Origin of the sequence: Lelliottia sp. CFBP8978, assembly GCF_034046055.2 — a bacterium.
Classification (GTDB): domain Bacteria; phylum Pseudomonadota; class Gammaproteobacteria; order Enterobacterales; family Enterobacteriaceae; genus Enterobacter.
The window spans coordinates 1,322,959-1,380,629 of the sequence record NZ_CM188253.1 but is presented as its reverse complement, the minus strand read 5'-3'; the positions used below and the strand labels follow the sequence as shown (position 1 = coordinate 1,380,629).

General features: G+C 54.1%; 52 protein-coding genes, 5 tRNA genes and 1 other RNA gene (1 of these 58 running past the window's edge). 20 read left to right on the top strand and 38 right to left on the bottom strand.

All coding sequences use genetic code 11. The annotated features are described in order from the left end of the window. From galT to gpmA, 4 genes are all read left to right on the top strand, one after another. Nucleotides 1-722, top strand: the 3' portion of a protein-coding gene (galT, locus tag SOM82_RS06430) for a galactose-1-phosphate uridylyltransferase (RefSeq protein ID WP_320459936.1). 328 nt of this gene lie to the left of the window's left edge; the window shows 722 of its 1,050 coding nt (coding positions 329-1,050); the start codon falls outside the window, past its left edge; it ends in the stop codon at nt 720-722. After that, nucleotides 723-1,871: a galactokinase gene (galK, locus tag SOM82_RS06425; protein ID WP_320459935.1), complete on the top strand. Its 1,149-nt coding sequence runs from the start codon at nt 723-725 to the stop codon at nt 1,869-1,871. Further along, nucleotides 1,865-2,905 carry a galactose-1-epimerase gene (gene galM / locus SOM82_RS06420; RefSeq protein WP_320459934.1) on the top strand — a complete coding sequence of 347 codons (1,041 nt, stop codon included), beginning with the start codon at nt 1,865-1,867 and terminating at the stop codon, nt 2,903-2,905. Before galK ends, galM begins: the two co-directional genes overlap by 7 nt. A gap of 328 nt (nt 2,906-3,233) precedes the next feature. Beyond that, nucleotides 3,234-3,986, top strand: coding sequence for a 2,3-diphosphoglycerate-dependent phosphoglycerate mutase (gpmA, locus tag SOM82_RS06415; RefSeq protein ID WP_154126722.1), 753 nt, complete (start codon nt 3,234-3,236; stop codon nt 3,984-3,986). Between the two features lie 60 nt (nt 3,987-4,046). Here the strand turns inward: gpmA and aroG are convergent, their stop codons facing one another. Next, a complete protein-coding gene (aroG, locus tag SOM82_RS06410) occupies nt 4,047-5,099 on the bottom strand; it encodes a 3-deoxy-7-phosphoheptulonate synthase AroG (protein WP_154126721.1) in 1,053 nt (350 codons plus the stop codon). 318 nt (nt 5,100-5,417) lie between these two features. Between aroG and SOM82_RS06405 the strand changes: the two genes are divergently transcribed. Beyond that, nucleotides 5,418-5,816: a YbgS-like family protein gene (locus tag SOM82_RS06405; RefSeq protein ID WP_320460070.1), complete on the top strand. Its 399-nt coding sequence runs from the start codon at nt 5,418-5,420 to the stop codon at nt 5,814-5,816. 108 nt (nt 5,817-5,924) lie between these two features. Continuing rightward, entirely contained in the window at nt 5,925-6,860 is a 936-nt protein-coding gene (zitB, locus tag SOM82_RS06400) for a CDF family zinc transporter ZitB (RefSeq protein ID WP_154126720.1), read from the top strand. Here zitB and pnuC read toward each other — a convergent pair. The 20 genes from pnuC to SOM82_RS06300 all read right to left on the bottom strand — a co-directional run bounded on the left by pnuC (nt 6,857) and on the right by SOM82_RS06300 (nt 20,249). Then, the gene (pnuC, locus tag SOM82_RS06395; protein WP_320459933.1) at nt 6,857-7,576 is read right to left on the bottom strand and encodes a nicotinamide riboside transporter PnuC; all 720 of its coding nucleotides are present in this window, start codon (nt 7,574-7,576) and stop codon (nt 6,857-6,859) included. The genes zitB and pnuC overlap by 4 nt on opposite strands. 37 nt (nt 7,577-7,613) lie before the next feature. Then, the gene (gene nadA / locus SOM82_RS06390; RefSeq protein ID WP_320460069.1) at nt 7,614-8,657 is read right to left on the bottom strand and encodes a quinolinate synthase NadA; all 1,044 of its coding nucleotides are present in this window, start codon (nt 8,655-8,657) and stop codon (nt 7,614-7,616) included. Nucleotides 8,658-8,820: 163 nt separating this feature from the next. Further along, a non-coding RNA gene (locus tag SOM82_RS06385) (RtT sRNA) lies at nt 8,821-8,946 on the bottom strand. Between the two features lie 30 nt (nt 8,947-8,976). Continuing rightward, a tRNA-Lys gene (locus tag SOM82_RS06380) sits at nt 8,977-9,052 on the bottom strand. A gap of 30 nt (nt 9,053-9,082) precedes the next feature. Beyond that, nucleotides 9,083-9,158 (bottom strand) — tRNA-Lys (locus SOM82_RS06375). Nucleotides 9,159-9,286: 128 nt separating this feature from the next. Then, nucleotides 9,287-9,362: transfer RNA gene (locus SOM82_RS06370), tRNA-Lys, on the bottom strand. A 2-nt stretch (nt 9,363-9,364) separates the two neighbouring features. Next, nucleotides 9,365-9,440 (bottom strand) — tRNA-Val (locus SOM82_RS06365). A 136-nt stretch (nt 9,441-9,576) separates the two neighbouring features. After that, a tRNA-Lys gene (locus SOM82_RS06360) sits at nt 9,577-9,652 on the bottom strand. Between the two features lie 161 nt (nt 9,653-9,813). Then, a complete protein-coding gene (cpoB, locus tag SOM82_RS06355; RefSeq protein ID WP_320459932.1) occupies nt 9,814-10,608 on the bottom strand; it encodes a cell division protein CpoB in 795 nt (264 codons plus the stop codon). Nucleotides 10,609-10,617: 9 nt separating this feature from the next. Further along, the gene (gene pal, locus SOM82_RS06350; RefSeq protein WP_003858578.1) at nt 10,618-11,139 is read right to left on the bottom strand and encodes a peptidoglycan-associated lipoprotein Pal; all 522 of its coding nucleotides are present in this window, start codon (nt 11,137-11,139) and stop codon (nt 10,618-10,620) included. 35 nt (nt 11,140-11,174) lie between these two features. Then, the gene (gene tolB, locus SOM82_RS06345) at nt 11,175-12,467 is read right to left on the bottom strand and encodes a Tol-Pal system beta propeller repeat protein TolB (protein WP_320460068.1); all 1,293 of its coding nucleotides are present in this window, start codon (nt 12,465-12,467) and stop codon (nt 11,175-11,177) included. 134 nt (nt 12,468-12,601) lie between these two features. Next, nucleotides 12,602-13,849: a cell envelope integrity protein TolA gene (tolA, locus tag SOM82_RS06340; protein WP_320459931.1), complete on the bottom strand. Its 1,248-nt coding sequence runs from the start codon at nt 13,847-13,849 to the stop codon at nt 12,602-12,604. Nucleotides 13,850-13,877: 28 nt separating this feature from the next. Then, nucleotides 13,878-14,306, bottom strand: a complete 429-nt coding sequence (gene tolR / locus SOM82_RS06335) for a colicin uptake protein TolR (protein ID WP_154126716.1) — start codon at nt 14,304-14,306, stop codon at nt 13,878-13,880. Nucleotides 14,307-14,309: 3 nt separating this feature from the next. Further along, complete coding sequence (gene tolQ / locus SOM82_RS06330; protein ID WP_320459930.1) at nt 14,310-15,002, bottom strand: Tol-Pal system protein TolQ; 693 nt, start codon at nt 15,000-15,002, stop codon at nt 14,310-14,312. Next, the gene (ybgC, locus tag SOM82_RS06325; RefSeq protein ID WP_012016634.1) at nt 14,999-15,403 is read right to left on the bottom strand and encodes a tol-pal system-associated acyl-CoA thioesterase; all 405 of its coding nucleotides are present in this window, start codon (nt 15,401-15,403) and stop codon (nt 14,999-15,001) included. Before ybgC ends, tolQ begins: the two co-directional genes overlap by 4 nt. A 148-nt stretch (nt 15,404-15,551) precedes the next feature. Then, nucleotides 15,552-15,842 carry a cyd operon protein YbgE gene (gene ybgE / locus SOM82_RS06320; RefSeq protein ID WP_154126799.1) on the bottom strand — a complete coding sequence of 97 codons (291 nt, stop codon included), beginning with the start codon at nt 15,840-15,842 and terminating at the stop codon, nt 15,552-15,554. A 2-nt stretch (nt 15,843-15,844) separates the two neighbouring features. Then, complete coding sequence (gene cydX, locus SOM82_RS06315) at nt 15,845-15,958, bottom strand: cytochrome bd-I oxidase subunit CydX (protein WP_154126715.1); 114 nt, start codon at nt 15,956-15,958, stop codon at nt 15,845-15,847. Between the two features lie 14 nt (nt 15,959-15,972). Beyond that, nucleotides 15,973-17,112 (bottom strand): cytochrome d ubiquinol oxidase subunit II, encoded by a 1,140-nt coding sequence (gene cydB / locus SOM82_RS06310; protein WP_154126714.1) that lies wholly within the window; start codon nt 17,110-17,112, stop codon nt 15,973-15,975. A 15-nt stretch (nt 17,113-17,127) separates the two neighbouring features. Next, nucleotides 17,128-18,696, bottom strand: a complete 1,569-nt coding sequence (gene cydA, locus SOM82_RS06305; RefSeq protein WP_154126713.1) for a cytochrome ubiquinol oxidase subunit I — start codon at nt 18,694-18,696, stop codon at nt 17,128-17,130. Nucleotides 18,697-19,493: 797 nt separating this feature from the next. Beyond that, entirely contained in the window at nt 19,494-20,249 is a 756-nt protein-coding gene (locus SOM82_RS06300) for an oligogalacturonate-specific porin KdgM family protein (protein WP_320459929.1), read from the bottom strand. 376 nt (nt 20,250-20,625) lie between these two features. Between SOM82_RS06300 and SOM82_RS06295 the strand changes: the two genes are divergently transcribed. Genes SOM82_RS06295 through SOM82_RS06285 form a run of 3 tightly spaced genes read left to right on the top strand, consistent with a single transcriptional unit; the run spans nt 20,626 to nt 25,063 of the window. Next, entirely contained in the window at nt 20,626-21,885 is a 1,260-nt protein-coding gene (locus SOM82_RS06295; RefSeq protein WP_320459928.1) for an MFS transporter, read from the top strand. A 14-nt stretch (nt 21,886-21,899) separates the two neighbouring features. Next, a complete protein-coding gene (locus SOM82_RS06290) occupies nt 21,900-23,111 on the top strand; it encodes an alginate lyase family protein (protein ID WP_320459927.1) in 1,212 nt (403 codons plus the stop codon). A gap of 17 nt (nt 23,112-23,128) precedes the next feature. Beyond that, nucleotides 23,129-25,063: a heparinase II/III domain-containing protein gene (locus SOM82_RS06285; protein ID WP_320459926.1), complete on the top strand. Its 1,935-nt coding sequence runs from the start codon at nt 23,129-23,131 to the stop codon at nt 25,061-25,063. Between the two features lie 82 nt (nt 25,064-25,145). Here SOM82_RS06285 and sucD read toward each other — a convergent pair whose 3' ends face one another. From sucD to sdhC, 8 genes are all read right to left on the bottom strand, one after another. Then, nucleotides 25,146-26,015: a succinate--CoA ligase subunit alpha gene (gene sucD / locus SOM82_RS06280; RefSeq protein ID WP_154126712.1), complete on the bottom strand. Its 870-nt coding sequence runs from the start codon at nt 26,013-26,015 to the stop codon at nt 25,146-25,148. Then, nucleotides 26,015-27,181, bottom strand: a complete 1,167-nt coding sequence (sucC, locus tag SOM82_RS06275; RefSeq protein ID WP_154126711.1) for an ADP-forming succinate--CoA ligase subunit beta — start codon at nt 27,179-27,181, stop codon at nt 26,015-26,017. Before sucC ends, sucD begins: the two co-directional genes overlap by 1 nt. Before the next feature lie 116 nt (nt 27,182-27,297). After that, a complete protein-coding gene (gene odhB / locus SOM82_RS06270; RefSeq protein ID WP_154126710.1) occupies nt 27,298-28,518 on the bottom strand; it encodes a 2-oxoglutarate dehydrogenase complex dihydrolipoyllysine-residue succinyltransferase in 1,221 nt (406 codons plus the stop codon). Nucleotides 28,519-28,532: 14 nt separating this feature from the next. Then, the gene (sucA, locus tag SOM82_RS06265) at nt 28,533-31,340 is read right to left on the bottom strand and encodes a 2-oxoglutarate dehydrogenase E1 component (protein ID WP_320459925.1); all 2,808 of its coding nucleotides are present in this window, start codon (nt 31,338-31,340) and stop codon (nt 28,533-28,535) included. Nucleotides 31,341-31,691: 351 nt separating this feature from the next. Then, on the bottom strand, nt 31,692-32,408 hold the full coding sequence (gene sdhB, locus SOM82_RS06260) for a succinate dehydrogenase iron-sulfur subunit SdhB (RefSeq protein ID WP_154126708.1): 717 nt from the start codon (nt 32,406-32,408) through the stop codon (nt 31,692-31,694). 15 nt (nt 32,409-32,423) lie between these two features. After that, the gene (sdhA, locus tag SOM82_RS06255; protein WP_154126707.1) at nt 32,424-34,190 is read right to left on the bottom strand and encodes a succinate dehydrogenase flavoprotein subunit; all 1,767 of its coding nucleotides are present in this window, start codon (nt 34,188-34,190) and stop codon (nt 32,424-32,426) included. After that, nucleotides 34,190-34,537 carry a succinate dehydrogenase membrane anchor subunit gene (sdhD, locus tag SOM82_RS06250; RefSeq protein ID WP_100777177.1) on the bottom strand — a complete coding sequence of 116 codons (348 nt, stop codon included), beginning with the start codon at nt 34,535-34,537 and terminating at the stop codon, nt 34,190-34,192. The genes sdhA and sdhD overlap by 1 nt, the downstream gene beginning before the upstream one ends. Next, nucleotides 34,531-34,935, bottom strand: coding sequence for a succinate dehydrogenase cytochrome b556 subunit (gene sdhC / locus SOM82_RS06245; RefSeq protein ID WP_230352113.1), 405 nt, complete (start codon nt 34,933-34,935; stop codon nt 34,531-34,533). Before sdhC ends, sdhD begins: the two co-directional genes overlap by 7 nt. 509 nt (nt 34,936-35,444) lie before the next feature. Here sdhC and SOM82_RS06240 point away from each other — a divergent pair. Continuing rightward, nucleotides 35,445-35,495, top strand: coding sequence for a hypothetical protein (locus SOM82_RS06240; RefSeq protein WP_419181536.1), 51 nt, complete (start codon nt 35,445-35,447; stop codon nt 35,493-35,495). A gap of 322 nt (nt 35,496-35,817) precedes the next feature. Further along, nucleotides 35,818-37,101, top strand: coding sequence for a citrate synthase (locus SOM82_RS06235; protein ID WP_154126705.1), 1,284 nt, complete (start codon nt 35,818-35,820; stop codon nt 37,099-37,101). Nucleotides 37,102-37,295: 194 nt separating this feature from the next. On the opposite strand, the gene nei is transcribed toward SOM82_RS06235, so the two are convergent. From nei to SOM82_RS06200, 7 genes are all read right to left on the bottom strand, one after another. Continuing rightward, complete coding sequence (gene nei / locus SOM82_RS06230; RefSeq protein WP_320459924.1) at nt 37,296-38,087, bottom strand: endonuclease VIII; 792 nt, start codon at nt 38,085-38,087, stop codon at nt 37,296-37,298. Nucleotides 38,088-38,146: 59 nt separating this feature from the next. Continuing rightward, nucleotides 38,147-38,881 (bottom strand): 5-oxoprolinase subunit PxpA, encoded by a 735-nt coding sequence (pxpA, locus tag SOM82_RS06225; RefSeq protein WP_320460067.1) that lies wholly within the window; start codon nt 38,879-38,881, stop codon nt 38,147-38,149. Beyond that, a complete protein-coding gene (pxpC, locus tag SOM82_RS06220) occupies nt 38,871-39,803 on the bottom strand; it encodes a 5-oxoprolinase subunit PxpC (RefSeq protein ID WP_320459923.1) in 933 nt (310 codons plus the stop codon). The genes pxpA and pxpC overlap by 11 nt, the downstream gene beginning before the upstream one ends. Then, nucleotides 39,797-40,453 (bottom strand): 5-oxoprolinase subunit PxpB, encoded by a 657-nt coding sequence (gene pxpB, locus SOM82_RS06215; protein WP_320459922.1) that lies wholly within the window; start codon nt 40,451-40,453, stop codon nt 39,797-39,799. The genes pxpC and pxpB overlap by 7 nt, the downstream gene beginning before the upstream one ends. Nucleotides 40,454-40,467: 14 nt before the next feature. After that, nucleotides 40,468-41,211 carry a type 2 GTP cyclohydrolase I gene (locus SOM82_RS06210; RefSeq protein WP_320460066.1) on the bottom strand — a complete coding sequence of 248 codons (744 nt, stop codon included), beginning with the start codon at nt 41,209-41,211 and terminating at the stop codon, nt 40,468-40,470. Between the two features lie 10 nt (nt 41,212-41,221). Next, nucleotides 41,222-42,634 (bottom strand): deoxyribodipyrimidine photo-lyase, encoded by a 1,413-nt coding sequence (gene phrB, locus SOM82_RS06205; RefSeq protein WP_320459921.1) that lies wholly within the window; start codon nt 42,632-42,634, stop codon nt 41,222-41,224. Between the two features lie 215 nt (nt 42,635-42,849). Further along, nucleotides 42,850-43,056 (bottom strand): YbfA family protein, encoded by a 207-nt coding sequence (locus tag SOM82_RS06200; protein WP_154126700.1) that lies wholly within the window; start codon nt 43,054-43,056, stop codon nt 42,850-42,852. Between the two features lie 308 nt (nt 43,057-43,364). On the opposite strand from SOM82_RS06200, the gene kdpF reads away from it, so the two are divergent. The 9 genes from kdpF to potE all read left to right on the top strand — a co-directional run bounded on the left by kdpF (nt 43,365) and on the right by potE (nt 55,301). After that, nucleotides 43,365-43,454: a K(+)-transporting ATPase subunit F gene (gene kdpF / locus SOM82_RS06195; RefSeq protein ID WP_014069365.1), complete on the top strand. Its 90-nt coding sequence runs from the start codon at nt 43,365-43,367 to the stop codon at nt 43,452-43,454. After that, on the top strand, nt 43,454-45,133 hold the full coding sequence (gene kdpA, locus SOM82_RS06190; protein WP_320459920.1) for a potassium-transporting ATPase subunit KdpA: 1,680 nt from the start codon (nt 43,454-43,456) through the stop codon (nt 45,131-45,133). The genes kdpF and kdpA overlap by 1 nt, the downstream gene beginning before the upstream one ends. 19 nt (nt 45,134-45,152) lie before the next feature. Continuing rightward, nucleotides 45,153-47,201 (top strand): potassium-transporting ATPase subunit KdpB, encoded by a 2,049-nt coding sequence (gene kdpB, locus SOM82_RS06185; protein ID WP_154126698.1) that lies wholly within the window; start codon nt 45,153-45,155, stop codon nt 47,199-47,201. A gap of 12 nt (nt 47,202-47,213) precedes the next feature. Further along, nucleotides 47,214-47,789: a potassium-transporting ATPase subunit KdpC gene (kdpC, locus tag SOM82_RS06180; protein ID WP_320459919.1), complete on the top strand. Its 576-nt coding sequence runs from the start codon at nt 47,214-47,216 to the stop codon at nt 47,787-47,789. Beyond that, the gene (gene kdpD / locus SOM82_RS06175) at nt 47,790-50,477 is read left to right on the top strand and encodes a two-component system sensor histidine kinase KdpD (RefSeq protein ID WP_154126696.1); all 2,688 of its coding nucleotides are present in this window, start codon (nt 47,790-47,792) and stop codon (nt 50,475-50,477) included. Next, nucleotides 50,474-51,151: a two-component system response regulator KdpE gene (kdpE, locus tag SOM82_RS06170; RefSeq protein ID WP_320459918.1), complete on the top strand. Its 678-nt coding sequence runs from the start codon at nt 50,474-50,476 to the stop codon at nt 51,149-51,151. The genes kdpD and kdpE overlap by 4 nt, the downstream gene beginning before the upstream one ends. A 278-nt stretch (nt 51,152-51,429) precedes the next feature. Next, on the top strand, nt 51,430-51,534 hold the full coding sequence (gene speFL, locus SOM82_RS06165) for a leader peptide SpeFL (RefSeq protein WP_106875989.1): 105 nt from the start codon (nt 51,430-51,432) through the stop codon (nt 51,532-51,534). Between the two features lie 255 nt (nt 51,535-51,789). Further along, on the top strand, nt 51,790-53,988 hold the full coding sequence (gene speF / locus SOM82_RS06160; protein WP_320459917.1) for an ornithine decarboxylase SpeF: 2,199 nt from the start codon (nt 51,790-51,792) through the stop codon (nt 53,986-53,988). After that, nucleotides 53,985-55,301 carry a putrescine-ornithine antiporter gene (gene potE / locus SOM82_RS06155; protein ID WP_154126694.1) on the top strand — a complete coding sequence of 439 codons (1,317 nt, stop codon included), beginning with the start codon at nt 53,985-53,987 and terminating at the stop codon, nt 55,299-55,301. The genes speF and potE overlap by 4 nt, the downstream gene beginning before the upstream one ends. Nucleotides 55,302-55,404: 103 nt before the next feature. On the opposite strand, the gene pgm is transcribed toward potE, so the two are convergent. Together pgm and seqA are read right to left on the bottom strand one after the other, a co-directional pair. After that, complete coding sequence (gene pgm, locus SOM82_RS06150) at nt 55,405-57,045, bottom strand: phosphoglucomutase (alpha-D-glucose-1,6-bisphosphate-dependent) (protein ID WP_320459916.1); 1,641 nt, start codon at nt 57,043-57,045, stop codon at nt 55,405-55,407. A gap of 24 nt (nt 57,046-57,069) precedes the next feature. Further along, nucleotides 57,070-57,612 carry a replication initiation negative regulator SeqA gene (seqA, locus tag SOM82_RS06145; protein ID WP_320459915.1) on the bottom strand — a complete coding sequence of 181 codons (543 nt, stop codon included), beginning with the start codon at nt 57,610-57,612 and terminating at the stop codon, nt 57,070-57,072. Nucleotides 57,613-57,671: the final 59 nt, after the last annotated feature.

The window sequence follows — 57,671 nt, the reverse complement described above, 5'->3', positions numbered from 1 at the left end:
GCTTCTCTCCGGATCACAGCAAAACGCTGCCCGAGCTGAGCGTGAGCGCGCTGACTGACGTGATTACCACCTGGCAGGAACAGACTGCCGAACTGGGGGAAAACTATCCCTGGGTACAGGTGTTTGAAAACAAAGGCGCGGCGATGGGCTGTTCAAACCCGCATCCTCACGGCCAGGTCTGGGCCAACAGCTTCCTGCCAAATGAAGTCGAGCGTGAAGATCGGCTGCAAAAAGCCTATTTTGCAGAAAACCAGTCACCGCTGCTTGTGGACTATGTCCAGCGCGAACTGGCCGATGGCAGCCGTACGGTTGTTGAAACGGAACACTGGCTGGCCGTGGTGCCGTACTGGGCGGCGTGGCCGTTCGAGACGCTGCTGCTGCCGAAAGCGCACATCCTGCGTATCACCGATTTGAGCGATGCCCAGCGCGACGATCTTGCGCTGGCGCTGAAGAAGCTGACCAGCCGCTATGACAATCTGTTCCAGTGCTCGTTCCCCTACTCCATGGGCTGGCACGGTGCGCCATTTAATGGCGAAGAGAATCAACACTGGCAGTTACACGCCCATTTTTATCCGCCGCTACTGCGTTCAGCGACGGTGCGTAAATTTATGGTGGGCTATGAAATGCTGGCTGAAACCCAGCGCGATCTGACGGCGGAACAGGCAGCAGAACGCCTGCGTGCCGTCAGCGATGTCCATTACCGCGAATCAGGAGTCGAATAAATGAGTCTGAAAGATAAAACACAATCCCTGTTTGCTGAACAATTCGGCTACCCTGCCACCCATGCCATTCAGGCTCCGGGCCGCGTCAATTTGATTGGTGAGCACACCGATTATAACGATGGTTTTGTGCTGCCCTGCGCGATTGATTATCAGACCGTGATCAGCTGCGCCAAACGCGATGACCGCCAGGTGCGCGTGATTGCCGCCGATTATGATAATCAAATCGACGAGTTTTCCCTTGATGCGCCGATTGTGGCTCACGATACCCAGCAGTGGTCAAACTACGTGCGCGGGGTGGTTAAACATCTGCAAAAGCGCAACAAGAATTTTGGCGGCGCAGACCTGGTCATCACCGGTAACGTTCCGCAGGGCGCAGGACTGAGTTCGTCTGCCTCGCTGGAAGTGGCGGTGGGTACCGTATTCCAGCAGCTTTACCATCTGCCGCTCGATGGCGCGCAAATTGCCCTCAACGGTCAGGAAGCGGAAAACCAGTTCGTCGGCTGTAACTGCGGGATAATGGATCAGCTGATTTCTGCGCTCGGCAAGAAAGAGCATGCGCTGCTGATTGATTGCCGCACGCTGGGCACCAAAGCCGTCTCTTTGCCAAAAGGGGCTGCTGTCGTGATCATCAACAGCAACTTCAAACGTACGCTGGTGGGTAGCGAATACAATACCCGTCGCGAACAGTGCGAAACCGGCGCGCGATTCTTCCAGCAGCCGAAACTGCGTGATGTTTCACTCAATGAGTTCAATAAAGTGGCGCACGAGCTTGACCCGGTTGTGGCCAGGCGTGTTCGGCACGTCCTGACCGAAAACGCCCGTACCGTAGAAGCCGCTACCGCGCTGGAAAAAGGTGACCTCAAACGCATGGGCGAACTGATGGCGGAGTCCCACGCCTCGATGCGCGATGATTTCGAGATCACCGTGCCGCAAATTGATAGCCTGGTCGAGATCGTAAAAGCGACAATTGGCGATAAAGGCGGCGTGCGCATGACCGGCGGCGGCTTCGGCGGCTGCATTGTGGCGCTGATCCCTGAGGAGCTGGTTCCGGCGGTTCAGGATGCTGTCGCGCAGCAATACGAAGCGAAAACCGGTATCAAGGAGACCTTCTACGTCTGCAAAGCATCGCAAGGAGCTGGACAGTGCTAAACGAAACCCCGACCCTCGCTCCCGATGGTCTGCCGTACCGCCTGCTGACCCTGCGCAATAGCGCCGGGATGGTGGTCACGCTGATGGACTGGGGCGCAACTCTGCTCTCTGCCCGCGTACCTATGCCTGATGGCAGCGTGCGTGAAACGCTGCTTGGCTGCGCGTCGCCGGAGCAGTACGTCAGCCAGGCGGCTTACCTCGGTGCCTCGGTGGGCCGCTACGCCAACCGTATCGCTCAAAGCCGTTTTACGCTTGATGGTCATCAATTCGATCTGCTGCCGAACCAGGGTGAAAACCAGCTGCACGGTGGACCAGAAGGGTTTGATAAACGTCGCTGGCGTATCGCTTCGCAGAACGACGGTGAAGTGCAGTTTGCGCTGGAATCCATCGACGGCGACCAGGGATTCCCCGGTAATCTCTCGGCAACGGCCCTCTTCCGCTTGAGCGAAGATAATCGCCTCACCATTGAATATCGTGCGACGGTCGACAAAGCCTGTCCGGTGAACATGACCAACCACGCCTATTTCAATCTCGACGGCGACCAGACAGATGTGCGCAACCATAAGCTGCAAATCCTGGCTGATGATTATTTACCAGTCGATGAGATGGGTATTCCCTTTGAAGGGCTGAAACCCGTTGCGAAGACCAGCTTTGATTTCCGCACTGCGAAAATCATCGCTCACGAGTTCCTGAGTGACGATCATCAGCGCAAAGTGAAAGGCTACGATCACGCATTTCTGCTCCAGGCGCAGGGGGATGTGACTCAGCCTGCCGCCCAGGTGTGGTCTGCCGACGAAAAACTGCAGATGACGGTGTATACCACCGCGCCAGCCCTGCAGTTCTATTCCGGCAACTATCTCGGCGGTACACCTGCCCGTGAAAAGGATGATTACAGCGACTGGCAGGGACTGGCGCTGGAAAGCGAATTCCTGCCGGACAGCCCGAACCATAGCGACTGGCCGCAGCCGGATTGCGTCTTACGGCCCGGCGAGGAATACCGGAGCGTGACCGAATATCACTTTATCCCGCATTAATTTTCAGCCCTCCTGTCGGAGGGTTTTTTTTGCCCGTCTTGCTGAAAATAGCGCCGATCGCAGACAAAATCATAACCCTGGATTCACAAGCATCTTACACTGGGACACTATTTTCGCTATGGTTAGGGTTAAGCGTTGCCGCTGAAGCACTCACGGCAATATAATGAGAATTGTTATCATTAAAAATGCGTAGTCATTCATGCGGTTTGAGGTGGCATGCCTGAAGGTTTCCGTCTGCGTAGTTAACGCTATTAGCGGGGATCCCGGGTAAGCCCTGCTAAAGCAACGTGAAAGATGAAGCGCGAATAATGCTTATGAGGAGAGAGATATGGCTGTAACTAAGCTGGTTCTGGTGCGCCATGGCGAAAGCCAGTGGAACAACGAAAACCGCTTCACCGGTTGGTATGATGTTGACCTGTCTGAGAAAGGCGTTAGCGAAGCAAAAGCTGCAGGTAAACTGCTGAAAGACGAAGGCTTCAGCTTTGACTTTGCTTATACCTCTGTGCTGAAACGTGCTATCCACACGCTGTGGAACGTTCTGGACGAACTGGACCAGGCCTGGCTGCCGGTCGAGAAATCCTGGAAACTGAACGAGCGTCACTATGGTGCGCTGCAGGGTCTGAACAAAGCCGAAACCGCAGAGAAATACGGTGACGAGCAGGTTAAGCAGTGGCGTCGCGGCTTCGCGGTGACTCCACCAGAGCTGACCAAAGATGACGAGCGCTACCCGGGCCACGATCCACGTTATGCGAAACTGACCGATGCAGAGCTGCCACAGACCGAAAGCCTGGCACTGACGATCGATCGCGTTGTGCCTTACTGGAACGAAACCATTCTGCCACGCGTAAAAAGCGGTGAGCGCGTGATCGTAGCCGCTCACGGTAACTCCCTGCGCGCACTGGTAAAATACCTGGACAACATGGGCGAAGATGAGATCCTCGAACTGAACATCCCAACGGGCGTACCGCTGGTGTATGAGTTCGACGAAAACTTCAAACCGATTAAACGTTACTATCTGGGTAACGCTGACGAAATCGCGGCAAAAGCAGCAGCAGTCGCGAACCAGGGTAAAGCGAAGTAATTTTCGCCAGAAATAAAAAAAGCGTGGAGCAATCCACGCTTTTTTATTTGTGCAGAAGAATTAGCCGCGACGTGCTTTCACCGCATTCGCCAGCTGACGCAGAATCGCGTCGGTATCTTCCCAGCCGATGCAGGCGTCGGTCACGCTTTTGCCATACACCAGCGGTTCGCCGCTCTCCAGACTCTGATTGCCTTCTACCAGATGGCTTTCAATCATCACGCCAATCACTGCGGTTTCGCCGTTGGCCAGCTGCTGGCAAACGTCTGCGCCCACTTCCATCTGCTTTTTGAACTGCTTGCTGGAATTGGCATGGCTGAAATCGATCATGACGTTTGGCGACAGGCCCGCTTTTTCCAGTCCGGATTTCACCTCAGCAACGTGTTGAGCGCTGTAGTTTGGCTCTTTACCGCCGCGCAAAATAATATGGCAATCGCCGTTACCGCTGGTATTCACGATGGCAGAGTGACCCCATTTGGTCACCGAGAGGAAGCAGTGCGGCGCACCCGCAGCATTGATCGCATCAATGGCGACTTTCATGGTGCCATCGGTGCCATTTTTGAAGCCCACCGGGCACGAAAGGCCAGAGGCCAGTTCACGGTGCACCTGAGATTCTGTCGTCCGCGCACCAATAGCGCCCCAGCTCATCAGGTCGGCAAGGTATTGCGGGGTGATCATATCAAGGAATTCACCCGCAGCCGGTAACCCGGAATCGTTGATTTCGAGCAGCAGTTTACGCGCGATGCGCAGCCCGTCGTTAATCTGGAAACTGTTATCCATGTGCGGATCGTTAATCAGCCCTTTCCAGCCTACCGTCGTGCGCGGCTTTTCAAAATAGACACGCATCACCACTTCCAGCTCCCCTTTCAGCTCCTCGCGAAGCGTCAGCAGTCGGGTGGCGTACTCTTTCGCCGCCGCAGGATCGTGAATGGAACACGGGCCAATCACAACCAGCAGGCGATCGTCATTACCGTTGAGGATCCTGTGGATCGCCTTACGGGCATGAGAAACCGTATTCGCGGCATTTTCAGTGGCGGGGAATTTTTCAAGGAGTGCTACAGGGGGTAATAACTCATTGATCTCTTTAATACGCAAATCGTCATTCTGATAATTCATGATCGTTCCGGCCTGGCCATATTTTTTGTAAGGAATGCAATCTTTTCAATCTAACTTGTCAGCCAGGAAGTGTAAACAGGGTTTTACACTTCGCACGGATAATTCCTGGAATTAGGCTTATAAACGCCACAAAGTAGCGAGAAACGAGATCTACTCTACAATTTATAACTCTAAGCACTTACTTTTTTAATATTAACGACATTCCATACTGCCAAAAGCGCGCAGCCTGGAGTTTTATTCACTGAGCACGACGTTATTCGCACACGCACTGTTGGAAGAAGTTATCCAGCAAATAACGACCAGAACAGGAGCAACATGATGAAAATGAATAAACTGGCAACCCTTTTTCTGACGGCTACGTTAACGATGGCGAGCGGTGCCGCACTGGCAGCCGATAACACCGGTTCTGACAGCAATGGTCAGGCGAACGCAGCGGCCTCCGCCGGCCAGGTTGCACCTGATGCTAAACAGAATGTGGCACCTAATAATGTTGATAACAACGACATTAACACCAGCGGTGGTTCGAACAGCGGAACCATGCTGCACCCGAATGGTACCGACTCGGGAACAATGAATCATGACGGTATGAGCAAAGACGAGATTCATAAAAATTCAATGTGTAAAGACGGGAAATGCCCGGACATCAACAAGAAAGTTGAAACCGGTACCGGCAGCAATAGTGAAGTTGATACCAAAACAGATGGTACAACTCAGTAACCGGATCCCGGTCTGATGAAATTAAGGAGAGCGTAAGCTCTCCTTTCTTTTTTGTGCAAAATATTAAAAACTCTACACTTACAGTGATATCTCATCAGGACATGATTTATGGCGCACTCTCATTCGCACTCGCCTGCTTCAGGGGACGAAAACGCTAAACGTTTGATGCTGGCTTTCGCCGTCACCGCCACGTTTATGATTATTGAAGTGATTGGTGGGCTGGTTTCCGGTTCCCTGGCTCTGCTGGCGGATGCCGGGCATATGCTCACGGATGCTGCCGCGCTCCTCTTTGCATTAATGGCCGTGCAGTTTTCTCGTCGCCCACCTAATGCCCGTCACACGTTTGGCTGGCTACGGCTGACCACTCTCGCCGCGTTTGTGAATGCCATCGCGCTGGTCGTGATTACCATTTTAATCGTCTGGGAAGCGTTTCAGCGTTTCCGCGATCCGCAGCCCGTCGCCGGGATGACCATGATGGTGATTGCGGTCGCCGGACTGCTGGCCAATATTTTGGCGTTCTGGATTTTGCATCGCGGCAGCACAGAGAAAAATCTCAACGTGCGCGCCGCAGCGCTGCATGTGCTGGGTGATCTACTGGGTTCGGTCGGCGCGATTGTGGCGGCGTTAGTCATTATCTACACCGGCTGGACCCCTATCGATCCGATATTGTCGGTGCTGGTCTCCTGCCTGGTGCTGCGTAGCGCGTGGGGGTTACTGCGGGAAAGTGTGAATGAGTTGCTGGAAGGCGCGCCCGTTGCGCTCGATATTCCGGCCCTAAAACGAAAACTGTGTCGCTCTATCCCGGAAGTTCGCGACGTTCACCACGTCCATGTCTGGCAGGTTGGTGAGAAACCGGTGATGACTCTGCATGTGCAGGTTGTTCCTCCGCACGATCATGATGCTTTGCTGGGGCGTATCCAGCACTTCCTGGAACATCATTACGAGATTTCGCACGTCACCATCCAGATGGAGTACCAGGCCTGTAACGGACCGGACTGCCACCTCAACGAGGTGCAGACCGGCCATTCACATCATCATCATTAACGGGATAGCGCGCGAGAGCCACGCTCGCGCGCACTGTTAATCCACATCCGGCTGCCGTTCAGGGCAATAAAGGTCAGAAGCAGATACTCCAGCGACATGGCGTACACGCCCTGCAGCGCGAAGATCACCACGCTTATCACATTGATGATCACCCATAACAGCCAGTTCTCAACGTATTTACGGGTCATCAGAATCATCGCCGCGATCGACAACACCATCATGCAGGAGTCCCAGAACGGGAAGGCATCAGGCTGCAATTCTGGCATCGTGACATTTAACCCCATGCCTGACATGACCGATACCGACACCCGCGTCAGGAAGCCAAACACCGGGTTGATGTAAAGGGTCATCAGACCGATAGCGATAACACACGCCACCAGCCAGGCGACAGCTTTGGGTAAGGGTAACCAGCGGATCTGAAGCTCGGCCTCTCGATCGCTGGTCTGCCGCGACCAGGCGTACCAGCCGTAAATATTGGCAGCGAAGAAAAATAGCTGCAACAGCAGGCTGGCGTAGAGCTGGATTTGAAAAAAGATAATCGCAAAAAGCGTGACGTTTATCAGGCCAAAAGCATAGTTGCTGATCTTTTCCAGGCTCGCAAGCCAGATACACAGCAACCCGGCGATTGTGCCTACCGCTTCAATCCATGACAGATCGTAGCCACCGGCGCCGATCGGTATATGCACCAGGATGTTCTGCGTGCTAAAAAAATCCATCTTTTCCCCAAAGCGTAATGATACGCGATTTCTTAAGTCAGGACCGTAGTGTAGCTGCAAAATCCAGCATACGGTTAAGAGGAATTAACGCCCCCTCACGCAGTGCAGCATCAACATGGATTTCATGAGCCGCCCCGCCAGATTCCAGCCCTTCAGCAATCGCCTTAAGCCCATTCATCGCCATCCACGGGCAGTGCGCGCAGCTACGGCACGTTGCCCCTTCCCCTGCTGTGGGAGCCTCGAACAACTCTTTGTCAGGAACCGCCTGCTGCATCTTATAAAAAATACCGCGATCGGTGGCCACAATAAGCTTTCTATGGGGCAGCGTTCTGGCAGCATTAATCAGCTGGCTGGTTGAACCGACCGCATCCGCCATATCCACCACCGACTGAGGCGATTCCGGATGGACCAGAATGGCGGCATCGGGATGGAGGGCTTTCATTCGGGCAAGCGCCTGCGTTTTAAACTCGTCATGCACGATACACGCCCCCTGCCAGCACAGAACGTCAGCCCCCGTTTGTTTCTGCACATAGCTGCCGAGATGTTTGTCCGGAGCCCAGATAATTTTCTGCCCGAGGCTGTCGAGATGTTCAATCAATTCAACGGCGATGCTGGAGGTAACCACCCAGTCTGCGCGTGCTTTAACGGCAGCAGAGGTGTTGGCGTAAACCACGACCGTTCTGTCGGGATGGGCATCACAAAACGCGCTGAATTCGTCTATCGGACAGCCTAAATCCAGTGAACATTCCGCATTGAGAGTGGGCATCAGAATGGTTTTTTCCGGGCTTAAAATCTTGGCCGTCTCTCCCATAAAGCGAACGCCCGCCACAAGCAGCGTGGAAGCGGCGTGTTTTGCCCCAAAGCGCGCCATCTCAAGGGAGTCGGAGATGCAACCGCCGGTTTCTTCCGCTAGCTGCTGGATTTCGGGATCGGTGTAATAATGCGCCACCATGACCGCATCTCGTTCTTTTAACAGGCGCTTGATTTTCTCCCGGTAGAACTGCTTTTCGTCCGTGCTTAACGGAACTGGCTTTGGCGGGAAAGGATAAATTGCGGCTTCAGGATCAAACATTACGCTCATCATTGCATCTCGTTTTACTGGCTTAACAATAAAGCCTCTCTTTTGCGTGTTGAGCGAAAGATAAGACTATTGCGTTTTTTATACTAAACAAGATAGCGGATTGAAGGGGAAAAGTCACAATATTTGGATAGCAAAAAGGCGCCTTTAGGGCGCCTTTCTACATTGGTGGGTCGTGCCGGATGACTCGCTTCGCTCGCCCTTCGGGCCGTCGCCGTACGCGGCTCCGGTGTCTCACTTCGTTCGACTCGAACCTCCAACAGGTTCTCATCCTGCCGAATCGGACATAGCAAAAAGGCGCCTTTAGGGCGCCTTTCTACATTGGTGGGTCGTGCAGGATTCGAACCTGCGACCAATTGATTAAAAGTCAACTGCTCTACCAACTGAGCTAACGACCCCTTTCGGGACTTGCAAATTTTTATTCAGGCTGGTGGGTCGTGCAGGATTCGAACCTGCGACCAATTGATTAAAAGTCAACTGCTCTACCAACTGAGCTAACGACCCATTCGGGTGTTGCCTGAATTTTGTAGTATTGGTGGGTCGTGCAGGATGACTCGGCTTCGCCTCGCCCTACGGGCCGTTGCTGACGCAACGTTATCCTTCACGTTTTACTATTGCTTCCACCAGACTATTGGTGGGTCGTGCAGGATTCGAACCTGCGACCAATTGATTAAAAGTCAACTGCTCTACCAACTGAGCTAACGACCCGATGGTGGGTGATGACGGGCTCGAACCGCCGACCCCCTCCGTGTAAAGGAGGTGCTCTACCAACTGAGCTAATCACCCAACGTCGTACTACAGGGCACTACAGAATAATCTTAAGTGGTGGGTCGTGCAGGATGACTCGGCTTCGCCTCGCCCTACGGGCCGTTGCTGACGCAACGTTATCCTTCACGTTTTACTACTGCTTCCACCAGATTATTGGTGGGTCGTGCAGGATTCGAACCTGCGACCAATTGATTAAAAGTCAACTGCTCTACCAACTGAGCTAACGACCCACTTTTGCGCGGCTTCCGGGCTGTTTGATATCCCTTGGCAACGGCGGCATATATTACTGATTTAAGAATTGAGCGCAACAAAAATTTCGACGAAGATCACTTAACTGCTTACGAATCATGCGGCAAGACCAGAAATAACGCGATTTCTGGTCACGCGACACTCATCCCATCGAACCAAGACGTTTTTGCGCTTGTTTTGCACCTTCGGTGCCAGGGTACTTCGTGACCACCTGCTGATAAACGGCCTTCGCTTTCGCACGATCGCCTTTATCCTGCATAATGACCCCGACCTTAAACATCGCGTCCGGTGCTTTAGGTGATTTCGGGTAATTTTTTACCACAGAGGCAAAATAAAACGCCGCATCATCTTTTTTACCCTTGTTGTAATTCAATTGTCCAAGCCAGTAATTCGCATTTGGCTGGTAAGTTGAATCAGGGTACTTCTTCACGAAGTTCTGAAAGGCCGCTATGGCATCGTCCTGACGCGATTTATCCTGCACCAGGGCAATCGCTGCATTGTAGTCAGTATTCGCGTCACCGCTCTGTACAGGCGCACCTGAAGAGGCTGATGCATCTGCTGATGGTGCAGGCGTCGCTGTCGCAGCGGCGCTCTGATCGCCAGCGGCGGGTTGCGCTGCTGCGCCACCGTTACTCAGCCCGTCGATCTGCAGTAAAATCTGCTTCTGACGTTCGACAACCTGGTTAAGCTGATACTGGCTTTCCTGGATTTGACCACGGAGAGAATCAATATCGTTTTGGTTATCGGAGAGCTGCTGCTGAAGTTGAGTTAAAAGCTGACTATGAGCGTTTGAAATACGCTCGAGTTGAGTGACGCGGTCTTCGACCGAGCCGGAGCCGACACTACTGATTGGTGCCTGAGCAAAAGCGGCCCAGGGGGCCGCTATTCCAACCAGTAACGACAGACTCAATAGTTGATGTCTGAAGTTACTGCTCATGCAATTCTCTTAGTAAACCAGTACGGCACGACGGTTTTTGGAGTAAGCCGCTTCGTCATGACCCAGTACTGCAGGTTTTTCTTTACCGTAAGAAACGATAGAGATCTGGTCTGCAGAAACGCCTTTACCCTGCAGGTACATCTTAACGGCGTTAGCACGACGTTCACCCAGGGAGATGTTGTACTCAGGAGTACCACGTTCGTCAGCATGACCTTCTACGGTGACTTTGTAAGATGGGTTGCTACGCAGGAAATTAGCGTGAGCATCCAGCATCGCAGCGAAGTCAGAACGGATGTCATACTTGTCCAGATCGAAGTAAACAATGTTGTTCTGCTGCAGCTGCTGCATCTGAAGACGAGCTTGCTCTTCAGAAGACATGTTGCCGTTACCGTTAGCATCCATACCAGTGCCGGCACCCATCATGCCTTCGCCGCTCTGGTCGTTGCTTGCATTCTTGTTGGAAGAACACGCCGCGATTGCCATTACAGGCAGAGCGATCATCAGCCCCTTCAGCACTTTGTTCAGTTGCATTTCTAAGATTCCTTTAGTAATCAATTAATTATTATTTACAGATACGGCGACCAGGCAGGTGATTTTACCTGTCCATCAGTTGCCGGAATACGCGCTTTGAAACGCCCATCTGTAGAAACCAGATTCAGCACAGATCCCATCCCCTGAGAAGAGCTGTAGATTACCATAGTGCCGTTAGGTGCCAGACTTGGCGTTTCATCCAGGAACGTTGACGACAGAACTTGCACGCCACCCGTTACCAGATCTTGTTTGGCAATGTGCTGCTGCCCACCATTGGAGCTGACCATTACCATTAATTTACCGTCGCTGCTCACATCCGCATCCTGATTCTGAGAGCCTTCCCAGGTGATACGCTGCGGAGCACCGCCATTAACATTGACTTTATAAACCTGAGGACGGCCCGCCTGATCTGACGTAAATGCCAGGTTCTGGCTGTCCGGGAACCAGGTTGGTTCAGTATTATTGCTACGACCATCCGTAACCTGACGGATCTGGCCTGAGCCGATATCCATCACGTAGAGGTTCAGGCTACCTGTTTTAGACAGGGCAAACGCCAGTTTTGAACCATCCGGAGAGAACGCAGGCGCACCGTTGTGACGCGGGAACGAAGCGACCTGACGGACAGCACCGTTGGACAGCGTCTGGATAACCAGCGCAGAACGACCGCTCTCGAAGGTCACATAAGCCAGTTTAGAACCATCCGGAGACCATGCAGGTGACATCAGAGGCTGCGGTGAACGGTGAACGGTGAACTGGTTGTAGCCGTCGTAGTCAGAGACGCGCAGTTCATAAGGGAACTGGCCGCCATTAGTCTGAACCACGTAGGCAATGCGAGTACGGAACGCGCCCTTAATACCGGTCAGCTTCTCGAACACCTCGTCACTCGCAGTGTGACCCGCATAGCGGAGCCATTGCTTGTTCACTTTATAGGAGTTTTGAGCCAGCACGGTGCCCGGTGCGCCACCCGTATCGACCAGCTGGTATGCTACGGTGTAGCCACCATCCGGATTTGGCGTCACCTGACCCACAACCACGGCATCAATACCGAGGGCAGACCAGGCCGCAGGTTGCACTTCCTGAGCGGTACCCGGCTGCTGAGGCAAACGAGCACGATCTAAAGGATTAAATTTACCGCTGTTACGCAAGTCAGCCGACACAATGCCGCCAACATCTTCAGGTGCAGCGCCAGGCCCTGCCCACTGGAACGGAACAACGCCAATTGGTCGCGCCGAGTCCACCCCTTGGGTGATCTCGATACGGACCTCTGCGTGCAGCACAGCTGCCCACAGCATAAAGAAACTTACAGCTACACGTAATGCCTGCTTCATCATATCTCCCTTACCTGGGTAACCTTACCCACGATAATTTAGCAGAATGTTAACAAACTCAAATGGACAAAACTACCAGAACCCTGTGACTAAACCTGGTCTATTTTTCCCCGTTTGCACGGGGAAAATGTAAATTAAGGTTTGAAGTCCAACGGCGCATTTTTAAACACTTCATAGACGGCTTGCGAAGGTGGCTTTGGCATCTTCGCCTGACGTGCCGCTGCCAGCGCAGCAGTGCATAAGGCTGGATCGCCCCCTTCAGACTGAATATCCAGCAGCATACCGTCCGGCGCCAGTTTTATACGCAGCGTACACGTTTTACCGGCATAGGATGAGGCATCGTAAAATCGGCTTTCAATCGCGGATTTTATCTGCCCGGCATAGCCACTGATCTCAGCGCCTGAAGCACCGTTATTTTTAGTACTACCACTTCCGGCTGGCGACGCATTGCTTCCTTTCGCTCCACCGCCCGTTTTCGGCGCATTCTTACCTGAACTCAGGTCACCGAAAAGGTCGTCAACATCTGATGCCGAAGCTTTATCCGCTGCGGCTTTTTTCGCAGCGGCGGCTTTGGCTGCTGCTGCTTTATCGGCAGCTGCTTTCTTATCTGCAGCGGCTTTTTCTGCTGCAGCCGCTTTCTTGTCGGCGGCAGCTTTATCAGCCGCAGCTTTTTCAGCGGCGGCTTTCTCGGCCGCAGCCGCTTTCTTAGCGGCATCGGCAGCGGCTTTCTTCTCCGCTTCCTGTGCTGCTTTTTTAGCGGCTTCTGCTTCAGCTTTCTTCTGTGCATCGGCGGCGGCTTTTTTTGCCGCTTCTGCTTCAGCTTTTTTCTGCGCGTCGGCGGCTGCTTTCTTCACGGCTTCCGCTTCAGCGACTTTTTGAGCATCAGCAGCAGCTTTTTTCGCCGCATCGGCAGCTTGTTTCGCCTGAGCGTCCGCTGCGGCTTTGGCTGCCGCCTCTTCCGCCTGTTTTTGCTGCTCCTGCGCTTTCTTCGCCGCAGTCTCAGCCTGTTTCTGCTGCTCTGCCTGCTCTTTCGCCGCTTCTTGCGCCTGCAAACGTTCTTTCTCGAGCTGCTTCAAACGCTCCTGTTCCGCGGCCTGCTTTTCTCGCAGCTCCTCGGCTTGCTGTTGCGCTTGTTTATCTCGCTGCTCTTCAGCCCGCTTTGCACTCGCCTGCTGTTGCTGCTGGCGATTGTAGTTTTGCACTACCGCGCCAGGGTCTACCATGACGGCATCAATGGAGGATCCCCCCCCACCGCCGGCTGACGCGTCAATATGCTCATCGAACGAACTCCAGATCAGCGCTGCAAAAAGAATAACGTGCAGCACTGCTGAGATAATTATCGCTCGCTTAAGCTTGTCGTTTTGTTCGGTTGCCTTTGACACTATCGGTTCCCAAAAACTATGCAGATGATTAAATCGGTTGCGTCATCAAGCCTACCGACTTAACACCCGCGCTATGTAGCAAATTCAGCGCTTTAATTATTTCATCGTAAGGCACATCTTTGGCGCCACCGATAAGGAAGACCGTTTTCGGATTTGACTCCAGGCGACGTTTTGCTTCAGCAATAACCTGCTCTGGCGGCAGCTGATCCAGACGATCTTTTTCTACCACTACGCTGTACTGCCCGACACCGGAGACTTCAATAATGACAGGTGGATCATCATTGCTGCTCACCGCCTGTGATTCTGTCGCATCCGGCAGATCAACTTCTACGCTTTGGGTGATAATCGGTGCCGTTGCCATAAAGATCAGCAGCAGCACCAGCAGAACATCCAGCAGCGGTACAATGTTGATTTCGGACTTAAGTTCGCGACGATTTCGTCCGCGCGCTCTGGCCATGGTTTACCCCTTGTTACTCTCGGTGCTGGTAAACGCCTGACGGTGCAGAATCGCAGTGAACTCTTCCATAAAGTTGTCGTAGTTCAGTTCCAGTTTGTTCACGCGTTGGTTCAGTCGGTTATAGGCCATAACCGCCGGAATGGCGGCGAACAGACCGATTGCGGTCGCGATCAGCGCTTCTGCGATACCCGGTGCAACCATTTGCAGCGTTGCCTGTTTCACCGCGCCCAGCGCGATAAAGGCATGCATAATCCCCCAGACGGTACCAAACAGACCGATATACGGACTGATAGAACCGACGGTGCCGAGGAACGGAATATGGGTTTCAAGTGATTCCAGTTCACGGTTCATAGAAATGCGCATCGCACGAGATGCCCCTTCAACGACCGCTTCTGGCGCATGATTGTTAGCGCGGTGCAAACGAGCGAACTCTTTGAACCCGCTATAGAAAATTTGTTCGGAGCCTGAAAGGGTATCCCGACGCCCCTGGCTTTCCTGATACAGACGAGAAAGCTCAATACCAGACCAGAACTTGTCTTCAAAGGCTTCGGCTTCACGGCCCGCAGCGTTAAGAATGCGCGTTCTCTGGATAATAATGGCCCAGGAGGCGATTGAAAAACCAATCAAAATCAACATGATAAGTTTAACCAGAAGGCTAGCCTTCAGGAACAAATCAAGGATATTCATGTCAGTCACTGCTTAAACTCCGCGACAATAGACTTAGGAAGCGCACGAGGCTTCATGATGAGTGGATCAACACAAACAATCAGGACTTCTGCTTCGTTCAGTACCGTGTTCTCTGCATTGACGATCCGCTGCGTGAAAACCATTGAGGTTCCGCGCATTGATGTTATTTCCGTTTGGACTTCGAGCATATCGTCGAGTCTGGCGGGTGCAAAATACTCCAGCGTCATCTTGCGTACCACGAAGGCAACTCGCTCAGCCAACAAAACCTGCTGGCTAAAGTGATGATGGCGCAGCATCTCAGTGCGTGCACGTTCATAAAATGCAACGTAGCTGGCATGGTAGACCACACCACCAGCATCGGTATCTTCGTAATAGACCCGAACCGGCCATCGAAACAGCGTTGTATTCACTTTACATCCTGGTAATGCAACAAAAGTTAGAGCTTTTAAACTTCGCTACTATACGCGCGGGAATGATGGTTTGGAATGGGGGAAAGTAAACGGAGAGTAAATTTTTATGGGCTCGGGTAAGCCCATAAGATTAACGGACAGTTCTTATTCAGTTGAAGAAAAAGATCAGTCCAGCGAGAAGCACTAAATCAGCGACCAGCGGGCAGAAAATACCTTGCCAGTGAATCGCTTTTGGACGAAACCCTACGCCGTGAATGACGCCTGCACAAACTGCCCACATGATGAAGAAACCATGCCAGATTTCCAGCTCACTGGTTTTCGCCGCAAAGCGCGACGGGTCCCAGAAAATGCAGCCTGCCAGCAGTAATGCCATCACTAAGGAAAGCGCCCTTAACGGGCGCTTGTCCATTACCGCATAAAGCTTTGCGATAACATTCATCATCAGTGCTTTTCTTCACCGGTTTGGGTCGCTTCGATATGTTCAAGCGCCAGCGCGGTAATGACACCAAATGCACAGGCAAGAAGCGTCCCTAAAATCCATGCGAAATACCACATATTCAGCTCCTTACTTAGTACAGGGAATGAGTGTTGCTTTCGATGTCTTCTTTCGTGATACGACCGAACATTTTCCAGTAACACCAGGTGGTGTAGAGCAGAATAATCGGTACGAACACGCAGGCAACATACGTCATCAGGTTAAGCGTCAACTGGCTTGAGGTCGCATCCCACATTGTCAGGCTCGCATTCAGCATCGTGCTGGAAGGCATCACGAATGGGAACATAGCCACACCCGCAGTCAGAATGATGCACGCCAGAGTCAGTGAAGAGAACACGAATGCCCACGCGCCTTTTTCCAGACGAGAGGTCAACGTCGTCAACAGTGGCAGCAACACGCCCAGAGCCGGGATCGCCCACAGCGCAGGTGTATTGTTGAAGTTCACCATCCAGGCGCCCGCCTGACGAGCCACTTCTTTGGTCAACGGATTTGACGGTGCAGCGTGATTAATAGCCGACGTCACCACGTAGCCATCAATACCGTATACCACCCAAACGCCAGCCAGCGCGAAGCAGACCATTGTCACCAGCGCAGCGACCTGTGCCGTCGCGCGTGAACGCAGATGTAATTCACCCACGGTACGCATCTGCAGATAAGTCGCACCCTGAGTGATGATCATCGCCACACTCACCACGCCCGCCAGCAGACCAAACGGATTCAGCAGCTGGAAGAAGTTACCGGTGTAGTACAGACGCATGTACTCATCGAGGTGGAATGGCACGCCCTGCAACAGGTTACCGAATGCCACACCGATAACCAGCGGTGGAACGAAGCTACCGATGAAGATGCCCCAGTCCCACATGTTGCGCCAGCGCGTATCTTCAATCTTGGAGCGGTAGTCAAAACCGACCGGACGGAAGAACAAGGATGCCAGCACCAGAATCATCGCCACATAGAAACCGGAGAACGCAGCGGCGTAGACCATCGGCCAGGCAGCAAACAGCGCGCCGCCTGCGGTGATCAGCCACACCTGGTTACCGTCCCAGTGCGGGGCGATGGAGTTGATCATGATTCGACGCTCGGTGTCATTACGACCGAGGAAACGGGTGAGCATGCCCACCCCCATGTCGAAACCGTCAGTGACCGCAAAACCAATCAGTAAGATACCGACCAGCAGCCACCAGATAAAACGCAATACTTCATAATCGATCATTTGACGACTCCTGTCTTAGCGTGCCGGCTGAGTAGCCACAGTGGACTGCTCGTAGTGGTAGCGACCGGTTTTCAGGCTGCTTGGGCCAAGGCGTGCAAACTTGAACATCAGGAACAGCTCAGCCACCAGGAACAGGGTATACAGGCCACAAATCAGCAGCATGGAGAAAATCAGATCTCCGGCAGTCAACGAGGAGTTAGCCACTGCCGTAGGCAGAACCTCACCAATTGCCCATGGCTGACGACCATATTCCGCCACGAACCAGCCGGACTCGATAGCAATCCATGGCAGTGGAATACCGTACATCGCGGTACGCAGCAGCCACTTTTTCTGACCGATACGGTTACGAATCACGGACCAGAAGGACGCCGCGATAATCAGCAGCATCAGGATGCCGCAACCGACCATGATTCGAAACGCGAAGTACAGTGGAGCCACGCGCGGAATAGAGTCTTTGGTTGCCATCTGAATCTGCGCTTCGGTCGCGTCTGAGACATTCGGCGTATAGCGTTTAAGCAACAGGCCGTAACCCAGGTCTTTCTTCACGTCGTTGAACTGATCGCGAACAGCCTGATCGGCAGAACCGGAACGCAGCTGCTCCAGAAGCGCGTAAGCTTTCATACCGTTACGGATACGCTCTTCATGCTGCACCATCAGGTCTTTCAGGCCAGTGACCTGCTTATCGACTGAACGGGTAGCAATAATGCCCAACGCGTAAGGAATCTGGATCGCAAAGCGGTTTTCCTGCGCATCTTGATCGGGAATACCAAACAGGGTAAACGCCGCCGGAGCCGGCTGAGTTTCCCATTCGGCTTCGATAGCCGCCAGTTTGGTTTTCTGCACATCGCCCATTTCGTAACCGGATTCATCACCCAGAACAATAACAGAGAGAATTGCCGCCATACCGAAGCTTGCCGCGATGGCAAAAGAGCGTTTAGCGAATGCGAAATCACGACCGCGCAGCATGTAGTAAGAGCTGATGCCCAGAACGAACATCGCGCCGCAGACATAACCAGACGCCACCGTGTGAACGAATTTCACCTGAGCAACCGGATTCAGGACTAGCTCCGCAAAGCTGACCATCTCCATACGCATGGTTTCGAAGTTGAAATCAGACGCGATAGGGTTCTGCATCCAGCCGTTCGCGACCAGAATCCACAGTGCGGACAGGTTTGAACCTAATGCCACCAGCCAGGTGACGGCCATATGCTGGACTTTACCCAGACGGTCCCAGCCGAAGAAGAACAGACCTACAAAGGTGGATTCGAGGAAGAAGGCCATCAGCCCTTCAATGGCCAGAGGCGCACCGAAGATATCCCCGACATAGTGGGAATAGTATGACCAGTTAGTCCCGAACTGGAACTCCATGGTCAGACCCGTTGCCACACCCAGAGCAAAGTTGATACCAAACAACTTGCCCCAGAACTTGGTCATATCTTTATAAATCTGTTTGCCGGAGAGGACGTAGACCGTTTCCATGATGGCCAGCAGGAACGCCATACCGAGCGTCAGTGGCACAAAAAGGAAGTGGTACATCGCGGTCAAGGCAAACTGTAAGCGCGACAGTTCGACTATATCTAACATCATGACTCCTTGCTCATCGCATGAAGACTCCGAGAGTGAATCCCGTCAGAAAGGGTTCACACACATGCCCCAATACAAAGTTATCTGTTTCCCCTCTCCACAACGTCATTCTTCAGATGAGGAAAAAGTAGTGATGAAAGGTTACAAATACGTTAATAAAAAACTCAAATTGATCCCGCAAATATAATACGCTGCAAAACCCTTACAATAAACAGGTTTTTATTGAATCACTTTTACGTTTTACGACGGTGATCAATATATAGCGAATTTACTACTTTTCAGCCAATTTGATCGCGGACAATTTAACGCCTTTTGAGGTGTTTTTCCAAGCATTAAACATTGATTTAAATCAAAAACGCGACTTTATGTTAATGGTGTTTAAATGCAGTAGCCATAGTAAAATCAATGTTAATGATATGTAGATTTGATCACTGCAATGGTTAGCGAATGCGGAATGAGATATAAATAATAGTGATTTTTTTTAACGCTGCTTGTCGTCTCGCTTTATAAAGCTGACAAACATTAAGGATAGCGGCTTAGACTTCTTTTTCCATTTCGGCAATAGCTCAGCCAAAAATAACATTTATTTTACCCATCACCAGCCTCTAATTAACACCACGCCGTGACTATACCGTTAACGAAATGATCACCGGAACGTGTCCGCCAATCTGTTCGAGTGAATTTTAGACAGATTTGATACTGCGGAAGGTGGCTGCTGCATACTCAAGCAGGCAGAAGAACCGATGTTCATCGCGCATTCCTGCCCGGCAGCTCCGCCAGGCAGGTTTTGCCGCTGCTTAGAGCGTAAACGTCATACCGATGCGGTAACGCGACTCGGCGATACCGTCTTCTCCTTCGTAAAAACCTTGTTTATCCAGGTAATCGTATTCCACATACGGGCTGAACCAGCTGTTCCATTTATAACGTAGCGTAACGGCATTTTCCGTTGCCGATGATTTATCATTCTTATATTTATAATCATCATTAACATGTTTATATATCGTTCCCTGATAGAGTACGCTCCACTGTGGATTAATTTTATAACCCAAATACAGATCCAGACGGTTAACGCTATCCCGATGAGACTCACCGCTACCATTCACCGTTTCATAAGTATTATAGTCATAGCGATAACGTAAACTTGTATTTAAATCGGCAGTGATTTTATAATTCAGGCGTAAATAGGGCCGAATTTGTGTACCATTGCTGCTCCAGTGATAAATGCCTCCAGGTTGAAAACTCCATTGTTCCGTTAACGGAATCGTGTAATTAGACTCTATTTCATTATAATCTGACTTACTGTCACCAAATGAATGAGCACCGTCCGATTTATCCCCACCATTTGCACCTCTGCCGTTACTTTTATTATTTTTGTTATCGGTTTCGATACTTCCCCACCAGCCACTCTTCCAGCTCTGGCTGACCTTATAGCGCGATTCATATGAGTGACTACCCGCTCTGTAGCCGCCTCTGACGTCAAACGTCAGTGCCTGACAAACAAGCGGACACGCTGTAACACAAGACAGTAATAACCATTGCCATTTTTTCTGCATAATCCATACCTTGATACTTTATAAGCTGAGATACGCAATATTTACTGCGTTATCACACCGAGACCAAACCACAGGGAGGCATAATATTCATTAATTAAAATCGGTCACTCTTATTATTTTAAAAACAAGATCACCCACACACTTTTTATTGAAACAGTGTTTTGTTTTTATATTTACGAAAAATAGATCATTTTTATAAATGGTTTTAATGAATTAATTCATGGTGTTTATATATTTTTTATATTAATTAATTTTTACCGTATTTAAAAATCTGTGAGCATCATCAAGCACGGGCAGATATATTTCCAATAGCATTAATTGAAATTGCATTTCATTTTTAAAACAACAAAATTTCAACGCACTCAAGGAAGGCATCGTGAAGATAAAAAAACTACGCTGGTACATTATTTCACTCGTTATGCTCGGCACCATTATTAATTACCTCGCACGCAGCACGCTAGGCGTTGCTGCCCCGGAAATGATGAAAACATTGCATCTTTCCAGCGAGCAATACTCGTGGATCGTGTCAGTGTTTCCGTTTACCTACGCCATCGGCGGGATCGCCTGCGGTTTCATCATCGATAAGTTTGGCTTGCGCTTCAGCTTTAGCATACTGGCCATGCTGTGGTCACTGTGCAACATGTTAACCGCGCTTTTCAGCAGTTGGTTACCGATAGCCTGCCTGCGCGGCGGCCTCGGTTTAACCGAAGCGGCATTTAACCCGGCTGGTATGAAAGTGACCGCCGAATGGTTCCCGGCAAAAGAGCGAGGGCTGGCCTGCGGGATCTACAGCCTGGGGACATCACTCGGCGCGATGCTCGCCCCGCCGCTCGTGGTTTGGGCCATCCTTAATTACAATTGGGAAATGTCGTTTGTGGTTACCGGCGGGATGGGGATTCTGTGGAGCATTTTGTGGCTGGTGTGCTATCGATCGCCGGAAAGCCATCCGGCGCTGCTCAAAGCGGAATATGACGAAGTTCAGGCTGACAACGGTCTGGTCGTGACGACGGAAAAAGCGACCCTCAGCTCGATGATCAAAGACAAAAATTTGTGGGCCATCTCTTTACCCCGCTTTATGGCTGACCCGGCCTGGGGAACCCTGCACTACTGGATGCCGCTGTATCTCGTCACCGTGCGTCATATGAATCTGAGTGAAATCGCTATGTTTGCCTGGCTTCCGTTCCTGACGGCGGATTTAGGCTGTCTGGCAGCCGGATACATCTCGAAGTTTCTTAATAATCGAGGCATTCACATTATCAATGCTAAACGCATCACCTTTACCTTCGCGGCGTTGCTGATGCTGGCGATGGCGGCTGTCGGCTACGTCGAAAATGTCTATGCTGCCATTGCGCTGTTTTGCATTGCGGGCTTCGCCCATCAGTGCTTGTCCATCACCGTCATCAGCATGTCGTCCGACCTTTTCCCCAAACAAAAAGTCGCAACTGCCACCGGCTTTGCAGCCTTTACGGGCAGCATGGGAAACTTCGCATTTAGCCTTTTCCTCGGCGCGATGGTTGCCGTGGTTGGCTACAATGCTTTCTTTATTGGACTGGGTGTTTTCGATCTTATTGGCGCTGCGTTCCTGTGGTTGCTCATCAAAAATCCTGCAGCGGCATTCAAACCTGCTGTCGCCTGAACAAGGAAACGACAATGAAATATCAAACACTGTTCTTCGCTTGCCTGCTGTGTTCTGCACCGCTGTATGCCCAGTCCGCTGCTGATTCCTGCCTGACTTACGACTGCCAGCAGATGCAGGAGATAAAAACGAAGATCGCCCAGAATGACGCCACCTACACGCCAGCCATTCAGGCACTGATGAAAAAAGCCGATGCTGCCCTGTTGCATCCTCCGTACAGCGTAACGCAGAAAAAGCTGATCCCGGCCTCCGGCAATAAACACGATTACTACAGTTTTGGCCCTTACTGGTGGCCAAATCCGGATACCAAAGACCACCTCCCCTACATCCGCGACGACGGTAATATCAATCCGTCTTCCAAAACCGATGATACGGACAGCGCGAGGATGGCCCATTTTTCCGATGACATCCGCGCGTTGGCTCTGGCGGTGTTCTACAGCGGCGACCCTAAATATGCGCAAAAGGCGAATGCTCAGCTGCAAACCTGGTTCTTGCACAACGAGACGCGAATGAACCCGAATCTTAATTATGCCCAGGCGATTCCGGGCATCGTGAACGGACGGGGGATCGGCATTATCGACACCCGCGTGCTGATTGATGTCGCCGACAGCATTGTGCTGTTACACAACGCGAAAACACTTTCGGATCAGGATTTCAAACGCTATCAGCGCTGGTACGCTGACTACACTAGCTGGCTGAAAACCAGTCAGAACGGGCATGAAGAATCGAACTGGTACAACAATCATGGAGCCTGGTACGACACCCAGGTTACCGCGTTTTCGCTTTTCACCGGAGATAAAAAACAGGCGACAGAGCAGATTGAGATCTTTAAGCATCGCCATCTGATCTCGCAGATCAACAGCAAAGGTGAAATCACGGCAGAGCTTGAGCGCACCCGCTCCTTCCATTATTCGAATTTTGCCCTCGCCGCCTATGGCCGAATGGGGCGTTACGGGGAGCAGACCGGAAATGACGTGTGGAATTTCCAGCTCGACAGCCGCACTACCAAAAGCGCGTTTGCCTTCATCAGCGAGCAAATGGGCAAACCGGCCAGCAGCTGGCCGTACCCGGAGCTGAAATACACTCCGGAGGAAGCCACCGGCCCGATGCTGGCTGCGGCGAGAGCCTATAAAGATGCCACCTTTACACAGAGCGTCGCCCTTCTGAGCAAAGGGAATGCCGATAATATCAACTTCTTAATGCCCGGCTCTCCGCTGGTGAAATAATCGGGTACAGGTGCACAGTGAAACAATTTACCGCAGAACAACTTACCGCCGCCCGTCAAAATGTCAGCCCGGCGATCCTCGCCGGGCTGATTGAGAGCAACCGCGACGTCATCAACAACGACACGCTGGTGCCCGAAACTGGATGCGCCACCTGGAACCACTACTTCTTCTGCCCTGAGCACAGCGTGCGCTTGCTGTGGAACCGGCACTCGCCCAACAAACATCGCTGCCCCGTGGACGGGGCCGTTTTTACCGGCGAACCCTACTACGGCGCCTGGTGGCGCTGGCTAAACGGATTGAATGCGAAAGCAAGCTACGAGCTTAGCGTTCTCTGGCTACTGACCGGTGAAATACGCTACCGGGATAAAGTGATCGATATTCTGATGCAATATGCAAAGTACTATCCCGACTATCAGGAACACGGCGGTATTCCCTACAACGGTCCTGGAAAAGCCAATGCTCAGACGCTCTGTGAAGCGAATTGTCACGCCGATTTTGCTCGTGGGTTTGACCTGATTCGTTCTGAGCTCACGACCGAACAGAATGAGTATATTGCTACGCGCCTGCTGCGTTGTGGAGCTGATTTTCTGATGCAGCATCGCAGCAATCAGATTCATAACCATGAGGTTAAAATCAGTGCCACCGTCGGCATCATTGGCGCCGTGCTGGAAGAGAATGCTTATCTGGAGTTTGCCGTTAACAGCCCCTACGGCCTGCGTTATCAGCTGGAGAACGCCCTGCTGCCGGGCGGATTATGGTTTGAAGGCTCGCTGCACTATCACTACTACGCCCTGGAAGCCTTTTTCGCCTTTGAGAAACTGGCGAAAAACAGCGAATTTAGCCTGCTGGATCAACCGTTCTATCCGCAGATGCTCAGCCTGCCGATGCAATTCCTGCTACCAGATATGACGCTGCCGAAAGTGAATGATTGCGTAAACGGCCAGGAGCAGCTCGGCCATGCGGATATCTATGAATTTGCGTATTTTTATTATGGCAAAGAGGTGTACGGGCAGTTGCTCTCCTGTCTCTATCGCACCACGCCGCGCAATCATATCGACGCGTTGTTTTACGGCCAACCGCTGCCCGCTAACGCCCTGCAAGCCCCGACCGCCAGCGAACACCACCCCGGCGCAGGTTTTACCCTGATCCGAAACGCACCGGGCCGGGCCGTATGCATCAAACATGGCCCGTACGGTGGGGAGCACGATCATTACGATCGTCTGAACCTGATGGTTTTCAATCAGGGAAAAGCGTTGTTTCCCGATCTCGGCACGACGGGCTACGGCGCACCGCTGCACTACGGCTACTACAAAAACTCATTTTCACACAATACATTATGCGTGAACGGGTTGAACCAGCCACCCGCCGTCCCGCACGTGCTTCGGTATAATGAAACACCTGCTGCTACGCACCTGGTTACCGAAGTGGACTGGAAAACCCAGGCCGCCCTGCCCGACAGCAAAACGCGCGTGGAGTGGGATGAGGAATCCTACCACGATGTCGTTTTCCGCCGCAGCGTACAGGTTACGGAAAACCTGCTGATCGACAGGTGGGATATCGAGAATCCTCATGCCCAGTGCGTGGATGCGATCTACCTGATTCGCGGTGAATCCCGGCCTGATATGCCGCAAACCGGGATCAGCTTGTGTTATCCCTACGTCCACCAGGCCACACAAATGCCGCTGAACAGTCAGACTGACTTACGCTATCAGGCTGATAAACCCGTGACAATCAGCTGTTTTTCGCTCAGCAACGCGCACGTCATTCAGGCCAAAGGGCCGGACAATCCCTCGACGTCCGAACTGGAGTATCTGATTTTGCGCAGCCATGACCCACGGATTTGCTGGGTGTTTGTGACGGACTTAAGCGGCGAAAGTGAAGTCAATATCGAGGCACAGGAGGGGGAAATCGCCGTGACGGATAAAAGGTTAAACCAGGATTACCGGGCATAAAAAAGGCCGCTTTTCAGCGGCCAACCATGTCGAAACGGACATTTATTATGTTAAAGCCCCCCTTGCGGAGAGCAGAGAGGATTTACTTAATGATAGATTTCAGTGCGTCGCCGATATCGGCCAGGCTGCGAACGGTTTTAACACCCGCCGCTTCCAGCGCAGCAAATTTCTCATCCGCCGTGCCTTTACCACCCGCAATGATGGCACCTGCGTGGCCCATACGTTTGCCTTTTGGCGCAGTCACGCCCGCGATGTAGCCCACAACCGGCTTGGTGACGTGATCTTTAATGTAGGCAGCCGCTTCTTCTTCTGCGCTACCGCCGATCTCACCGATCATCACGATCGCTTCGGTCTGCGGATCTTCCTGGAACAGCTTCAGGATATCAATAAAGTTAGAACCCGGAATCGGGTCACCGCCGATGCCCACACAGGTGGACTGGCCGAAACCGTAATCGGTGGTCTGCTTAACCGCTTCATACGTCAGCGTACCGGAGCGAGACACGATGCCCACTTTGCCTGGCTTGTGAATATGGCCAGGCATGATGCCGATTTTGCACTCGCCTGGGGTGATCACGCCCGGGCAGTTTGGCCCGATCATGCGCACGCCGGCTTCATCCAGCTTCACTTTCACGGTCAGCATATCCAGCGTCGGGATGCCTTCGGTGATGGTGATAATCAGTTTAATACCTGCGTCGATGGCTTCCAGGATTGAGTCTTTACAGAACGGAGCCGGAACGTAGATCACGGTCGCCGTTGCGCCAGTGGCTTCTACCGCTTCGCGCACGGTGTTGAACACCGGCAGACCCAGATGCGTGGTACCGCCTTTGCCTGGCGTCACGCCGCCAACCATCTGCGTACCGTAAGCAATTGCTTGTTCGGAGTGGAAAGTCCCCTGGCTACCGGTAAAGCCCTGGCAGATAACTTTAGTGTTCTTATCAATCAAAACGGACATTATTTCCCCTCCACTGCGGCAACAACCTGCTGAGCTGCATCCGTCAGACTTTTCGCTGCAATAATATTCAGGCCACTGTCAGCCAGTTTTTTCGCGCCGAGTTCAGCGTTGTTACCTTCCAGACGAACCACAACCGGGACGTTCACGCCCACTTCTTCTACCGCGCCGATAATACCGTCAGCGATCAGATCGCAACGCACGATACCACCGAAGATGTTCACCAGAACGGCTTTCACCTTGTCGTCAGAAAGAATGATTTTGAACGCTTCGGTAACGCGCTCTTTGGTCGCGCCGCCGCCCACGTCGAGGAAGTTTGCCGGCTCGCCGCCGTGCAGTTTAACGATGTCCATAGTACCCATCGCCAGGCCCGCACCGTTAACCATGCAGCCGATGTTGCCATCCAGCGCCACGTAGTTCAGTTCCCACTGTGCAGCCTGCGCTTCACGCGGGTCTTCCTGCGACTGATCGCGCATTTCACGCAGATCGGACTGGCGGAACAGCGCGTTGCCGTCAGCGCCCAGTTTGCCATCGAGGCAGATCAGATCGCCCTGAGTGGTGATCACCAGTGGGTTGATTTCGATCAGCGCCAGATCGCGCTCCAGGAAAATAGTCGCCAGACCCATGAATATCTTGGTGAACTGTTGAACCAGTTTACCTTCCAGACCCAGTTTGAACGCCAGCTCGCGTCCCTGGTAAGGCATAGGACCCGCCAGCGGATCGATAGCCACTTTGTGGATCAGGTGCGGCGTCTCTTCCGCCACTTTCTCGATTTCCACGCCGCCTTCGGTAGATGCCATGAACACCACGCGACGGGAGCTACGGTCTACAACCGCGCCGAGATACAACTCTTTCGCGATATCGGTCGCCGCTTCGACCAGGATCTGGTTAACCGGCTGGCCGTTTGCGTCTGTTTGATAAGTGACCAGGCGTTTACCCAGCCAGTGTTCAGCAAACGCGCGAATCTCTTCTTTGCTCTTCACAACCTTCACACCGCCCGCTTTACCGCGGCCACCAGCGTGAACCTGACACTTAACTACCCAAGGGCCGGAACCGATTTTAGATGCGGCTTCTTCTGCTTCACGTGGGGTAGTACAGGCATAACCCACCGGAGCCGGTAAGCCATACCGGGCAAACAGCTGTTTGGCCTGATATTCATGTAAGTTCATGTGTTCTATCCATCCTTCAGGTAATCGTTATCTTTAAACCTGTAGACCGGTGCGGTATTCATGCCGGACGGCGCTCCGCTTATCCGGCCTACAGGGCAGGTGATGCTAAAAAATGACTACACGTCCAGCAGCAGACGCGTTGGGTCTTCCAGCAGCTCTTTAATCGCTACCAGATAACCCACAGATTCACGACCATCAATCAGACGGTGATCGTAAGAGAGCGCCAGATACATCATCGGCAGAATCTCAACTTTACCGTCTACCGCCATCGGGCGATCTTTAATGGCATGCATGCCCAGAATCGCGCTCTGCGGTGGGTTGATGATTGGCGTAGACATCAGGGAACCAAACACGCCGCCGTTGGTAATGGTGAAGTTACCGCCGGTGAGATCGTCAACGGTCAGCTTGCCGTCACGGCCTTTCAGCGCCAGCTCTTTGATTTTCTTCTCGATATCCGCCATACCCAGGGTGTCAACATCACGCAGAACCGGGGTCACCAGGCCGCGCGGCGTAGAGACCGCCATGCTGACGTCGAAGTAGTTGTGATACACAACATCTTCGCCATCAATCGAGGCATTCACTTCCGGATAGCGTTTCAGCGCTTCAACCACCGCTTTCACGTAGAAGGACATAAAGCCCAGACGGATACCGTGACGTTTTTCAAACGCGTCACCGTACTGCTTACGCAGATCCATGATGGGCTTCATGTTGACTTCGTTGAACGTCGTCAGCATCGCGGTGGAGTTTTTCGCTTCCAGCAGACGCTCGGCCACACGCTTACGCAGACGCGTCATCGGCACGCGTTTTTCACTGCGTGCGCCCAGCGCAGGCTGAGCAGCAGGTGCGGCTTCAGGTGCTTTGGCTTCTTCTTTTGCCGGTGCTTTCGCCAGATGTTTTTCGATATCTTCACGCGTCAGACGGCCACCGACGCCGGTGCCTTTAATGGCGCTGGCTTCAAGATTGTGTTCACCCAGCAGGCGACGGATCGCCGGGCTGAGTGCATCGTTCGTTTGTTCTTCCAGAGAGGCCTGCTGACGCTGAGCCGGAGTGGACTCTTTGCTTTCAGATTTGGCACTGGACTCTTTGCCCGCGCTATTGCCTTCGCGCAGGCGGCCCAGGATCTGACGGGAAGTGACGGTCGTGCCTTCATCTTCCAGCACTGCATCCAGAACGCCATCCGCCGAGGCCGGTACTTCCAGTACCACTTTGTCAGTTTCGATTTCTACCAGCACTTCATCGCGCTTAACGCTATCGCCCGGTTTTTTATGCCAGGTCGCTACCGTTGCATCAGCCACGGATTCAGGCAGGTCGGGAACAAGAATATCTACGCTACTCATTATGTATCCTTAAATTATTCGACGTTCAGCGCGTCATTCACCAGATCTTGCTGTTGCTTCTGGTGAACGGACATATACCCTACCGCCGGAGAGGCGGAGGCCGGGCGACCTGCGTAACGCAGGGCAGACCCAAATGGAATCACATCACGGAAATGATGCTGGCTGCAGTACCATGCGCCCTGGTTGAGCGGCTCTTCCTGGCACCAGACAAAATCATGTACGTGTGCGTACGGTTTCAACGCTTCCTGCACCGACTGATGCGGGAACGGATAAAGCTGCTCGATACGCACAATGGCGACATCTTTCTGATCTTTCTTGCGGCGCTGTTCCAGCAGGTCGAAATAAACCTTACCAGAACACATCACGACGCGCTTCACGGCCTGCGGATCCAGCTCGTCAATCTCACCAATCGCCGGCTGGAAGGTCCCGTTCGCCAGCTCGTCCAGAGAGGACACGGCCAGCGGATGACGCAGCAGAGATTTCGGTGACATCACCACCAGCGGACGACGCATCCCGCGCAGCGCCTGACGACGCAGCATGTGATAAACCTGCGCAGGAGTGGATGGCACGCAGACCTGCATGTTCTGCTCGGCACAAAGTTGCAGATAACGTTCAAGACGCGCGGAGGAGTGCTCCGGTCCCTGCCCTTCGTAGCCGTGCGGCAGCAGCATCACCAGGCCACACATACGGCCCCATTTCTGCTCGCCGGAGCTGATGAACTGGTCGATAACCACCTGCGCACCGTTGGCGAAGTCACCGAACTGCGCTTCCCAGATAGTCAGGGTGCGCGGTTCCGCCGTGGCATAGCCGTATTCAAACGCCAGTACCGCTTCTTCAGACAGCACGGAGTCCCAGACCTTGAACTGGCCCTGACCGTTATGCACGTGCTGCAGCGGGGTGTAGGTTGAACCGTTGGTCTGGTTGTGAATCACCGCGTGACGGTGGAAAAAGGTTCCGCGTCCCGCATCTTCACCGGACAGACGCACCGGAATGCCCTCGTCGACCAGCGTGGCGTACGCCAGGTTTTCTGCGCCGCCCCAGTCGAACAGCTTCTCGCCCTCTGCCATTGACTGACGGTCAGAGTAGATTTTCTGCACGCGGGACTGCATTTCGATCGCTTCTGGTACGGTGCTGATGCGTTTAGCCAGCTCCTGCAGACGCTTCATCTCCACCTTGTTCGGGTAGCTCTCATCCCACTCGTGGTTGAGGTACGGCGACCAGGTAAAGGAGTGCATGTTCATCGGACGCAGCTCTTTCACCACACACTCGCCGGCATCCAGCGCATCGCGGTACAGATTAACCAGTTCGGTTGCATCTTCCAGGGTCGCGATTTTGTCAGCTTCCAGTTTGTCAGCGTAGATTTTGCGCGGCGTCGGATGTTTTTTGATTTTCTGATACATCAGCGGCTGGGTTGCACTCGGCTCGTCCGCTTCGTTATGGCCGTGACGGCGATAGCAGAACAGGTCGATGAACACATCGCGTTTGAAGGTATTACGGAAGTCCAGCGCCAGACGGGTAACGAAAGCGACGGCTTCCGGATCATCCGCGTTCACGTGGAAGATCGGCGCCTGCACCATCTTACCAATGTCGGTACAGTACGGCGTAGAGCGCGCATCCAGCGGGTTCGAGGTGGTGAAGCCCACCTGGTTGTTAATCACGATGCGAACAGTACCGCCCACTTCGTAACCCCGCGCTTTGGACATGTTCAGGGTTTCCTGAACCACGCCCTGCCCGGTCACTGCCGCATCACCGTGAATGGTGATTGGCAGCACTTTGTTGCTGCTTGGCTCGTCCAGACGATCCAGACGCGCGCGCACGGAACCGATCACCACCGGGCTTACGATTTCCAGGTGCGACGGGTTAAACGCCAGCGCCAGGTGAACCAGACCACCTTCAGTTTCGATATCTGAAGAGAAGCCCATGTGGTACTTCACGTCACCGGTGCCGAGATGTTCTTTATGTTTACCCGCAAATTCGTCGAACAGGTCCTGTGGTTTTTTACCCAGAACGTTGACCAGCACGTTCAAACGACCGCGGTGCGCCATACCCAGCACCACTTCACGCGTACCGCTGTTGCCCGCATGGCGGATCAGCTCTTTCAGCATCGGCACTAATGCATCGCCGCCTTCCAGCGAGAAGCGCTTCGCACCCGGGAATTTTGCACCGAGATAGCGTTCAAGGCCTTCCGCTGCGGTCAGTTCGCTCAGGAAGCGTTTCTTCTCATCAACGCTAAAGCTGGCGTGGCCGGTCACTGACTCAATGCGCTGTTGGATCCAGCGTTTTTCGTCAGTGGAGGTAATGTGCATGTACTCTGCGCCGATCGATCCGCAGTACGTTTCTTTGAGTGCCTCAAGCAACTCGCCCAGCTTCATCGTGTCTTTGCCGCTGGCAAAAGAGCCGACGTTAAAGGTTTCCTGGAAATCAGCCTCGGTCAGATCGTGATATGCCGGATCGAGATCCGCCACACGTTCTTGTTTCCACAGTCCCAGCGGATCGAGGTTCGCATGCTGGTGACCACGGAAGCGATAAGCATTGATGAGCTGCAGGACTTTGACCTGCTTCACATTGGTATCAGGGTCAGAGATGGAGGAGGAGTAACGTGAGGCATCCTTCGCCAGACGACGGAAATAATCACGTGTTTTGGAATGGAATTGATCCGGTTTGACCCCAGTGCCAGGTAACTGCTGGAACATGGAACGCCAGTTAGCGTCCACTGAGTCAGGATCGGTTAAGAAGTCTTCATAGAGCTGTTCGATCCAGCTTTGGTTTGCACCAGAGAGGAAAGAAGAGTCCAGCCAGGCTTTCATTGCGCCGTTCTGCATCGTGATCCCTTAAGCATTTTTATGCTTATTTCGCCGTAGAAACTACCACGCACACCTCGTGTACGTGCCGGGGTTCACCTGCGAGCTCTTCTTGGCTCGCGAAGGAACCTTTAAAAACTGCCATTAATCTTCTTCGTTCAGGCTGCGACATCGTTGGCTGCCTTCGCTTACCCCTGTCACATAGTGAACTATGCTCCCGGGGATGCGCTCAGTTGCCGCCTTGTCTCGCTCTGAACGCCTCGATTACTGGATATGCCATTGTGGCGGTTTTTAAAGATTTCCTGCACTCCGTTCCCTCTCCCCTGTGGGGAGAGGGTTAGGGTGAGGGGAACAGCGCTCCCCTCTTCTTACTTAGGCACTGCGTTGCAACAGCATCGACTTAATATGGCCGATGGCGCGCGTCGGGTTCAGCCCCTTAGGACATACACTGACGCAGTTCATAATGCTATGGCAGCGGAATACGCTGAAAGCATCACTTAACCCTTCAAGACGGCTATCGGTTTCCGTATCGCGGCTGTCAATCAGGAAGCGATACGCGGCCAGCAGGCCAGCCGGGCCGATAAACTTGTCCGGATTCCACCAGAACGACGGGCAAGAGGTCGAACAGCATGCACAGAGAATACACTCATACAGGCCATCGAGTTTTTCACGCTGCTCTGGCGACTGTAAATGCTCGCGAGCGGGTGGATTTTGCCCATTATTCAACAAGTAAGGCTTAATCTTCTCATATTGTGCATAGAATTGCCCCATGTCCACCACCAAATCGCGAACGACCGGCAGGCCAGGCAGAGGACGAATCACAATTTTCTGACCTGCGCGCTGTAACGCAGAGATCGGCGTGATACAGGCGAGGCCATTTTTGCCGTTCATGTTCAGGCCGTCGGAGCCACACACCCCTTCACGGCAGGAACGACGGAACGACAGTGTCGGATCCTTTTCTTTCAGCTGCATTAACGCATCAAGCAGCATCATGTCACGGCCTTCTTCCGCTTCCAGGGTGTAATCCTGCATATGCGGAGCGTCATCAACATCCGGGTTATAACGATAAACTGAGAATTCGAGTTTCATTATCCTGTCTCCGCATTAATAGGTACGAATCTTCGGCGGGAATGCCGGACGCAGTTTCGGCTCCATATTGACGCTACGACGCGTCATGGATTCCGACTCTGGCAGATACAGGGAATGGCACAGCCAGTTTTCGTCGTCACGATCCGGGAAGTCGAAGCGGCTATGCGCGCCACGGCTTTCGGTGCGGAAGTTTGCAGATACCGCCGTTGCATAGGCGGTCTCCATCAGGTTATCCAGCTCCAGACACTCAACGCGCTGGGTGTTGAACTCGCTGGAGGTGTCGTCCAGACGGGCGTTTTTCAGACGCTCACGAATCGCTTTCAGCTGCTCAAGACCTTTGGCCATCGCATCGCCTTCGCGGAATACCGAGAAGTTATGCTGCATACATTCCTGCAGCGCTTTGCGGATTTCCACCGGATCTTCGCCATCGCGGTTGCCGTTCCAGCGGTTGAGACGTTCCAGAGACGCTTCGATATCCGACTCGCGCGCATCGCGCAGGTCGCCCTGCTCGGCGATAGATTCCTGCAGATGCAGACCCACCGCACGACCAAACACCACCAGGTCGAGCAAGGAGTTGCCGCCCAGACGGTTGGCGCCGTGGACCGATACGCAGGCGATTTCGCCCACCGCGAACAGACCCGGAATCACCACGTCTTCGCCCTGCTCGTTCACGGTCAATGCCTGGCCGGTCACTTTGGTCGGAATACCGCCCATCATGTAGTGGCAGGTTGGGATAACCGGAATCGGCTCTTTCACCGGGTCAACGTGGGCGAAGGTACGAGACAGCTCCAGGATACCCGGCAGACGAGATTCCAGAACCTCTTTACCGAGGTGATCGAGTTTCAGCTTCGCGTGCGGGCCCCACGGACCATCGCAGCCGCGACCTTCACGGATTTCGATCATGATGGAACGCGCCACCACGTCACGACCCGCCAGGTCTTTCGCATTCGGGGCATAACGCTCCATGAAGCGTTCGCCGTGTTTGTTCAGCAGATAACCGCCTTCACCACGACAGCCTTCCGTCACCAGAACGCCGGCACCGGCGATGCCGGTCGGGTGGAACTGCCACATTTCCATATCCTGCACCGGCACGCCAGCGCGGATCGCCATGCCAACGCCGTCGCCGGTGTTGATATGGGCATTGGTGGTGGACTGATAAATACGGCCTGCGCCGCCGGTCGCCAGCACCGTTGCGCGGGCTTTGAAGTAAACCACTTCACCGGTTTCGATACACAGGGCGGTACAACCCACCACTGCGCCATCTTCGTTTTTCACCAGATCCAGCGCGTACCACTCGGAGAAAATCGTGGTGTGGTTTTTCAGGTTCTGCTGATACAGAGTGTGCAACAGCGCGTGACCGGTACGGTCAGCCGCTGCCGCAGTACGTGCCGCCTGCTCGCCGCCGAAGTTTTTCGACTGGCCGCCAAACGGACGCTGATAAATCGTGCCATCTTCCAGACGGGAGAACGGCAGACCCATATGGTCAAGTTCCAGAATCGCTTCCGGGCCGGTTTTACACATATATTCGATGGCGTCCTGGTCACCGATATAATCGGAGCCTTTCACCGTGTCATACATATGCCATTCCCAGTTATCTTCATGGGTATTACCGAGCGCTACGGTGATACCACCCTGCGCGGAAACCGTGTGCGATCGGGTCGGGAACACTTTAGAGAGCAGCGCACAGGTCTGGCCGCTCTGGGAAATTTGCAGCGCCGCGCGCATACCTGCGCCACCGGCACCAATCACAACAGCATCAAATTCTCTGACTGGCAGTTTCATCACACACCCCACACCACAACAAATCCATAAATAACGTAAACCACCAGAGCCACAACAATCAGGAGTTGCAGCGGCAAGCGAACGCCTAACGGTTTAACGTAATCGGTCAACACCTGCCACATGCCAATCCAGGCATGAATAAGGATCGAGAACAGAGCCAGCAGGGTGAACACTTTGGTGAAGGCAGATCCGAAGAACCCGCTCCAGATCTCCCAAGTCAGCTCGCCGCTGGTCGCGAAGAAGCCGATCATGTAGATGATGTAAAGGGTGAGGACGATGGCAGTAGCGCGGACCAGAATGAAGTCATGTACGCCGTTGCGTCCTAATGCGGAGGCGTTGCTTACCATACGAGGACTCCTGCGAGAATTGAAAGCACGACAGTGATCACAAATGAAATATTCGCTGAGCGTTTCCCTGCTTCGAAGGTTTCTTCCAGATAGCCAAAATCCATCATCATATGGCGAACGCCGACGACAACGTGATAGGCCAGCGCAGTCAGAATGCCCCACATGATAAATTTCACGAAGAAGCTGTTCATAATGGCGGAGGCCTGGAGGAATCCTTCAGGAGAAGAGAGGCTGGTACCCAGTAACCACAACAGAATGCCTACCGCCACAAACGTAATCACACCCGACACGCGGTGGAGAATGGACGCTATGGCCGTTACAGGGAATCGGATCGTTTTGAGATCCAGATTGACAGGTCTTTGTTTTTTCACATTTCTTATCATGAATAACGCCCACATGCTGTTCTTATAATTCCCTTTGGACTTCGGGTTACAGGAAGGCGGCAAGTTCGGGAATCAATCCTCGGAATCATAGAGAACTATGTCACCGGGGTGAGCGGACGTAGCCAACGCGCCTGTAACCTGAAAGACGACGGGATTTCCTTCCTCCGGTCTGCGTGCGGGTCAGACAGCGTTCCTTTTCTATAACTGCGCGTCATGCAAAACATTGCTTCCAAATGCTAAAACGACACGTTACAACGCTGGGTGGCTCGGGATTGCAGGGTGTTCCGGAGACCTGGCGGCAGTATAGGTCGTTCACAAAACCATTACAATTAACCTACATACAGTTTGTCGGGTTTTATGCGGAACAGTGATCAGAGTCACGATAACAACATTATTTTAAATTTTAATCATCGGATTTGACAAAGATTAAACATTATTGTTACAAACAACAGCAGAAAAGGCATATAATGCGCAAAAGTTATGAGGTCTCTATTTCACCTGAGATTTAGTTATGTAACAGTGTGATGGTATTGACCGAAGTTATCAGGACAGTTATTAGTGGTATACAGGTTTGAATAATTCGGACTGCAAAGACACTGATTTGCTGCTGTTTCTCTGTTTTTTCATTCGTTTACCTGCCAGGCGCCTTTAGCTCTGTACCCTGGTTTCTCCTCGTGAGCTGAGCGGTAAGCCAAATAACAAATTGGTTACGATGATGAACAGCTGAATGCAAATCGAAAACACGCAAGCATTCGCGCCAGATCAAGGCGGCCAGCCGAGAATCCCGGGAGCATAGTTAACCATGTGACCTGGCTTCGAGAGCGCAGCCAACGCAGTGATAGCCTGAATGACAACGTGTTTTGCAGTCTTAAGCATAAGGCGCTAAGGAGACCGTAAATGGCTGATACAAAGGCAAAGCTCACCCTAAATGGTGACACTGCTATTGAACTGGATGTGCTCAAAGGCACTCTTGGTCAGGATGTGATTGATATCCGTACACTGGGTTCCAAAGGAGTATTCACCTTTGACCCGGGTTTCACCTCTACCGCATCTTGCGAATCCAAAATCACCTTCATTGACGGTGACGAAGGTATCCTGCTTCACCGCGGTTTCCCCATCGATCAGTTAGCCACCGAATCCAACTATCTGGAAGTGTGCTACATCCTGCTGAACGGCGAAAAACCGACGCAGGAACAATACGATGAATTCAGAACCACCGTGACCCGTCACACCATGATCCATGAGCAGATTACCCGTCTGTTCCATGCGTTCCGTCGTGACTCTCATCCGATGGCCGTGATGTGCGGGATTACCGGTGCGCTGGCAGCGTTCTACCACGACTCCCTTGACGTGAATAATCCACGCCATCGTGATATCGCGGCGTTCCGTCTGCTGTCGAAAATGCCTACCATGGCGGCGATGTGTTACAAATATTCCATCGGCCAGCCATTTGTTTACCCGCGTAATGACCTCTCTTATTCCGGCAACTTCCTGAACATGATGTTCTCCACACCGTGCGAAACCTATGAGGTTAACCCGGTGCTTGAACGCGCAATGGACCGTATTCTGATCCTGCACGCCGATCACGAACAGAACGCATCGACCTCCACCGTCCGTACCGCAGGCTCTTCCGGCGCGAATCCGTTCGCCTGTATCGCTGCGGGTATCGCCTCCCTGTGGGGACCGGCGCACGGCGGCGCAAACGAAGCTGCACTGAAGATGCTGGAAGAGATCAGCTCCGTTGAGCACATTCCGGAATTCGTGCGTCGCGCGAAAGACAAAAATGACTCCTTCCGCCTGATGGGCTTTGGTCACCGTGTTTACAAAAACTATGACCCGCGCGCCACCGTGATGCGTGAAACCTGCCACGAAGTGCTGAAAGAGCTGGGTACGAAAGACGATCTGCTGGAAGTGGCGATGGAGCTGGAACATATCGCGTTGAACGACCCGTACTTCATCGAGAAAAAACTGTACCCGAACGTCGATTTCTACTCTGGCATTATTCTGAAAGCGATGGGTATTCCGTCTTCCATGTTCACCGTCATCTTCGCCATGGCACGTACCGTGGGCTGGATTGCGCACTGGAACGAAATGCACAGCGAAGGGATGAAAATTGCGCGTCCGCGTCAGCTGTATACCGGCTACGACCAGCGCGATTTCAAATCTGATATTAAGCGCTAATGTTGACAGGGTGCGGCCTGATGCCCTCACCCTGACCCTCTCCCACGGGGAGAGGGAACAAACATTAAAAACGGCAACCTCGGGTTGCCGTTTTACTTTTACCTTGTGCGTTCTGATGCCCTCACCCTAACCCTCTCCCACGGGGAGAGGGAACAAACACTAAAAACGGCAGCCTTCGGGTTGCCGTTTTGCTTTTACCTTTGGCAGCCAGGACACCAGTAGAATGGCCGCGACGACAGCATCGTTCGCTCGATTATCCCGCCACACCGCTCGCACGGCTTACCCTGGCGATGGAACACTTTAAAGCGGAACAGCGCCCCGTGATGTTTTTTATCATCCACCACGCCGCGGGTGTTATAGGACAGCCGCGGGATATCCAGCAAAGCATGAGACAGCACTTCGAGCTGCATCTCATTGAGCTGCGACGCTTTTCGCTGCCCCGCCAGCCCCACTTCCCAGAGAATTTCGACGCGCAGATAATTGCCTAAACCGGCGAGAAACGCCTGATCGAGCAGCAGGCCGGAAAACTGTCGGTTGCGAAAAGAGGGCGACAGAAGACGCGCTTTCACCTCTTCTGCCGTCAGATGCAGATCCAGCACATCCGGTCCGACCCGTTGCAAAAACGGGTGAGTGAGCAGTTGCTCCGGCGTTAACATCTCAATATCAGAGGCGCTGTAGAGCAAAATCGCTTTATCCGCCGTCTGCAGCCTGACGCGCAGAACCCGATTGGTTTGTGGCTCCTCACCCACATTGATCACCCGCCAGACGCCATAAAGCTGATTGTGGCTATATAACGTCAGGTTATGGGAAAAATGCGTGAGCAGGGCTTTGCCGCGCGTTTCAATATGCGTCACGCTTTGCCCGATTAACTGCCATTCATAGGGTTTTAACTGAGGGAACGCAAACCACGCGTCGGTCAGAGGTTTGCCTTTTATCGCCGCCTCCAGGCTATCCGCTGCACGGCGGATCTCCGGACCTTCTGGCATTTTTGATTCCTTTGTTGACACATCGCATCGCCGCTCAAGATGAGCGCAAATGGCGCACGTTATGCACTGATTGTTATATTATTTAGCCTGAATTCGTTTCGCAATCGGCGGGCAAAGGCCAGCGCATGTTCACCATCTCCGTGCAGACAAACCGTCTGCGCCTGCACAGTCGCCCATTCGCCGCTCAGGCTTTTTACCCGGCCGCGCAGCACCATCTCCAGCGTTTGCGCCAGCGCGTGCTCCTCATCAGCGATCAGCGCGCCAGGCTCCGTGCGGGGAACGAGACGCCCGTCCGCCTGATATCCGCGGTCGGCAAATACCTCTTCGCGGGTGATCAGGCCAGCGCGTTGTCCGGCGTGGATCAACGCGCTTCCCGCCAGCCCGACCAGAATCAAACCGGGATCCACATCGTGTACGGCCCGCGCAATCGCCTCGGCCAGCGCGGGATCTTTTGCCGCCTGATTATAGAGCGCCCCGTGGGGTTTGACATGCCGAAGCTGGCCCCCTTCGGCGCGGGTGATGGCATGTAGCGCGCCAATTTGATACAGCATCTGGGCATAAATCGTCTCTGCCGACACATTCATGGCCGTGCGCCCAAAGTTCTCCCTGTCGGCAAAGCCGGGATGAGCGCCAATCGCCACACCATTTTTTAACGCTTCACGCACACATTCCCGCATGGTTTGCGCATCGCCGGCATGAAATCCGCAGGCAATATTGGCGGATGAAATGAGCGTCAATAATTCAGCATCGCTGCCACAGCCTTCGCCCAAATCGGCATTCAAATCAACGACGATCATTCAGCCTCCACGCCATCTGCTCGATGAAAAGCCGCTGAAGGCGTCGCGCTTCGAGAGCCTCTTCCAGCGAGCACTGCACGAAGTGGATCGGCTGGCCCAGCGGAATTTGTGCCAGATGATACATATCCGCCTCAATGATGCAGGCGATGCGCGGATAGCCTCCGGTGGTTTGGGCATCATTCATCAGCACAATCGGCTGGCCGTTATGCGGCACCTGGATAACGCCGGGTAACAGTCCGTGAGACACCAGTTCGCGATCGGTGGTACGCGCCAGCTGCTGGCCCTGCAGCCGATAGCCCATCCGGTTACTCTGCGGGCTAAGCCGCCACGGCAGACGCCAGAATGCATCCTGCGAAGCCTGGTCGAATTCATGGTATTCCGGTCCCGGAAGCGCGCGGATACGGTTGGTCCAGAGCAGCTGTTTAACGCCCTGCGCCTCGGTAAACGTTCGCCCGGCGGGGTGAAGCGGCACGCGATCACCGTCTTTCAATACCCGGCCTTCGAAACCGCCAATGCCGGTTTTGAGATCGGTACTGTACGAATTCATCACTTCCGGCACATCAATGCCGCCGTCGATCGCCAGATAGCTACGCACGCCATGCACCGGTCGGTTAAGCGTCAGACGCTGTCCGGCTTTGAACGCCAGCCGCCAGCCCGTCCAGACCGCCGCACCGTCAAGGGTGGCGTCACAGCCTGCGCCGGTCAGCGCAAACCAGCCGTCACGTTCGAATTCAACGCTGCACTGACCGAGTGTGATTTCCAGCGCCGCCGCCTGCGAATCGTTGCCCACCAGCAGATTGGCAATCTGCAGCGCGGGTTTATCCAGCGCGCCGCAATAGCTGATCCCCGACTGTCGCAGACCGATCCGTCCGCCATCCTGTACCGAGGTGTACAGCCCTGCGCGAATCACCTTCAGCATACGCCCTCCTTCTGCGGCACAAACCGCACGGTATCTCCCGGGCGCAGCAGCACCGGCTCATCGCGTTTTGCATCAAACAGCGGCACGCTGGTGTGGCCGATCAGCTGCCAGCCACCCGGCGTCGCCAGCGGATAAATCCCCGTTTGCGACCCGCCAATGCCGACCGACCCCGCCGGAACCTGCAACCGCGGCTCGGCGCGACGCGGCGTGGCCAGCTCCCCGGGTAATCCCCCCAGATAAGGGAATCCGGGCTGGAAACCTAAAAACCACACCACATACTCAACGCCAGCGTGTCGTTCAACGACCTGTTTTTCAGAGAGTCCGGCATGGTGAGCCACCACGCCGAGATCCGGTCCGGCCGCTTTGCCATAAACTACCGGGATTTCGATAAAGCGCGATTCCGGCTCCAGCGCCTCGCTCTCTTCCCACCAGCGCTGCAAACGTTCAATGGCATCGAGCGCCACCGACTGCGGATTGCGCAATACTACGGTGATGTTGTTCATCCCCGGAATAGCTTCGACCACTTCCGGGATTTCGGCCAGTCGCTGAGTTAAGCGCCAAATCCTTTTTTGTGTCGAAAGCGTCACCGGAGGCTCAAGCTCCAGCACTACCGCCGTTTCGCCTAATAAATAACAACGCGCTCGCTGCACTTAAACACCTCTCATCACGCAGGATTCAGGATATCAATGAAGGTCACATCAAGATCGGTATTTTCCGTCAGCCACTCGCTCAGCGCACGGATCCCGCCGCGTTCAGTGGCATGATGCCCCGCCGCGTAGAAATGCAGACCCTGTTCGCGGGCCGAATGAATGGTCTGTTCGGACACTTCACCGGTAATAAAGGCGTCGACGCCAAAGCGCGCGGCGTTGTCGATAAAGCCCTGACCGCCGCCGGTACACCACGCGACTCGTTTGACTAAATCCGGGCCGGTATCGCCGCTCCACAGCGGACGGCGACCCAGACGCGCTTCAATCCAGGAAGCCAGTTCCAGCCCTGGCACGGGCATGGAGAGTTCTCCCCACGGCAGCAGCTCTTCGATTTCCCCCATAACGGTGATGCCCAACAGCGCCGCGAGCTGCACGTTATTGCCCAGCTCCGGGTGCGCATCCAGCGGCAAGTGCCAGCCGTAAAGGTTGATGTCGTTAGCCAGCAACGTTTTCAGGCGGTTGCGCTTCATGCCGCGAATAATCGACGGTTCGTTTTTCCAGAAATAGCCGTGATGGACGATCACCGCATCGGCCTGTAGACGCACGGCTTCATCCAGCAACGCCTGGCTTGCCGTCACACCGGTGACAATTTTTTGCACCGTTTCGCGGCCTTCAACCTGCAAACCATTGGGACCATAGTCGCTAAAGCTTGCGCTGTTCAGCTTTTCGTTGATTAAACGTTCCAGTTCGCTGTTTTTCATCATCACTCTCTTACGCTTTGCGGGCGGCTTCATAGGCCGCCAGTGTGGCGACTCGCGCCTGTTTATGGTCAACAATCGGCTGCGGATACGCGAGCTTTACGCCCGCTTTAGCAGCCCACACCCAGGGTTCATGAATGGATTTTCCCGGCACATTTGCCAGTTCCGGCAACCACTGGCGAATAAATTCGCCGTCAGCGTCAAATTTTTGCCCCTGAGTCGTCGGGTTAAAAATACGAAAATAGGGCGCCGCATCCGTTCCGGTGGAGGCCGCCCATTGCCAGCCTCCGTTGTTGGCGGCCAGATCGCCATCGATCAACTGAGAGATAAAATATCGCTCTCCGGCGCGCCAGTCGATAAGCAGATCCTTCACCAGGAAGCTGGCGACAATCATCCGCAGGCGATTATGCATCCATCCGGTTTCATTCAGCTGACGCATGGCCGCATCGACAATCGGATAGCCCGTTTCGCCCTTCTGCCACGCCTGTAACAGCGCATCATCGTGCTGCCACTGTACATTGTCAGTCCAGCGAATGAAGGGCCGATGTTTACATAAATCAGGATGATACGTCATCAGATGGCGGTAGAATTCTCGCCAGATAAGCTCATTTAGCCACACCGCTCCCGCGCCACCGTCCAGCGCCTGCGGCTGTTCGGCCAGCAGGCGGTGCAGGCACTGACGCGGCGAGAGCAAGCCCAACGCCAGACACGCTGATAAACGGCTGGTGCCTTCGATGGCGGGAAAATCACGTCGCGCTTCATATTCTGCGGCGCTCTGTTGACAAAAGTGGCGCAACTGCGCAATCGCCGCTTTCTCGGTCGTCGGGAACCTTTCGCTATCAAAATCCTGTTGAGGGTAATTGAACGTAATGTCCCCCGACACCGTCAGCGCCGTCGCTCTTTGCGCCGGCGCCGCCACGCATTCCGGCAGCCCCTCTTTCAGGCGCTTGAGATAGGCATTTTTGAACGGGGTGAACACCTTATACATCTCGTGATTCCCGGTCATGACGCTGCCCGGAGGCAGCATCACGCTGTCATCGAATCCCTGACAGGTCACCTGTGGCAGATTTTTTTCCAGCGCTCTGTCGCGCTGTTGCTCGTTGAACTCGTACTGATAGTTGTAAAAAAGATGGGTAACGTGGTGCTGCTCGCAAAGCTGCTGCACTTTTTCACGCTGGGCGGCAAAGTCGCTCACTTCTTCATACAGAAGCGGTATCCCTTTTTCGGCCAGCCCCCGCCGGAGCGCGTTGAGCAGAGCCTGCAAACAGGCGGCCTGACGCGGCGCCATGTGGTGTTGATGCCACTGTTCGGGGGTCGCAATGAACAAGGCCAGCACGCGCGCGTTTGGATTGCGGCAGGCAGCAGCGAGGGCGATATTGTCATGAAGGCGCAGATCCGCGCGAAACCAGACCAGATGCGTGGTCATAACACTCCTGAATAATTGTCCATAACGTAAGCGTAGCGTCTCTGACCGCAGACCAACCAGCGCGGCCCAGAAACGCGGCGAGTATAGCGCTCTATAATGTTTAAGTTATGTTACAGGAGCAAGCAGTACCTTACTGTCAGCGTCAGTTCCCTGCAGAGATAAAAAAAGCCGCCACATCTCTGTGGCGGCTTTGATAAAGCTGTGTGGGTCTTTTTTTAGTAGAAGTCGCAGGTCGCTTTTTCGGCCTGGTCCATCCATACCGGTTTCTCGCTGGTCTTCGCCCAGACGCGGTGCAGATAGCTGTAAAAACGGGCACGGTCTTTCCAGAAGAGCATGACTGGAAGCGCAGCAACACCAGCCACTACGGCGAAAGTGCGACGCAAAAAGACAACATGTGCTGGATACTCTTTATACAGTTCCATTATTTTCTCCCCTATAGTTGGCCGGACAAGCGATCCGGAAAAATCAAAAGTGGTTATCTGACTAAAATAGTACCGTTTTGTTTGTAATTTTACTACTCATCCGACCACTTATTTTCATCCGTTTAGTGAATATTTACACTCCGCGCGTAATTAAGTTACAAAAAAGTTAAATAAATACTTACCAACAGTTAAATCAGGGTCTTGGCATTTTTATACTTTTTTTATATCCACCCTCTCTATTTTTGCGAAATCTTTGCACCAGAAATCCTACCTTTTGCACAACAACAAATGTCACCCGGAGGTGAATTGTGAGTGCAGGTCTGATTGCTGGCATCGTGCTGGTGTTCCTGTTGTTGGGTTATCTGGTCTATGCCCTGATTAATGCGGAGGCATTCTGATGGTGGCTCAGGCATTTTTACTTATCGCCAGTTTTTTACTGGTGCTGTTCTTGCTTGCCAGGCCGCTGGGAACCTGGCTGGCGCGGATGATAAATGGCGTCTCTGTCCCCGTTATCGGCAAAGTTGAAAACGGGCTATGGCGCGTGCTGGGGATCACCCCTCAGGAGATGAACTGGCGTCAGTATCTGGTTGCCATTCTGCTGTTGAATATTATCGGTCTCGCCGCACTCTTCGCGTTGCTGATGCTGCAGGGCATGTTGCCGATGAATCCGCAGCAGTTGCCGGGGTTGTCCTGGCATCTGGCGCTCAATACGGCGGTCAGTTTCGTCAGCAATACCAACTGGCAGTCTTACGCGGGCGAAACCACTCTCAGCTACTTCAGCCAGATGATGGGGTTAACCGTCCAAAACTTCCTCTCCGCCGCCAGCGGTATCGCCGTGATTTTCGCACTGACGCGCGCCTTTGCCCGACAAAAGGTCAGCACGCTCGGTAACGCATGGGTCGATATCACCCGTATCACCCTGTGGGTCCTGTTACCCCTTTCCCTGCTTATTGCGCTGTTTTTCATTCAGCAAGGGACGCTGCAAAACCTGCTGCCGTATACCTCGTATACCTCGCTGGAAGGGGTGAAACAGATCCTGCCGATGGGGCCGGTCGCCTCGCAGGAAGCGATCAAGATGCTGGGCACCAACGGCGGCGGCTTCTTTAATGCCAACTCGTCGCATCCTTTCGAAAACCCGACCGCACTGACCAATCTGGTGCAGATGCTGGCGATATTCCTGATCCCGGCGGCACTCTGTTTTGCCTTTGGTGACGTGGTCAATGACCGCCGTCAGGGCCGTACCCTGCTCTGGGCGATGTCGCTGATTTTTGTGGTGTGCGTCGCGCTGGTGATGTGGGCGGAGTGGCACGGGAATGCGCATTTCATGGCATTGGGCGCTGACAGCAACATCAACATGGAAGGCAAAGAGAGCCGCTTTGGCATTCTTGCCAGCAGTCTGTATGCGGTTGTCACCACGGCGGCCTCCTGTGGGGCAGTCAATGCGATGCACGACTCCTTCACCGCGCTGGGCGGCATGATCCCGCTGTGGCTGATGCAGATTGGCGAAGTGGTCTTCGGCGGCGTTGGATCCGGTCTGTACGGCATGCTGCTGTTTGTGCTGCTGGCGGTGTTTATCGCCGGATTAATGATTGGCCGCACGCCGGAATATCTGGGTAAAAAAATTGATGTGCGGGAAATGAAACTGACTGCGCTGGCAATTCTTGTCACCCCTGCCCTGGTGCTGCTGGGAACGGCGCTGGCGCTGATGACCGAGGCCGGACGCAGCGGCATTTTCAACCCGGGCATCCACGGTTTTAGCGAAGTGCTGTACGCCGTCTCCTCTGCCGCCAACAACAACGGCAGCGCCTTTGCCGGGCTAAGCGCCAACTCGCCGTTCTGGAATTGCCTGCTGGCGCTGTGCATGTTTGTCGGTCGCTTCGGGGTGATTATCCCGGTCATGGCGATTGCCGGATCGCTGGTGAATAAAAACATTCAGCCCACCACCACCGGCACACTGCCTACCCACGGCGCGCTCTTTGTTGGCCTGCTGATTGGCACCGTGTTGCTGGTGGGTGCATTGACCTTTATCCCCGCCCTCGCATTAGGCCCGGTCGCGGAACATCTTTCTTTACGCTAACAGAGCGGAGACATGAGTCATGAGTCGTAAGCAACTGGCCCTTTTAGAACCGTCGTTGGTTCGCCAGGCGTTGATGGATGCGGTGAAAAAGCTGAGCCCGCGCGTGCAGTGGCATAACCCGGTGATGTTTATCGTCTGGATTGGCAGCGTCATCACCACCCTGCTGGCCCTCGCGATGGGGACCGGACACCTGGCGGGCGATACGCTGTTTACCGCAGCCATCAGCCTGTGGCTGTGGTTTACCGTGCTGTTCGCCAACTTTGCCGAAGCCCTGGCTGAAGGGCGCAGCAAAGCGCAGGCCAACAGCCTGAAAGGGGTAAAAAAGACCGCTTTCGCCCGCAAATTACGCGAGCCGAAATATGGCGCGCAGATGGATCACGTCCCGGCCGATGAACTGCGCAGAGGTGACGTTGTGCTGGCTGAAGCCGGTGACATCATTCCCTGCGACGGCGAAGTGATTGAGGGCGGAGCATCCGTCGATGAGAGCGCCATCACCGGGGAATCGGCCCCGGTGATCCGTGAGTCCGGCGGCGATTTCGCCTCGGTGACGGGCGGGACGCGCATTCTTTCCGACTGGCTGGTGATCCGCTGTAGCGTGAACCCGGGCGAAACCTTCCTCGACCGCATGATTGCGATGGTAGAAGGCGCGCAGCGTCGCAAAACGCCCAATGAAATCGCGCTGACCATTTTGCTGGTGGCGCTCACCATCGTCTTCCTGCTGGCCACCGCCACGCTCTGGCCTTTCTCAGCCTATGGCGGCACGGCGGTCAGCGTCACCGTCCTGGTGGCCCTGCTGGTGTGTCTGATCCCAACGACCATTGGCGGTTTGCTGTCAGCCATTGGCGTGGCGGGCATGAGCCGTATGCTGGGTGCAAACGTGATCGCCACCAGCGGACGGGCGGTGGAAGCCGCAGGCGATGTGGATGTGCTGCTGCTGGATAAAACCGGGACCATTACCCTGGGGAACCGTCAGGCATCTGATTTCCTTCCGGCCCCCGGCGTGGATGAAAAAACGCTGGCCGACGCCGCACAGCTCTCCTCTCTGGCCGATGAAACGCCGGAGGGCCGCAGTATCGTCATTCTGGCTAAACAGCGTTTCAATCTGCGCCAGCGTGATGTGCAAAGCCTGAACGCCACCTTTGTGCCGTTTACCGCCCAAACGCGGATGAGCGGAATCAACATCCAGGACCGGATGATCCGTAAAGGCTCTGTGGATGCCATTCGCCGCCACATTGAAGCCAATAACGGTCACTTCCCGCCTCAGGTCGATCAGCTGGTGGAAAGCGTTGCGCGTCAGGGGGCGACACCGCTGGTCGTCGCCGAAGGAGCAAACGTCCTTGGGGTCATTGCGCTGAAAGATATCGTTAAAGGCGGCATTAAGGAGCGTTTCGCCCAGCTGCGGAAGATGGGGATTAAAACGGTGATGATCACCGGAGATAACAGCCTGACGGCTGCGGCTATCGCCGCCGAAGCGGGGGTGGATGATTTCCTCTCTGAAGCCACGCCGGAGGCAAAACTGGCGCTGATTCGTCAGTATCAGGCCGAAGGCCGTCTGGTGGCGATGACCGGCGACGGGACCAATGACGCCCCGGCGCTGGCGCAGGCCGACGTGGCAGTGGCGATGAACTCCGGGACTCAGGCCGCGAAAGAAGCGGGCAACATGGTCGATCTGGACTCTAACCCCACCAAGCTTATCGAAGTGGTGCACATTGGTAAGCAAATGCTGATGACGCGCGGATCGCTTACCACGTTCAGTATTGCCAACGATGTGGCGAAGTATTTTGCCATTATTCCGGCCGCGTTTGCCGCCACCTATCCGCAGCTTAATGCCCTGAACGTGATGCACTTGCACTCACCAGCCTCGGCGATCCTCAGCGCGGTGATCTTTAACGCCCTGATTATTGTCTTTCTGATCCCGCTGGCGCTGAAAGGGGTGAGTTATAAGCCCCTTACCGCCGCCGCGATGCTGCGCCGCAACCTGTGGATCTATGGTCTGGGTGGACTGGTGGTGCCGTTTATCGGGATCAAGATTATCGACATGCTGCTGACCCTATTCGGGCTGGTTTAAAAGGTGAATCAAATGACGATGTTACGCCCCGCTATACTTCTGTTTATTCTGCTGGCCCTGATCACTGGCGGCCTTTATCCGCTGCTGACAACGGGACTTGGCCAGTGGTGGTTTCACGATCGCGCCACTGGCTCGCTCATCATCCAGGACGGTGAGACTCGCGGTTCGCGCCTGATTGGGCAGAATTTTACCGACGCGGGCTACTTCCAGGGACGACCTTCCGCTACTGCGGAAACGCCGTATAATCCCATGGCTTCTGGCGGGAGTAATCTGGCGGGCAGCAATCCGGAACTGGATAAAGCCGTGAACGAACGCATAACAGCCCTGCGCGCTGCCAATCCGCAGGCCAGCCGCGAGGTCCCCGTTGAGCTGATTACGGCGTCGGCCAGCGGGCTGGATTACAGCCTGACGCCGCAGGCCGTCGCCTGGCAAATCCCGCGCGTCGCAGCTGCCCGCAAGCTGAGCACTGAGCAGGTCAGCCAGCTGGTTGCCGCGCACACGCAAAAACCGCTGGTCAGTTTTATCGGTATGCCGGTTGTGAACATTGTTGAGCTGAATCTGGCGCTGGACGCGCTAAGGAAAAACTAAATGACCGACGAGCCTCTGCGCCCGGATCCGGACCGATTACTTGAGCAAACGGCACAAGTGCATCGCGGTAAGTTGAAAGTGTTTTTCGGCGCCTGCGCGGGCGTCGGGAAAACCTACGCCATGTTGACCGAGGCGCAGCGCTTACGGGCTCAGGGGCTCGATATTCTTATCGGCGTGGTAGAAACCCACGGGCGAAAAGAGACCGCCGCGCTGCTGGAGGGCCTGGCAACCCAGCCGGCGCGGCGCATCAGCCATCGTGGACGGCTGGTGACAGAATTTGATCTGGATGCTGCGCTCGCCCGCCGCCCCGCCCTGATCCTGATGGACGAACTGGCGCACAGCAATGCGCCTGGCTCTCGTCACCCTAAACGCTGGCAGGACGTCGAAGAGCTGCTCGAAGCGGGGATCGACGTTTTTACAACGGTTAACGTGCAGCATCTGGAAAGCCTGAATGACGTCGTGAGCGGCGTCACCGGGATTCAGGTCCGGGAGACGGTTCCCGATCCGTTTTTTGATTCCGCCGACGAAGTGGTGCTGGTCGATCTTCCCCCTGACGACCTGCGTCAGCGGCTGCATGAAGGCAAAGTGTATATCGCCGGTCAGGCGGAGCGCGCCATTGAACACTTTTTCCGCAAGGGTAATCTGATTGCGCTGCGCGAGCTGGCGCTGCGCCGTACCGCCGACCGGGTGGACGACCAAATGCGCGCCTGGCGTGACCGTCAGGGTCAGGATCGCGTCTGGCATACGCGCGACGCCATTTTGTTGTGCATTGGTCACGCCGGTAGCAATGAAAAGCTGGTGCGCACCGCCGCCCGACTGGCGGCAAAATTCGGCAGCGTCTGGCACGCGGTGTACGTTGAAACGCCTCATCTTCACGCCCTTCCTGAGCACCAGCGCCGCACGATCCTCAGCGCCTTACGACTGGCGCAGGAGCTGGGGGCAGAGACGGCCACCCTTTCCGACCCCGCCGAAGACAAAGCGATCCTGCGCTACGCCCGCGAGCACAATCTGGGCAAAATTGTGATTGGTCGTCGCCATCATCGCCGCTGGTTTAGCCGCGAAACCTTTGCCGACAAACTGGCCAGACGCGCCCCGGATCTGGATTTGGTGATTGTCGCCCTCGATGACAAACCCGTGCCTCTGCCCGGTCGCGTTCCTGATGCACGTACGTTCAGTGAAAAATGGCGCATCCAGCTGCGCGGCTGTCTGGTCGCGGCGGTGCTGTGTGCCCTGATCACCATCATTGCCAGCCAATGGCTGATTGCCTTCGACGCCGCTAACCTGGTGATGATCTATCTGCTCGGTGTGGTGGTGGTGGCTTTGCTTTACGGGCGCTGGCCGTCGGTACTGGCAACGGTGATTAACGTCGCCAGCTTCGATCTCTTTTTCATTGCTCCACGCGGCACGCTGGCCGTGTCGGATGTCCAGTACATCCTCACTTTTGCCGTGATGCTGACCGTGGGATTAATCGTCGGGAATCTCACCGCCGGGGTGCGTTATCAGGCGCGAATTGCCCGCTACCGCGAACAGCGCACGCGCCATCTTTATGAGATGTCCAAATCGCTGGCGGTGGGCCGTACGCCGCTCGATATTGTCCAGACCAGCGAGCAGTTCATCCGCTCGACTTTCGTCGCCAGCAGTCTCATTTTACTGCCTGATGAGCAGGGAAAACTCCGCCCGCTAACCTCTGCGAAAGGGATGACGCCCTGGGATGAGGCCATCGCCCGCTGGAGTTTTGACAAAGGTTTGCCCGCAGGAGCCGGAACGGACACCCTGCCCGGCGTGCCCTATCTGATGTTGCCCCTGCGCAGTGCGGATAAAAATCTGGGCCTGGTGATTGTGGAGCCGACAAATCTGCGCCAACTCATGATCCCCGAACAACAGCGCCTGCTGGAAACCTTTACTCTGCTGGTTGCCAGCGCGCTGGAGCGTCTGGCGCTGACCACCAGCGAAGAGCAGGCGCGGCTGGCGAGCGAACGGGAAAGTATCCGCAACTCCCTGCTGGCGGCCCTCTCTCACGATCTGCGTACGCCGTTGACCGTGCTGTTTGGTCAGTCAGAAATTCTGACGCTCGATCTGGCAGCTGAAAATTCACCTCATGCGCTCCAGGCCAGCGAAATCCGCCAGCATGTACTCAACACCACGCGGCTGGTCAATAATTTGCTGGATATGGCGCGTATACAGTCCGGCGGGTTTAACCTGAAAAAGGAGTGGCTGACGCTGGAAGAGGTGGTCGGCAGCGCGTTAAAAATGCTCGAACCCGGACTCGGGGGACGCCACATCGCGCTCGATTTGCCCGAACCGCTGACGCTCATTCACGTTGACGGGCCGCTGTTTGAACGCGTGCTGATCAATTTGCTGGAAAACGCCGCAAAATACGCCGGGGTGAGCGCAGAGATCGGCCTGAGTGCAGGCGTATCGAATCAGACACTGCATCTTAATATCTGGGATGACGGGCCAGGTATTCCGCCGGGCCAGGAGAGCGCCATTTTTGAAAAGTTTGCGCGCGGGAATAAAGAGTCAGCCATCCCCGGCGTCGGGCTGGGGCTGGCCATCTGTCAGGCCATTGTCGATGTTCATGGCGGGACCATTACGGCCCACAATCGTCCGGAAGGAGGGGCCAGTTTTTGTGTTACACTTCCTCTCGACATTCCGCCAGAACTCGATGAATTACCAGAGGATTTGTGATTAACGTCCTGATTGTTGAAGATGAACTCGCGATTAGCCGTTTCCTGCGCACTGCGCTGGAGGGAGACGGTTTGCGCGTGTACGACGCCGGGACATTACAGCGTGGCCTGATTGAAGCCGCCACGCGTAAACCCGATCTGGTGATCCTCGATTTAGGCCTGCCAGACGGCGACGGTATTGATTTTATCCGCGAAGTGCGCCAGTGGAGTCAGATGCCTATCATTGTGCTCTCCGCCCGGGCGGAAGAGACGGATAAAATCGCGGCTCTCGATGCCGGTGCCGATGACTATCTTAGCAAGCCGTTTGGGATCGGCGAGCTGCAGGCGCGGCTGCGCGTCGCCTTGCGCCGCCACAGCGCAAGCGCGCCGTCCGAACCGGTGCATACTTTCTCGGATATTGAGGTCGATCTGGCCGCTCGCCGCATTACTCGCGGTACGCAAGAGATCCACCTCACCCCTATCGAATTCCGGCTGCTGGCTGTACTTCTGAATAACCACGGCAAGGTCCTGACTCAACGACAGCTGTTAAATCAGGTCTGGGGCCCCAACGCCGTCGAGCATAGTCATTATTTACGCATATATATGGGCCATCTTCGTCAAAAACTGGAAGTGGACCCCGCTCGCCCTCGCCATTTATTAACTGAAACCGGTATCGGTTATCGCTTTATATTTTGAATAACTATTCAAATTAATTTCAATTAAAAATAAAAAACGCCAGATAATTTATTTCACTGCCTCTGGCGTGAATATTTAATTTCTCTTAAAAATAAATAAAAACAGTTTAAAAACACAACTGTAACATTACAACTACAATACAGAATTTTGATCTGCACTATTCACTCGAAACGAATATTTATTTCTGTAATGATCGGTTATTGGTGATCTTCTTCACGGTTTAGCAGCTTTTCCTGGATAAAATGACCCTGCTTTCATTTGGTGAAAGGAAAATGAACATGGAAAATAACAATCGTTTAATGCCTCATATCAGGCGGACAACTCATATTATGATGTTCGCCCACCGCAACAGCTTTGACTTTCATTTCTTCAACGCCCGGTAGTCCTTCGACCTCGGGCGCGTCTGCTTACAGGTTATCCTGAAACCTCCTGATTTACGGGGCATTGCCTGTAGAAGCGCGCTCACTTTCCTTAAATTCAGTCTTTTCCGTCACCGGACGGAATGGATTTAACGCATTAAAAAGCAATTAACTGATTTTTTATCAGCGGCCTCGCTTTGCTTTTTTTATCCGGTTATTTTCGATTTCTTATTCACAAGAAGTCGAGGGACACGTATTACCTGAAATAAAGAGTCAACGATGAAAATGCTAAAAATTGCTGTCAGCCGCGCCTGCCCGGACTGTTTTACGACCACCCGTGAAATGATCGATGTCAGCGAATCTGATTATATTGATGTCGCCGCCGTCGTCCTTTCCGTAAGTGATATTTTTAACGGCACGATTGAAGAAATAGAAGCCACCGGTTTCGGTATTCCGGTATTTATCGCCACCCATAAAGAAGAAATCGTTCCGGCCGAATATTTACCGCGCATTCACGGGGTTTTTGAGTGTAACGATACCAGTAACGCATTCTACGGACGCCAGCTGGAAGCCGCGGCGCTGAAGTATGAAACGCAGCTGCGTCCGCCATTCTTCCGGGCGCTGGTGGATTACGTTAAACAGGGCAACAGCGCATTTGACTGCCCGGGGCATCAGGGCGGCCAGTTCTTCCGCCGTCACCCTGCCGGCAATCAGTTCGTCGATTTCTTTGGCGAGACGCTGTTCCGTTCCGACCTGTGTAATGCCGATGTGGCGATGGGCGATCTGCTCATTCATGAAGGCGCTCCGTGCGCGGCACAAAAACACGCGGCAAAAGTGTTTAACGCTGACAAAACCTATTTTGTGCTGAACGGAACATCATCGTCGAACAAAGTGGTGCTGAATGCCCTGCTGACCCCGGGCGATTTGGTGCTCTTTGATCGCAATAACCACAAGTCCAACCACCACGGCGCATTACTGCAGGCGGGCGCAACGCCGGTGTATCTGGAAACCGCGCGCAACCCGTACGGATTTATTGGCGGCATTGACGCCCATTGCTTTGAAGAAAGTTATTTGCGCGAGCTGATCGCAGAGGTGGCCCCTGGCCGGAGCCGCGATCAACGCCCGTTCCGCCTGGCGGTCATTCAGCTGGGCACCTACGATGGCACCATTTATAACGCCCGCCAGGTCGTCGATAAGATAGGTCATCTGTGCGACTACATCCTGTTCGATTCCGCATGGGTCGGTTATGAACAATTCATTCCAATGATGGCTGATTGTTCGCCGCTGCTGCTGGAGCTGAACGAGAACGATCCGGGAATTCTGGTGACGCAATCGGTGCATAAACAGCAGGCGGGTTTCTCTCAGACGTCGCAGATCCACAAAAAAGATAGCCATATTAAGGGCCAGCAACGCTATGTACCGCATAAACGCCTGAACAACGCGTTCATGATGCACGCCTCCACCAGCCCGTTCTATCCGCTGTTTGCCGCACTGGATATCAACGCCCGGATGCATGAAGGCGAAAGTGGACGCAACATGTGGATGGACTGCGTGGTAAACGGTATCGAAGCGCGCAAGCTGATCCTGCAGAACTGCCGGTTTATCCGTCCGTTTGTGCCAGAAACGGTGGATGGCAAAGCGTGGGAAAGCTGGAGCACGGCGGAAATTTCCAGCGATTTGCGCTTCTTCCACTTTGTCCCTGGCGAGCAGTGGCACGCTTTTGAAGGGTACGCCGAGCATCAATACTTTATCGATCCGTGCAAACTGCTGCTGACCACACCGGGCATTAACGCCCGTACCGGTGAGTACGACGATTTCGGCGTGCCTGCCACCATCCTGGCTAACTTCCTGCGTGAAAATGGCATCGTCCCCGAGAAATGCGACCTCAACTCGATTCTGTTCCTGCTCACGCCTGCCGAAGACATGGGCAAGTTGCAGCAACTGATCGCTCAACTGGTGCGTTTCGAAAAACTGCTGGAAACCGATGCACCGCTGAAAGAGGTGCTGCCTTCTCTCTACAAACAGCATCCTGAGCGCTACGCCGGTTATTCACTGCGTCAGATTTGCCAGGAGATGCACGATCTGTACGCCCGTCACAACGTGAAACAGCTGCAAAAAGAGATGTTCCGCAAAGCGCATTTCCCGCGGGTGATGATGAATCCGCAGGCAGCGAACTACGCCTACCTGCGCGGCGAAGTGGAGCTGGTCTCCCTGCGCGATGCAGAAGGCCGAATTGCCGCGGAAGGCGCGCTCCCGTATCCACCGGGCGTGCTGTGCGTGGTTCCTGGCGAAGTGTGGGGCGATGCGGTGCTGCGTTATTTCACGGCGCTGGAAGAAGGTATCAACCTGTTGCCGGGCTTCGCGCCGGAATTACAGGGTGTGTATATCGAAGAATGTGATGGGCGTAAACAGGTTCGCTGCTACGTCATTAAACAGTCTGCCGCCCAGCCCGCGCTGCTGAAAGGGGAAAAACTATGAGTAACAAATCCAATAAGATGGGCGTGGTTCAGCTCACCATCCTGACGATGGTCAATATGATGGGCTCCGGCATCATCATGCTCCCGACCAAACTCGCCGAAGTCGGTACGATCTCGATTATCTCCTGGCTGGTGACCGCCGTGGGCTCGATGGCGCTGGCGTGGGCTTTTGCGAAGTGCGGGATGTTCAGCCGTAAATCCGGCGGGATGGGCGGTTACGCGGAGTATGCCTTTGGGAAGTCAGGCAATTTTATGGCCAACTATACCTATGGCGTGTCGCTGCTGATTGCGAACGTCGCGATTGCCATTTCTGCCGTCGGCTACGGGACTGAACTGTTTGGCGCGACGCTCAGCCCGGTGCAAATCGGCCTCGCCACCATTGGCGTGCTGTGGCTGTGCACCGTGGCAAACTTTGGCGGCGCGCGCATTACCGGTCAACTCAGCAGTATTACCGTCTGGGGGGTGATCATTCCGGTGGTTGGCCTGTGCATTATTGGCTGGTTCTGGTTTAGCCCGACGCTGTACGCTAACTCCTGGAATCCGCACCATGTGCCGTTCTTTACGGCTGTCGGTTCGTCTATCGCGATGACGTTGTGGGCCTTCCTTGGGCTGGAGTCCGCGTGTGCTAACGCCGAAGTGGTGGAAAACCCGGAACGTAACGTGCCGATTGCGGTGCTGGGCGGAACGCTGGGGGCAGCCGTTATCTATATCGTCTCCACCAACGTGATCGCCGGAATTGTCCCCAATATGGATCTGGCGAACTCGACCGCGCCGTTTGGTCTGGCGTTTGCGCAGATGTTCACACCGGAAGTTGGGAAAGTGATCATGGGCCTGATGGTGATGTCCTGCTGCGGTTCACTGCTGGGCTGGCAGTTCACTATTGCCCAGGTGTTTAAATCTTCTGCGGATTCAGGCTATTTCCCGAAAATCTTCTCTCGCGTTAGCAAGTCCGACGCCCCCGTTCAGGGGATGCTGGCGATTGTGATTTTCCAGAGTGGCCTGTCACTGATGACTATTAGCCCCTCGCTGAACAGCCAGTTCAACGTGCTGGTTAACCTGGCGGTGGTGACCAACATTATTCCGTACATTCTGTCGATGGCGGCGCTGGTGATCATCCAAAAAGCGGCGAATGTGGCGCCCGGTAAAGCCAAAGTCGCCAACATTGTGGCGCTGGTCGGGGCGATTTATAGCTTCTATGCGCTCTACTCCTCGGGACAGGAAGCGATGCTGTACGGCGCGATGGTCACCTTTATGGGCTGGACGCTGTACGGTTTGGTCTCTCCGCGCTTTGAACTGAAAAATAAACACAGCTAAACAAAGCAAAACGGCAACCCTTTGGGTTGCCGTTTTTAGTGTTTTAGCCCTTCCCCACAAGGAGAGGACCGGGTGAGAGCTTTAGCCCTTACCAGATCAGTACTTAGGCGTTTTTCAGCACTTCGCTCACAATCTCTACCGCTTCTTTCTCAATCAGCTTACGGTGCTCATCGCCGAGGAAACTTTCGCAGTAAATTTTGTACGCATCTTCCGTACCGGAAGGACGCGCGGCGAACCAGCCGTTATCGGTCATCACTTTCAGACCACCGATAGAGGCACCGTTGCCCGGCGCTGCGGTCAGGCGTGCGGTGATCGGGTCACCCGCCAGCGTGTCAGCGCTCACCATCTCTGGAGAGAGCTTAGACAGCGCCGCTTTTTGCGCGGAAGTCGCACCGGCCTGAATGCGGTTGTAGCTCGGCGCACCAAAACGTGCCGCCAGCTCGTTGTAATGCTCTTGCGGGTTTTTACCGGTCACGGCAGTGATTTCCGCCGCCAGCAGGCACATGATGATGCCGTCTTTGTCGGTTGACCACGGCGTGCCGTCGAAACGCAGGAAGGAAGCGCCCGCGCTCTCTTCGCCACCAAAGCCGAAGCTGCCGTCATGCAGACCGTCAACAAACCATTTGAAGCCCACCGGCACTTCTACCAGCTTGCGGCCCAGGTCGTTTACCACGCGGTCAATCATTGCCGAGGAGACCAGCGTTTTACCGACAGCCACCTCTTTGCTCCACTGTGGACGATGCTGGAACAGATAGTTAATCGCCACCGCCAGGTAGTGGTTCGGGTTCATCAGGCCCGCAGGCGTGACGATACCGTGGCGGTCATAGTCCGGGTCGTTGGCAAAAGCCAGATCGAACTTGTCACGCAGCGCCAGCAGACCCGCCATCGCGCACTCTGACGAGCAATCCATACGGATAGCGCCGTCTTTATCCAGATGCATAAAGCGGAACGTCTGATCGACCTGATCGTTGACGATGGTCAGATCCAGCTTGTAGAACTCGCCAATACGCTTCCAGTATTCAATACCAGAACCCCCAAGCGGATCGACACCCAGCTTCAGACCGGCTTTCTGGATTGCGGCCATATCAACGATATCGGCCAGCCCTTCAATAAACGGCTGAACCAGGTCCTGCTCTTTCACATGACCCGATGCCATTGCCGCATCCAGAGAGATGCGTTTAACGCCTTTCAGGCCATCAGCCAGCAGCGCGTTGGCGCGGTCTTCGACCACTTTGGTGACGTTGGTATCAGCCGGACCACCGTTGGGTGGATTGTATTTGATACCGCCATCGTCCGGCGGGTTGTGCGAAGGGGTGATGACGATACCGTCAGCCTGCGCTCCCCCTTTTTTGTTGTGCACCAGAATCGCGTTAGAGACCGCAGGCGTTGGGGTAAAGCCGTTATTTTCCTGAATGATAACGTCCACACCGTTAGCCGCCAGCACTTCCAGTACGGAAATAAATGCCGGTTCGGACAAGGCGTGAGTATCTTTACCGACGTAGCACGGACCGGTAACGCCATTTTTGGCGCGCTCTTCCGCAATCGCCTGCGCAATGGCCAGAATATGCGGCTCGTTAAAGCTATGGCGCGCCGCGCTGCCGCGGTGGCCAGACGTACCAAACTTCACTGCGTGTTCTGCGTTGCCCACTTCCGGCTTTAGTACGTAGTACTGCGCGGTAAGCTGAGCGACGTTAATCAAATCGCTTTGTTGTGCAGGTTGACCCGCTCGATCGTGATTTGCCATTACCTGGTCCTTCCTGTGCAAGGGTTAAATGGTACCGCAAACCTTTTCAATCAATTCCGCCGGGAATTGCATCGACTGCATGATGTGTTCAACCATGCTGCATTTGCGTCCGGTGTTGGTATTGGTGATCACCCAGTACGGCGTACCAGGGACATGTTTAGGCTTGGTTTGATTGCCGTTGGCAAGCAGCGTTTGCTCGTCGCCCGCAAAGTAGACGCGGGTACGACCGTGCAGCGACTCGGTCGCTTCAGCAAACGCTTTGTTATCCAGTGAATAGAGTGTAGACAGCACCAGCATAAAGCGGTTAACCGCTTTTTTCTGCTCGGCGTATTCGTCGGAAAGCAGCAGTTCGCGCACCGCGCGGACTTTGTCTTTCACCGGTGCTACTGTTTTGGCTTCAGCAACAACGTTTGACTGACGAACCTCTTTGGAAACCGGAGTTGCAGGCTGTGAGGCGGCGGAAAATTTCAGCATACGCCGTAAAATATCGGACGCACTCTCGCCAATATGTCGCGTGTGGCTGGCAATATACTGATAGAGCTCATCATCAACTTCGATTGTTTTCATCTTAATCCAGTGCAATATCTTATCTGAATACAAGTCGTTGGGATTATAAGGGCTAATCC

What these genes read in the sequence shown, in the direction of transcription:
- galK (WP_320459935.1), top strand. Translation starts at nt 723, where the DNA reads ATGAGTCTGAAAGATAAAACACAATCCCTGTTTGCTGAACAATTCGGC.
- gpmA (WP_154126722.1), top strand. Translation starts at nt 3,234, where the DNA reads ATGGCTGTAACTAAGCTGGTTCTGGTGCGCCATGGCGAAAGCCAGTGG.
- aroG (WP_154126721.1), bottom strand. Translation starts at nt 5,099, where the DNA reads ATGAATTATCAGAATGACGATTTGCGTATTAAAGAGATCAATGAGTTA.
- SOM82_RS06405 (WP_320460070.1), top strand. Translation starts at nt 5,418, where the DNA reads ATGAAAATGAATAAACTGGCAACCCTTTTTCTGACGGCTACGTTAACG.
- zitB (WP_154126720.1), top strand. Translation starts at nt 5,925, where the DNA reads ATGGCGCACTCTCATTCGCACTCGCCTGCTTCAGGGGACGAAAACGCT.
- pnuC (WP_320459933.1), bottom strand. Translation starts at nt 7,576, where the DNA reads ATGGATTTTTTTAGCACGCAGAACATCCTGGTGCATATACCGATCGGC.
- nadA (WP_320460069.1), bottom strand. Translation starts at nt 8,657, where the DNA reads ATGAGCGTAATGTTTGATCCTGAAGCCGCAATTTATCCTTTCCCGCCA.
- cpoB (WP_320459932.1), bottom strand. Translation starts at nt 10,608, where the DNA reads ATGAGCAGTAACTTCAGACATCAACTATTGAGTCTGTCGTTACTGGTT.
- pal (WP_003858578.1), bottom strand. Translation starts at nt 11,139, where the DNA reads ATGCAACTGAACAAAGTGCTGAAGGGGCTGATGATCGCTCTGCCTGTA.
- tolB (WP_320460068.1), bottom strand. Translation starts at nt 12,467, where the DNA reads ATGAAGCAGGCATTACGTGTAGCTGTAAGTTTCTTTATGCTGTGGGCA.
- tolR (WP_154126716.1), bottom strand. Translation starts at nt 14,306, where the DNA reads ATGGCCAGAGCGCGCGGACGAAATCGTCGCGAACTTAAGTCCGAAATC.
- ybgE (WP_154126799.1), bottom strand. Translation starts at nt 15,842, where the DNA reads ATGAATGTTATCGCAAAGCTTTATGCGGTAATGGACAAGCGCCCGTTA.
- cydX (WP_154126715.1), bottom strand. Translation starts at nt 15,958, where the DNA reads ATGTGGTATTTCGCATGGATTTTAGGGACGCTTCTTGCCTGTGCATTT.
- cydB (WP_154126714.1), bottom strand. Translation starts at nt 17,112, where the DNA reads ATGATCGATTATGAAGTATTGCGTTTTATCTGGTGGCTGCTGGTCGGT.
- cydA (WP_154126713.1), bottom strand. Translation starts at nt 18,696, where the DNA reads ATGTTAGATATAGTCGAACTGTCGCGCTTACAGTTTGCCTTGACCGCG.
- SOM82_RS06300 (WP_320459929.1), bottom strand. Translation starts at nt 20,249, where the DNA reads ATGCAGAAAAAATGGCAATGGTTATTACTGTCTTGTGTTACAGCGTGT.
- SOM82_RS06290 (WP_320459927.1), top strand. Translation starts at nt 21,900, where the DNA reads ATGAAATATCAAACACTGTTCTTCGCTTGCCTGCTGTGTTCTGCACCG.
- sucD (WP_154126712.1), bottom strand. Translation starts at nt 26,015, where the DNA reads ATGTCCGTTTTGATTGATAAGAACACTAAAGTTATCTGCCAGGGCTTT.
- sucC (WP_154126711.1), bottom strand. Translation starts at nt 27,181, where the DNA reads ATGAACTTACATGAATATCAGGCCAAACAGCTGTTTGCCCGGTATGGC.
- odhB (WP_154126710.1), bottom strand. Translation starts at nt 28,518, where the DNA reads ATGAGTAGCGTAGATATTCTTGTTCCCGACCTGCCTGAATCCGTGGCT.
- sucA (WP_320459925.1), bottom strand. Translation starts at nt 31,340, where the DNA reads ATGCAGAACGGCGCAATGAAAGCCTGGCTGGACTCTTCTTTCCTCTCT.
- sdhB (WP_154126708.1), bottom strand. Translation starts at nt 32,408, where the DNA reads ATGAAACTCGAATTCTCAGTTTATCGTTATAACCCGGATGTTGATGAC.
- sdhA (WP_154126707.1), bottom strand. Translation starts at nt 34,190, where the DNA reads ATGAAACTGCCAGTCAGAGAATTTGATGCTGTTGTGATTGGTGCCGGT.
- sdhD (WP_100777177.1), bottom strand. Translation starts at nt 34,537, where the DNA reads ATGGTAAGCAACGCCTCCGCATTAGGACGCAACGGCGTACATGACTTC.
- sdhC (WP_230352113.1), bottom strand. Translation starts at nt 34,935, where the DNA reads ATGTGGGCGTTATTCATGATAAGAAATGTGAAAAAACAAAGACCTGTC.
- SOM82_RS06235 (WP_154126705.1), top strand. Translation starts at nt 35,818, where the DNA reads ATGGCTGATACAAAGGCAAAGCTCACCCTAAATGGTGACACTGCTATT.
- nei (WP_320459924.1), bottom strand. Translation starts at nt 38,087, where the DNA reads ATGCCAGAAGGTCCGGAGATCCGCCGTGCAGCGGATAGCCTGGAGGCG.
- pxpC (WP_320459923.1), bottom strand. Translation starts at nt 39,803, where the DNA reads ATGCTGAAGGTGATTCGCGCAGGGCTGTACACCTCGGTACAGGATGGC.
- SOM82_RS06210 (WP_320460066.1), bottom strand. Translation starts at nt 41,211, where the DNA reads ATGAAAAACAGCGAACTGGAACGTTTAATCAACGAAAAGCTGAACAGC.
- phrB (WP_320459921.1), bottom strand. Translation starts at nt 42,634, where the DNA reads ATGACCACGCATCTGGTCTGGTTTCGCGCGGATCTGCGCCTTCATGAC.
- SOM82_RS06200 (WP_154126700.1), bottom strand. Translation starts at nt 43,056, where the DNA reads ATGGAACTGTATAAAGAGTATCCAGCACATGTTGTCTTTTTGCGTCGC.
- kdpA (WP_320459920.1), top strand. Translation starts at nt 43,454, where the DNA reads ATGGTGGCTCAGGCATTTTTACTTATCGCCAGTTTTTTACTGGTGCTG.
- kdpB (WP_154126698.1), top strand. Translation starts at nt 45,153, where the DNA reads ATGAGTCGTAAGCAACTGGCCCTTTTAGAACCGTCGTTGGTTCGCCAG.
- kdpC (WP_320459919.1), top strand. Translation starts at nt 47,214, where the DNA reads ATGACGATGTTACGCCCCGCTATACTTCTGTTTATTCTGCTGGCCCTG.
- kdpD (WP_154126696.1), top strand. Translation starts at nt 47,790, where the DNA reads ATGACCGACGAGCCTCTGCGCCCGGATCCGGACCGATTACTTGAGCAA.
- speFL (WP_106875989.1), top strand. Translation starts at nt 51,430, where the DNA reads ATGGAAAATAACAATCGTTTAATGCCTCATATCAGGCGGACAACTCAT.
- speF (WP_320459917.1), top strand. Translation starts at nt 51,790, where the DNA reads ATGAAAATGCTAAAAATTGCTGTCAGCCGCGCCTGCCCGGACTGTTTT.
- potE (WP_154126694.1), top strand. Translation starts at nt 53,985, where the DNA reads ATGAGTAACAAATCCAATAAGATGGGCGTGGTTCAGCTCACCATCCTG.
- pgm (WP_320459916.1), bottom strand. Translation starts at nt 57,045, where the DNA reads ATGGCAAATCACGATCGAGCGGGTCAACCTGCACAACAAAGCGATTTG.
- seqA (WP_320459915.1), bottom strand. Translation starts at nt 57,612, where the DNA reads ATGAAAACAATCGAAGTTGATGATGAGCTCTATCAGTATATTGCCAGC.